This window comes from Nocardia albiluteola (assembly GCF_018860155.1).
Classification (GTDB): domain Bacteria; phylum Actinomycetota; class Actinomycetes; order Mycobacteriales; family Mycobacteriaceae; genus Nocardia; species Nocardia albiluteola.
In genome coordinates, this window is the sequence record NZ_JAHKNI010000008.1 from 166168 (window position 1) to 223338 (window position 57171).

At 68.5% G+C, this 57171-nt stretch carries 55 protein-coding genes and 2 pseudogenes (2 of these 57 cut by a window edge); 18 read left to right on the forward strand and 39 right to left on the reverse strand.

Annotation, left to right across the window (positions count from 1 at the left end):
- The 4 genes from KO481_RS24150 to KO481_RS24165 all read right to left on the reverse strand — a co-directional run.
- On the reverse strand, positions 1–2165 hold the 5' portion of the coding sequence (locus KO481_RS24150; protein WP_215919935.1) for a hypothetical protein. 238 nt of this gene lie to the left of the window's left edge; 2165 of the gene's 2403 nt are visible here — the first part of the coding sequence; its start codon is at positions 2163–2165; its stop codon lies beyond the left edge, outside the window.
- A 94-nt stretch (positions 2166–2259) separates the two neighbouring features.
- Positions 2260–3093: an alpha/beta fold hydrolase gene (locus KO481_RS24155; RefSeq protein ID WP_245401423.1), complete on the reverse strand. Its 834-nt coding sequence runs from the start codon at positions 3091–3093 to the stop codon at positions 2260–2262.
- 113 nt (positions 3094–3206) lie between these two features.
- On the reverse strand, positions 3207–3566 hold the full coding sequence (locus tag KO481_RS24160; RefSeq protein ID WP_215919937.1) for a VOC family protein: 360 nt from the start codon (positions 3564–3566) through the stop codon (positions 3207–3209).
- Between the two features lie 22 nt (positions 3567–3588).
- Complete coding sequence (locus KO481_RS24165; protein ID WP_215919939.1) at positions 3589–4422, reverse strand: SAM-dependent methyltransferase; 834 nt, start codon at positions 4420–4422, stop codon at positions 3589–3591.
- 245 nt (positions 4423–4667) lie between these two features.
- Between KO481_RS24165 and KO481_RS24170 the strand changes: the two genes are divergently transcribed.
- Positions 4668–5468, forward strand: a complete 801-nt coding sequence (locus KO481_RS24170; protein WP_215919941.1) for an alpha/beta fold hydrolase — start codon at positions 4668–4670, stop codon at positions 5466–5468.
- Between the two features lie 4 nt (positions 5469–5472).
- Here KO481_RS24170 and KO481_RS24175 read toward each other — a convergent pair whose 3' ends face one another.
- From KO481_RS24175 to KO481_RS24250, 17 genes and pseudogenes are all read right to left on the reverse strand, one after another.
- Positions 5473–6213 (reverse strand): Fic family protein, encoded by a 741-nt coding sequence (locus KO481_RS24175; RefSeq protein WP_245401424.1) that lies wholly within the window; start codon positions 6211–6213, stop codon positions 5473–5475.
- A 153-nt stretch (positions 6214–6366) separates the two neighbouring features.
- On the reverse strand, positions 6367–7986 hold the full coding sequence (nuoN, locus tag KO481_RS24180) for an NADH-quinone oxidoreductase subunit NuoN (RefSeq protein ID WP_215919943.1): 1620 nt from the start codon (positions 7984–7986) through the stop codon (positions 6367–6369).
- A complete protein-coding gene (locus tag KO481_RS24185) occupies positions 7983–9668 on the reverse strand; it encodes an NADH-quinone oxidoreductase subunit M (protein WP_215919945.1) in 1686 nt (561 codons plus the stop codon). The genes nuoN and KO481_RS24185 overlap by 4 nt, the downstream gene beginning before the upstream one ends.
- The gene (nuoL, locus tag KO481_RS24190) at positions 9665–11551 is read right to left on the reverse strand and encodes an NADH-quinone oxidoreductase subunit L (protein ID WP_215919947.1); all 1887 of its coding nucleotides are present in this window, start codon (positions 11549–11551) and stop codon (positions 9665–9667) included. Before nuoL ends, KO481_RS24185 begins: the two co-directional genes overlap by 4 nt.
- A 1-nt stretch (position 11552) precedes the next feature.
- On the reverse strand, positions 11553–11852 hold the full coding sequence (gene nuoK, locus KO481_RS24195) for an NADH-quinone oxidoreductase subunit NuoK (protein ID WP_215919949.1): 300 nt from the start codon (positions 11850–11852) through the stop codon (positions 11553–11555).
- Positions 11853–11864: 12 nt separating this feature from the next.
- Entirely contained in the window at positions 11865–12740 is an 876-nt protein-coding gene (locus KO481_RS24200; protein WP_215919951.1) for an NADH-quinone oxidoreductase subunit J, read from the reverse strand.
- Positions 12737–13282, reverse strand: a complete 546-nt coding sequence (gene nuoI, locus KO481_RS43260; protein WP_245401480.1) for an NADH-quinone oxidoreductase subunit NuoI — start codon at positions 13280–13282, stop codon at positions 12737–12739. Before nuoI ends, KO481_RS24200 begins: the two co-directional genes overlap by 4 nt.
- Positions 13283–13327: 45 nt before the next feature.
- Positions 13328–14542: pseudogene (gene nuoH, locus KO481_RS43265) on the reverse strand (NADH-quinone oxidoreductase subunit NuoH); the annotation flags it as partial.
- 5 nt (positions 14543–14547) lie between these two features.
- Complete coding sequence (locus KO481_RS24210; protein WP_215919953.1) at positions 14548–14685, reverse strand: hypothetical protein; 138 nt, start codon at positions 14683–14685, stop codon at positions 14548–14550.
- A complete protein-coding gene (locus tag KO481_RS24215) occupies positions 14678–17173 on the reverse strand; it encodes an NADH-quinone oxidoreductase subunit G (protein WP_215919955.1) in 2496 nt (831 codons plus the stop codon). Before KO481_RS24215 ends, KO481_RS24210 begins: the two co-directional genes overlap by 8 nt.
- Positions 17170–18480, reverse strand: a complete 1311-nt coding sequence (gene nuoF, locus KO481_RS24220) for an NADH-quinone oxidoreductase subunit NuoF (protein ID WP_215919957.1) — start codon at positions 18478–18480, stop codon at positions 17170–17172. Before nuoF ends, KO481_RS24215 begins: the two co-directional genes overlap by 4 nt.
- A complete protein-coding gene (nuoE, locus tag KO481_RS24225; protein ID WP_215919959.1) occupies positions 18477–19211 on the reverse strand; it encodes an NADH-quinone oxidoreductase subunit NuoE in 735 nt (244 codons plus the stop codon). The genes nuoF and nuoE overlap by 4 nt, the downstream gene beginning before the upstream one ends.
- Positions 19208–20536, reverse strand: coding sequence for an NADH dehydrogenase (quinone) subunit D (gene nuoD / locus KO481_RS24230; protein ID WP_215919961.1), 1329 nt, complete (start codon positions 20534–20536; stop codon positions 19208–19210). Before nuoD ends, nuoE begins: the two co-directional genes overlap by 4 nt.
- 178 nt (positions 20537–20714) lie before the next feature.
- Positions 20715–21485, reverse strand: coding sequence for an NADH-quinone oxidoreductase subunit C (locus KO481_RS24235; protein WP_215919963.1), 771 nt, complete (start codon positions 21483–21485; stop codon positions 20715–20717).
- Positions 21482–22036: a NuoB/complex I 20 kDa subunit family protein gene (locus KO481_RS24240; protein ID WP_215919965.1), complete on the reverse strand. Its 555-nt coding sequence runs from the start codon at positions 22034–22036 to the stop codon at positions 21482–21484. Before KO481_RS24240 ends, KO481_RS24235 begins: the two co-directional genes overlap by 4 nt.
- Before the next feature lie 109 nt (positions 22037–22145).
- Positions 22146–22526 (reverse strand): NADH-quinone oxidoreductase subunit A, encoded by a 381-nt coding sequence (locus tag KO481_RS24245; protein WP_215919967.1) that lies wholly within the window; start codon positions 22524–22526, stop codon positions 22146–22148.
- 331 nt (positions 22527–22857) lie between these two features.
- On the reverse strand, positions 22858–23268 hold the full coding sequence (locus tag KO481_RS24250) for an Rv3143 family two-component system response regulator (RefSeq protein ID WP_372452113.1): 411 nt from the start codon (positions 23266–23268) through the stop codon (positions 22858–22860).
- Positions 23269–23434: 166 nt separating this feature from the next.
- Between KO481_RS24250 and KO481_RS24255 the strand changes: the two genes are divergently transcribed.
- The gene (locus tag KO481_RS24255) at positions 23435–23863 is read left to right on the forward strand and encodes a CBS domain-containing protein (RefSeq protein ID WP_215919969.1); all 429 of its coding nucleotides are present in this window, start codon (positions 23435–23437) and stop codon (positions 23861–23863) included.
- A 304-nt stretch (positions 23864–24167) separates the two neighbouring features.
- Here the strand turns inward: KO481_RS24255 and KO481_RS24260 are convergent, their stop codons facing one another.
- The 3 genes from KO481_RS24260 to KO481_RS24270 all read right to left on the reverse strand — a co-directional run bounded on the left by KO481_RS24260 (position 24168) and on the right by KO481_RS24270 (position 27123).
- Positions 24168–25004, reverse strand: coding sequence for an SAM-dependent methyltransferase (locus tag KO481_RS24260; RefSeq protein ID WP_215919971.1), 837 nt, complete (start codon positions 25002–25004; stop codon positions 24168–24170).
- A gap of 943 nt (positions 25005–25947) precedes the next feature.
- A complete protein-coding gene (locus tag KO481_RS24265; RefSeq protein ID WP_245401425.1) occupies positions 25948–26844 on the reverse strand; it encodes a Sco1979 family transcriptional regulator in 897 nt (298 codons plus the stop codon).
- Positions 26845–26889: 45 nt separating this feature from the next.
- Positions 26890–27123: a DUF397 domain-containing protein gene (locus tag KO481_RS24270; protein WP_215919973.1), complete on the reverse strand. Its 234-nt coding sequence runs from the start codon at positions 27121–27123 to the stop codon at positions 26890–26892.
- Between the two features lie 500 nt (positions 27124–27623).
- Between KO481_RS24270 and KO481_RS24275 the strand changes: the two genes are divergently transcribed.
- From KO481_RS24275 to KO481_RS24285, 3 genes are all read left to right on the forward strand, one after another.
- Entirely contained in the window at positions 27624–27929 is a 306-nt protein-coding gene (locus KO481_RS24275) for a hypothetical protein (RefSeq protein ID WP_215919975.1), read from the forward strand.
- A 258-nt stretch (positions 27930–28187) separates the two neighbouring features.
- Positions 28188–28361 carry a hypothetical protein gene (locus tag KO481_RS24280; protein ID WP_215919977.1) on the forward strand — a complete coding sequence of 58 codons (174 nt, stop codon included), beginning with the start codon at positions 28188–28190 and terminating at the stop codon, positions 28359–28361.
- Positions 28362–28502: 141 nt separating this feature from the next.
- Positions 28503–28904, forward strand: coding sequence for a hypothetical protein (locus tag KO481_RS24285; protein ID WP_215919979.1), 402 nt, complete (start codon positions 28503–28505; stop codon positions 28902–28904).
- Positions 28905–28918: 14 nt separating this feature from the next.
- Here KO481_RS24285 and KO481_RS24290 read toward each other — a convergent pair whose 3' ends face one another.
- From KO481_RS24290 to KO481_RS43275, 4 genes and pseudogenes are all read right to left on the reverse strand, one after another.
- Positions 28919–29893, reverse strand: coding sequence for an aldo/keto reductase (locus KO481_RS24290; protein WP_215919981.1), 975 nt, complete (start codon positions 29891–29893; stop codon positions 28919–28921).
- A gap of 89 nt (positions 29894–29982) precedes the next feature.
- Entirely contained in the window at positions 29983–30420 is a 438-nt protein-coding gene (locus tag KO481_RS24295; protein WP_215919983.1) for a MarR family winged helix-turn-helix transcriptional regulator, read from the reverse strand.
- Positions 30421–30615: 195 nt separating this feature from the next.
- Positions 30616–31254, reverse strand: coding sequence for an MSCRAMM family protein (locus tag KO481_RS44860; RefSeq protein WP_372452126.1), 639 nt, complete (start codon positions 31252–31254; stop codon positions 30616–30618).
- A gap of 36 nt (positions 31255–31290) precedes the next feature.
- A pseudogene (locus tag KO481_RS43275) lies at positions 31291–33402 on the reverse strand (MFS transporter); the annotation flags it as partial.
- A gap of 227 nt (positions 33403–33629) precedes the next feature.
- Here KO481_RS43275 and KO481_RS24305 point away from each other — a divergent pair.
- Positions 33630–34547 carry an LLM class flavin-dependent oxidoreductase gene (locus tag KO481_RS24305; protein ID WP_215920383.1) on the forward strand — a complete coding sequence of 306 codons (918 nt, stop codon included), beginning with the start codon at positions 33630–33632 and terminating at the stop codon, positions 34545–34547.
- Between the two features lie 65 nt (positions 34548–34612).
- Here KO481_RS24305 and KO481_RS24310 read toward each other — a convergent pair whose 3' ends face one another.
- From KO481_RS24310 to KO481_RS24325, 4 genes are all read right to left on the reverse strand, one after another.
- Positions 34613–34846, reverse strand: coding sequence for a helix-turn-helix domain-containing protein (locus KO481_RS24310; protein WP_215919987.1), 234 nt, complete (start codon positions 34844–34846; stop codon positions 34613–34615).
- A gap of 90 nt (positions 34847–34936) precedes the next feature.
- Complete coding sequence (locus KO481_RS24315; protein WP_215919989.1) at positions 34937–35101, reverse strand: hypothetical protein; 165 nt, start codon at positions 35099–35101, stop codon at positions 34937–34939.
- Between the two features lie 6 nt (positions 35102–35107).
- The gene (gene lanL, locus KO481_RS24320) at positions 35108–37873 is read right to left on the reverse strand and encodes a class IV lanthionine synthetase LanL (protein WP_215919990.1); all 2766 of its coding nucleotides are present in this window, start codon (positions 37871–37873) and stop codon (positions 35108–35110) included.
- A gap of 78 nt (positions 37874–37951) precedes the next feature.
- Positions 37952–38842: a LysR family transcriptional regulator gene (locus tag KO481_RS24325; RefSeq protein ID WP_245401426.1), complete on the reverse strand. Its 891-nt coding sequence runs from the start codon at positions 38840–38842 to the stop codon at positions 37952–37954.
- Positions 38843–38963: 121 nt separating this feature from the next.
- On the opposite strand from KO481_RS24325, the gene KO481_RS24330 reads away from it, so the two are divergent.
- The 6 genes from KO481_RS24330 (at position 38964) to KO481_RS24355 (ending at position 44586) form a co-directional block, all read left to right on the forward strand.
- Positions 38964–40406 (forward strand): form I ribulose bisphosphate carboxylase large subunit, encoded by a 1443-nt coding sequence (locus KO481_RS24330; RefSeq protein WP_215919991.1) that lies wholly within the window; start codon positions 38964–38966, stop codon positions 40404–40406.
- Positions 40407–40417: 11 nt separating this feature from the next.
- The gene (locus KO481_RS24335) at positions 40418–40852 is read left to right on the forward strand and encodes a ribulose bisphosphate carboxylase small subunit (protein ID WP_215919992.1); all 435 of its coding nucleotides are present in this window, start codon (positions 40418–40420) and stop codon (positions 40850–40852) included.
- A gap of 168 nt (positions 40853–41020) precedes the next feature.
- A complete protein-coding gene (locus KO481_RS24340; RefSeq protein ID WP_308166763.1) occupies positions 41021–42088 on the forward strand; it encodes an AAA family ATPase in 1068 nt (355 codons plus the stop codon).
- A gap of 16 nt (positions 42089–42104) precedes the next feature.
- A complete protein-coding gene (locus KO481_RS24345; RefSeq protein WP_215919993.1) occupies positions 42105–43139 on the forward strand; it encodes a class 1 fructose-bisphosphatase in 1035 nt (344 codons plus the stop codon).
- 36 nt (positions 43140–43175) lie between these two features.
- Entirely contained in the window at positions 43176–44060 is an 885-nt protein-coding gene (locus KO481_RS24350; RefSeq protein ID WP_215919994.1) for a phosphoribulokinase, read from the forward strand.
- A gap of 97 nt (positions 44061–44157) precedes the next feature.
- A complete protein-coding gene (locus KO481_RS24355) occupies positions 44158–44586 on the forward strand; it encodes a type II toxin-antitoxin system Rv0910 family toxin (protein WP_215919995.1) in 429 nt (142 codons plus the stop codon).
- Between the two features lie 75 nt (positions 44587–44661).
- Here the strand turns inward: KO481_RS24355 and KO481_RS24360 are convergent, their stop codons facing one another.
- Both KO481_RS24360 and KO481_RS24365 read right to left on the reverse strand, forming a co-directional pair.
- On the reverse strand, positions 44662–45363 hold the full coding sequence (locus tag KO481_RS24360; protein WP_215919996.1) for a YoaK family protein: 702 nt from the start codon (positions 45361–45363) through the stop codon (positions 44662–44664).
- 150 nt (positions 45364–45513) lie between these two features.
- Positions 45514–46470, reverse strand: coding sequence for a patatin-like phospholipase family protein (locus KO481_RS24365; protein WP_215919997.1), 957 nt, complete (start codon positions 46468–46470; stop codon positions 45514–45516).
- A 422-nt stretch (positions 46471–46892) separates the two neighbouring features.
- Here KO481_RS24365 and KO481_RS24370 point away from each other — a divergent pair, with 422 nt between their 5' ends.
- Positions 46893–47336, forward strand: a complete 444-nt coding sequence (locus tag KO481_RS24370) for an NUDIX hydrolase (protein WP_215919999.1) — start codon at positions 46893–46895, stop codon at positions 47334–47336.
- Between the two features lie 233 nt (positions 47337–47569).
- On the opposite strand, the gene dinB is transcribed toward KO481_RS24370, so the two are convergent.
- Positions 47570–48784, reverse strand: coding sequence for a DNA polymerase IV (dinB, locus tag KO481_RS24375; protein WP_215920001.1), 1215 nt, complete (start codon positions 48782–48784; stop codon positions 47570–47572).
- Between the two features lie 246 nt (positions 48785–49030).
- Between dinB and KO481_RS24380 the strand changes: the two genes are divergently transcribed.
- The gene (locus KO481_RS24380; protein WP_215920002.1) at positions 49031–50152 is read left to right on the forward strand and encodes an NAD(P)H-dependent flavin oxidoreductase; all 1122 of its coding nucleotides are present in this window, start codon (positions 49031–49033) and stop codon (positions 50150–50152) included.
- A 40-nt stretch (positions 50153–50192) separates the two neighbouring features.
- On the opposite strand, the gene KO481_RS24385 is transcribed toward KO481_RS24380, so the two are convergent.
- The 3 genes from KO481_RS24385 to KO481_RS24395 form a co-directional block, all read right to left on the reverse strand.
- Positions 50193–50783, reverse strand: a complete 591-nt coding sequence (locus KO481_RS24385; protein ID WP_308166764.1) for an LppP/LprE family lipoprotein — start codon at positions 50781–50783, stop codon at positions 50193–50195.
- Between the two features lie 215 nt (positions 50784–50998).
- On the reverse strand, positions 50999–51436 hold the full coding sequence (locus tag KO481_RS24390; protein ID WP_215920004.1) for an SRPBCC domain-containing protein: 438 nt from the start codon (positions 51434–51436) through the stop codon (positions 50999–51001).
- 69 nt (positions 51437–51505) lie between these two features.
- On the reverse strand, positions 51506–52750 hold the full coding sequence (locus KO481_RS24395) for a KasA/KasB family beta-ketoacyl-ACP synthase (RefSeq protein WP_215920005.1): 1245 nt from the start codon (positions 52748–52750) through the stop codon (positions 51506–51508).
- A 40-nt stretch (positions 52751–52790) separates the two neighbouring features.
- Between KO481_RS24395 and KO481_RS24400 the strand changes: the two genes are divergently transcribed.
- From KO481_RS24400 to mtnC, 4 genes are all read left to right on the forward strand, one after another.
- Entirely contained in the window at positions 52791–53363 is a 573-nt protein-coding gene (locus KO481_RS24400; protein WP_215920006.1) for a TetR/AcrR family transcriptional regulator, read from the forward strand.
- A 277-nt stretch (positions 53364–53640) separates the two neighbouring features.
- Positions 53641–55389, forward strand: a complete 1749-nt coding sequence (mtnA, locus tag KO481_RS24405) for an S-methyl-5-thioribose-1-phosphate isomerase (RefSeq protein WP_215920007.1) — start codon at positions 53641–53643, stop codon at positions 55387–55389.
- A 12-nt stretch (positions 55390–55401) separates the two neighbouring features.
- Positions 55402–55974 carry a 1,2-dihydroxy-3-keto-5-methylthiopentene dioxygenase gene (locus KO481_RS24410; RefSeq protein WP_215920008.1) on the forward strand — a complete coding sequence of 191 codons (573 nt, stop codon included), beginning with the start codon at positions 55402–55404 and terminating at the stop codon, positions 55972–55974.
- 28 nt (positions 55975–56002) lie between these two features.
- Positions 56003–56692 (forward strand): acireductone synthase, encoded by a 690-nt coding sequence (gene mtnC / locus KO481_RS24415; protein WP_215920009.1) that lies wholly within the window; start codon positions 56003–56005, stop codon positions 56690–56692.
- A 450-nt stretch (positions 56693–57142) separates the two neighbouring features.
- Here the strand turns inward: mtnC and KO481_RS24420 are convergent, their stop codons facing one another.
- Positions 57143–57171, reverse strand: the final stretch of a protein-coding gene (locus tag KO481_RS24420; RefSeq protein WP_215920010.1) for a GTP-binding protein. The gene runs 544 nt beyond the window's last position; only the last 29 of its 573 coding nucleotides appear in the window; the start codon falls outside the window, past its right edge; the stop codon is at positions 57143–57145.

Below are 57171 nucleotides of genomic sequence, written 5' to 3' on the forward strand. Positions count from 1 at the left end.
GTGTGCTGCGTGGGGATCGGCGAAGTTTCGGACGCGTGCGGAATGGCCTCGGTGGGAGCGGCCTGCTGAGGGGGCCCGTCCCCGGACGACTGCCACTGCGAATCGTGTTGCGACCACCCCTCGCCGCGCTGGTTCGTGGGCTCGAACGCGGAGAACGCCGGTGGCGCCTGGTGGTCACCGGGCTGTCGCTGCTCGGCGACGGGTAGTCGCGCGGTGTTGTGGTCCTGCGCGACCACCACCTCGGCGGGATACTCGAACGATCCGAACGGACGGCGATGCGGAGCGGCGGGCCACTGGGCCTCGGCGCCGCCAACCGCAGTACCGCTATCGGCGCGGGAGACATCCGGCGCGGGTTGCCGTTCCGCGGGCCACTCGCCGGGAGCGGATTCGGGTCGGTAGGGCTCACCCTCGGGGAACCGTGAGTTGTAGTCGTCTCGGTGGGGAACGGGGGACGGAATCGGTTGCGGCGCCACATCACCGGCCGGGCGGTAGGCAGCGGGCTCGGAATCGTAGCCACGCCCGGCCGGCGGCCGCGGCTCGGACATTGCCTGGGGGTAGTCCTGCCTGTGCAACGGCGCAGTGTCGGGAGATACGTACGGCTGCGCGCCGATCACGCCGTCGCGTGACAGCTCGGCATCGGCCGCACCGCCCGGCCGGGGCAGGACGGTGGTCGGGTGATCCGCGAACTGTCCCATCGGGATGCCCTCGGTCTCGGCGTGCTCGTAACCCAGTGGCGGCCCACCGAACGGCCCCGGCTGCTGGGATGGCGATCCCGCACTCATCTGTGCTGCTGCCGATTCGGGCTCGCGACGGTCCGGTGCCGGCTGCTCGGCGGGAGGCCGACCGGCGTCACGCACAACCGGGCCGCGTTCGGGAATCGCGGATGCCGGGTTCGATTGCGGTCCCGGATATTGTTCGGGCGCACCCGGCCCGTACCCCGAGCCCCGGGAGGGCTCGGGCGGCAGCGGCTCGCGGCGCGGCGCGCCGAACGGTCCCGTCGGCCGGGGCAGCAGGGATGTAGCCTCGCCCTCGGATTCGGTCTCGACGTGCGGCGGCTGCGAGATGAACGGCTCGGTTCGCGATTGCGTTCCCGGGTCGAACTCCATTGGCTGCGGCCGCGATACCGGCGATGGAAGCTCCTGCCCCGCAAACGATTCGGCCTCTCTGGAGCGGGCCGTTTGCGGCTCCGGTGCGAACTGGTCCGGACGCCGGGGGGCGCCGAAGGGGCCTGGATGCTGTGGTGCCATCGGGGTGGCATGTCGTTCGGTGGTGTCCGGGGAGCCGTCCACGTACGGCACGGCGTCGGTCGCCGCTGGGCCCTCGTTCAGCGGCGCGCCGAACGGTCCGGGCCGATGCGGCGGGAGCAACAATGTCGAGGGGTCCTCGGCGGAGCGGGCGTCCGCGCGCGCATACGATCCGAGCGATTCGTCGGCGGTAGAGATGGGTTCGGGCCGGTGCTCATAGGGCTCGAACGGCTGGCCCGGAGCGTCGACTACGTCGGCCTGTTGCCACGGCACGGCGGGTTCGTCGTCGGCTTCCGGCACGCCGATGACGCCGAGCGTTTCCGGGATGGGCGCCGAGCGCTCCGGAAGGGCGGGGCGCTCCGGCGCCGGAGTGGGCTCGGCGACGGTCTGCGCCACCGGGGCGGGCGCGTCCTGATCCTCGTCCCGATCCGCGCGCGTGCGCACCGTTTCCACGCTGGTCCAGGACGCCTGGATCAGCGCGACGATGGCCAGGAACGTGGTCGCGGCGATCGGAATCGCCGCCCACCTGGCGGACTTGCCGATGACGTCGTCGACCGCGCCGCCGGTCAGATTCGCCACGTTGAACAGGAGCAGCGCACCGGCCCCGAGCGCGCCGGTGACGCGGGCGACCGGCGGCTTGACGCCGGTCACCAGCAGGATTCCCGCAACGATCGCGATGATCGAGGCCAGCAGCGAACCGAAATCGCGGGGGGCGATGGTGTCGCCAGGCTGGGACAGCCCCACCATCAGGCGCCCGAGATAGGTCAGGGTCGCCAGCAGGAGCATGACCGCGGCCAGCGTGTCCGCGATGCGGAAGCCGGATGGCGCCGCGTCGGAGGCGTCCGGCTCCGACGACCGACCACGATCGCGCTCCGGCTCTGTCGGCATCGGCCGATTTCCGGACCGTTTCGGGTTGACCATCGGTGAGACTCCTTGTTGCTGTCGAAACACCGGACAGCCTATTGGATCCGAGCGGACCGGTCGGAACCGACATCGCGCAGTTGAACGCGGCAGTTTACCCCGCGAGCAAGTCGATCAGCTGCGCCGCGAATTCCCTTGCCTCGGTGCGCATGCCGTTGTGCATGCCCGGGAACTCGGTGACGGACAGTCCGACCCGGGCGGCGATCTCGGCGGCCGGACGGGAGGGCAGCAGGTGGCGCGACGCACGGCCGACGCCGAGCACCAGGCGGTCCCGTACGGCGCTCAGGGCGACGTAATCGGGTATGTACGAGGTGAATTCGCGCAGTTCGTACTCCATCATGATCGGGGCGTTGGCGGCCAGGCGGGCCCACATCGCGGCCTTGTCCGGCGGCAGTTCTCCTGGCGCCGGCGAGGGCTTCATCGCCCCGCCGATCCCGGCGAGGAATCGCGCCGAGGCGGCCGCGATCCCCTCGGTGCGGGCCAGGGTGTGCACCTCCTCGACGAAGGTGCGCTGTTCGGCCGCGTCGGGCAGCACCGCGAAACAGGGCGGGTCGTGGGCGACGAGGGTGCGGACGCACTCGGGGTGGCGGGTGAGCAGATCCAGCCCGACGATCGCTCCGGCGCTGCCGCCGACGATGTACGCGGGCTGGTCGGTGAGGTGGGTCAGCAGTCGGTACGCGTCGTCGCTCTGCACCCGCACATGCTGGGTTTCGGGGGTGCCGCTGTCCAGCGTGCTGCGCGAGTACCCGCGGGCATCGAGAGCGACGACGGTGAACCGGGGTGCGAGCAGTTCGGCCATGTCGTCGAAGCCGTTCGCGTCGCCCCCGCCGCCGGGCAGGGCCAGCAGCACCGGGCCCGATCCGCGGGTCTCGTAGTACAGGGTCGCGCCGGGCACACGCAGGGTGCCGGATGTCGGATGGGATGTCATTGTCGGCTACCTCCTTCTAGAGAAGTTAGCCTATAACCTAATTAGATTAGGTTCAAATGGATATGCTGAACCAGGCCACGGGCGAATCGTCCCGCGGCCGGAGTCGGAGCGAATCACTCCAGGTTGTACGCGGTCTCGTGCCGCGGCTGATAGAGCCCGATCTCACCGGCGCCCGGCACGACGAGCGTGGTGAGCAGCCCCCAGCCCTGCTGGGTGATGCCGCCGGTGAACTCGACGCCCTTGGCCCGCAGCTCCTCGACGGTCGCGTGCAGGTCGTCGCACATCAGATACAGCTCGACCCGGCCGCTGTCGGGGCCGCCGGCCGGGTGCACGGCCAGCTCGGCCGGCGGCGACTTGAAGATCAGCCAGTCGTGTCCGGCATCGACATGCGCCAGGCCGAGCACGTCGCGGAAGAAGGCCCGCGCGGCGTCCGCATCGGCCGCGTACATGATCGTGTGCGCACCATTGATCATGCGGACAGGCTATCGGTCCCGGCTAGGGCTTGCGGGCCAACGCGCAGGAGATCAGCTGCTCCCACAGGGTCAGGTCGCCGAGGTCGCGCGCCTCGACGCCGATCTTGCTGACGTCGTCGCCCGGGGCCGGCGCCGGACGCCACAGCGAACAGTTCACCAGGCCGGGCTCGAGTATCTCGAGATCGCCGAACAGCGCCTCGATCTCCTCGTCGGTGCGCCAGCGCCCCCGCCCGAAACTGTCCTGCAGCTTCGCCTCCGCGGCCTGGGTCTCCTCGTTCAGGCCGGAGCGGAAATGCGAGATGTAGAACTCGCTGCCCGAGGGGACCTGATCGGCCCACCAGGCCACGAGATCGGCCGGGCGCTCACTGTCGTTGAGGTGGTGCAGGATCGCGCTGAAGATCACCCCGACGGGTTCGTCGAAGTTGATCAGTCGCTCGACCTCGGAGTTCTTGCGAATCTCCTCCGGATGGCGAAGATCGGCCTGGAAGACGGTGGTGTGCTCGTCGGTGGCCAGCAGCGCGCGCCCGTGCGCCAGCACGATCGGATCGTTGTCGACATAGACCACGCGGGCCTCGGGATTGTGGCGCTGCGCGACCTGGTGCACGTTGTCCACGGTCGGCAGGCCGCTGCCGATGTCGATGAACTGCGAAATGCCGTCCCGGGAAATGGCGCCCACCGCGCGAATCAGCGCCTGCCGGTTGGCATATGCGATCGAGACCGAACCGGGCAGGTCCTCGATGAAGAAGTCGCCGATCTTTCGATCGACCTCGTAATTGTCCTTGCCGCCCAGCAGATAGTCGTAGACGCGGGCGATACTCGGCTTCGATTGATCGATCTGCGCGGAGCCCTCTGTCATCTCAACCACCCCTATCTGCGTTGCGATCCGCATCGGCACCATCGTAGGAGCCGCTCGAGACGGCGATGGGCGCTTCGGTTATACCGGTCGCGAGTCGGACTGTCGCGTCGGCCGATGACCTTGAACGGCACCGAATTCCGGCACGGCGCGCACAGTCGCATCGAATGCCGTGCCGCGACCGATGAATTTCGGATACTGGGGGAGTCGACATGGGTGCCCAGTTCGCTATGCCCAGGAGGATCCGCATGACCACATCCGTGACCACGCACACCCTCGCCGCCCCCGGCGTGCGCCTGTACTACGAGCTGCGCGGCGACGGACCGCTACTGGCGCTCGTCGGCTCGCCGATGCATTCGGCGCCGTTCATACCGCTGGCGGAGCAACTTGCCGAGCAGTACACCGTACTGACCCCCGACCCGCGCGGCCATTTCGGCAGCGAGCTCGACGATCCCGGCACCGACGCCACCCCCGAGTTGCGCGCCGACGACCTGGCGCGCATCCTGCGGCACCTGGACGCCGGTCCCGCAACCGTTCTCGGCTCCTCCGGCGGCGCGGTCACCACCCTGGCGCTACTGCAGGCGGCCCCGGAACTGGTGTCGACCGCTATCGCGCACGAACCGCCGCTCGCGGAACTCCTGGACGACCGGGAGTCCCAGCGCCGGACCCGCGACGACATCGTCGCGACCTTCCACGGCGACGAGGTCGTCGCTATCCGGAAGTTCTTCGCCATGACGGAGATGCCGTTCCCGGAGGGCGTGCTCGAGCAGATGCTGGCCCACCGCGACGCCGCCAACGACCGCTTCTTCTACCTCCACGAACTCGAGCCCACCGCCGGCTGGCGCCCCGACCTGGACGCCCTGCGCGCCCTGGACACCCACGTCGTCCTCGGCATCGGCGACACCTCCGCGGGCCTGTTCTGCGACCGCACCACCCGCGCGCTGGCCGCCGAACTGAAGATCGAACCCACCCTCTTCCCCGGCGGTCACGCCGGCTTCATGGAGAACCCGCCCGCCTTCGCCGCCCGCCTTCACGAGGTGATCGAGTAGCCGGTCAGGCCGTGAGCCGGTCCGGGTGGCAGGACAGCAGGAAGCCGAACATGCCCGTGGCATCCTTACTCCGGTAGAAATCGACCATCAGCGTGTTGAACTCACGCCGCCGAAGGGCAGGCACGCTGATCGCGTCGATGCCGCAGGACATGAGGTGGCCGTTCATCATCACGCGGCCGGTGCGCTTGTTGCCGTCGAAATAGAACTGGTTGAGCGCGGCGAAGAGGAAGTAAGCGATGCCCTGCTGTACAGGGTCGGGCAGCTCGAGAATGTCGGTGAGCCCCTCGCTGTGGAGACGAATCAGGTTTTCTCCGCCGGGTCCAGGCTCGGGGGGGATATGGCTGCCGTACTCTCCGAGATTCACGCTGATGCCTGTGTCCAGCGTTCCCTCCCCTCGGAAATGGCCCGCTTCCAATGCCTCATCCTTAGCGATGAGGTACTGAAACCGATCGGAGGTAACCTTGTCGAGGCGGAAGTCTTCCTCCTCGACAAGGTGTGCGAGTTCGCGCATCGAGTCGGCGAGCGCAAGGACCTGACGTTCATCCGAAAGCCGATGGCCGCCTACGGTGACACCCTCCATCAGTGTCTGCACGTCAGGATAGGTGAAGGGATTGCCCTCCAGCACCGCCGCGTCCCAGACAAATCCCGGCATTGTCCTGCGCATACGCCAAACGGCACGTTCGCGGGTGTGCCTCGCGAGGTCGATGTCCAGCTCGCTGGTGTCCCAGGTGAATCCGAGGGTCATGGCGCCACTGTAACGCCGTCGAGGGTCGGCCCTGCCCGTTGCCTGTCCACCGGGTTGTCGACGGGCACGCTGATCGCAGGCTCGATTGGAACACCATGGCCGAACGCACTGCGCCCGGATGCATCGGGCGCATCCGGGCACAGCGTGAACGGTTCAGTGCACGAACGACGTTGCGCGGGTGGCGATGTCCAGGACCGGCTGGGGGAACACGCCCAGGACCAGGGTGGCCGCGGCGGTCAGGGCGACCAGCGCGCTCGTCACCGGCGGGGTGACGATCCGGGGGGCGTCGTCGGCAGGGTCGGTGAAGAACATCAGGACGATGACGCGGATGTAGAAGTAGGCGGCGATGGCGCTGCAGATCACGCCGATGATCACCAGCCACGAGTCGCCGGCCGCGGCCGCGGCCTGGAAGACCGCGAACTTGCTGACGAATCCGCTGGTGAGCGGGATGCCCGCGAAGGAGAGCAGGAACAGCGCGAAAATCGTGGCCAGCCAGGGGGATTGGCGGCCCAGTCCGGCCCAGGCCGACATCGAGGTGGCCTCGTCGCCGACCCGGTCGCGCACCAGCGTCACCACCGCGAATGCGCCCGTGGTGCTGATGCCGTATGCCACCAGGTAGAACAGCACCGAGGAGGTGCCCTGGGTGTTGGCCGCCACCAGCGCGACCAGGATGAAACCGGCGTGGGCCACCGACGAATACGCGAGCATGCGCTTCACGTCGGTCTGCGTGACCGCCACGACCGCGCCCACCGCCATCGTCGCCACGGCCACCGCGGCCAGGATCGGGCGCCAGTCCTCGCGCAGCCCGGGCACCGCCACCTGCAGCACCCGCAGGAAGGCGCCGACCGCCGCGATCTTGGTGCCCGCGGCCATGAACGCGGTCACCGAGGTCGGTGCGCCCTGGTACACGTCGGGCACCCAGGCCTGGAACGGCACCGCGCCGATCTTGAACAGCAGCCCGACCGCCAGCATCGCGATGCCCAGCACGGCAAGGGTTTTCGAACCGGAATCCTGGGAGACCGCCGCAGCTATGCCCGAGAAGCGCACGGTCCCGGCGTATCCGTACAGCAGCGCCATCCCGTACAGGAAGAAGGCCGAGGAGAACGCCCCCAGCAGAAAGTATTTCAGCGCCGCCTCCTGCGAGAGCAGCCGCCGGCGGCGGGCCAGCCCGCACAGCAGGTACAGCGGCAGCGACAGCACCTCGAGCGCGACGAACATGGTCAGCAGGTCGTTGGAGGCCGGGAACAGCAGCAGCCCGCCCACCGCGATCAGCATGAGCGGGAACACCTCGGTGGTCGTGATTCCCGCACGGGCCGCGGCGATCTCGTCGGCGCTGCCCGGCGTGGCGGCGGCCTGCGGGGTGAACGCGTCGACCGGAACCCGCACGCCCGCGGCGGCCGCGCGGCTCCAGGTGCCCGGCCCCTCGCGGCGCATCCGGCCCAGCCGCGGCTCGATCCCGCGCTCGGCCATCAGCGCCAGCCCGAGCAGCGCCGCGACCAGGATGGTGCCCTGCAGCACCAGGGTGACGTTGTCGATCGCGACCGCACCGACCACCGCGGTGGTGTGCGTGCCCGCCAGCCCGATCACCGCCGCCAGGGCCACGCCCAGCCCGGCGACGCCGAGCACCAGCTGCAGGGGATAGCGCCACGGCCGCGGCGCGAACGCCTCGACCAGCACGGCGGCAACCGCGACGCCGAATACGATGAGCATCGGTGACAGATCGCGGTATTCGATGGACGGGGCCGTGACCGTTGCGACTGCAAGTGTGTTCACTTGTGCGTACCTCCGTCGGAGATGGTCGCCGCCTGCGGCACCGCGGGCGCCGGATCGTGTGCGCCGATCGTGGTGAGGGTCCCGGCGACGGCCGGATTGATGCGATCCAGCAGCGGTTTCGGATAGGCGCCCAGGAACAGCAGCGCGACGATCAGCGGCACCACGACGACCAATTCGCGGGGCACCAGATCGTAGAGCCGCTCGTTGCCCTGCTTGACCGGCCCGGTCATCATCCGCTGGTACATCCAGAGCACGTAGATCGCGGCGAGCACCAGCGCGCTGGTGGCACAGACCGCCGCGACCGGATACCGGGTGAAGGTGCCGACCAGGACCAGGAATTCGCTGACGAACGGCGCGAGGCCGGGCAGCGACAGCGTGGCCAGGCCCGCGATCAGGAAGGTCCCGGCCAGGACCGGCGCGACCTTCTGCACGCCGCCGAAGTCGGCGATCATGCGGGTTCCCTTGCGCGAGACCAGGAATCCGGCGATCAGGAACAGCGCGGCGGTGGAGATGCCGTGGTTGACCATGTAGAGGGTCGCGCCCGCGCCGCTCTGATTGGTCATGGCGAAGATGCCCAGGATGATGAACCCGAAGTGCGAGATCGAGGTGTAGGCGATCAGGCGCATCACGTCCTTCTGCCCGATCGCCAGGATCGCGCCGTAGGCGATGCCGATCACCGCGAGCACGCTGATCAGCGGCGCGTAGGTGTGCGCGGCGTGCGGGAACAGCAGCAGGCAGTAGCGCAGCATGCCGAACGTGCCGACCTTGTCGACCACCGCCATCATCAGCACGGCGCTCGACGGTGTCGCCGAGACCGCGGCGTCGGGCAGCCAGGTGTGCAACGGCCACAGCGGCGCCTTCACCGCGAAGGCGAACATGAATCCCAGGAACAGCGCGTTGAGCACCGCCGGGCCCGCACCCAGATGCCCGGAGTTGGCCGCGGCGACGACGGCGCGGAAATCGAAGGTGCCGTCGGGTCCGCCCAGATGCTGGCGCGCGGTGAGCACATACAGCCCGATCACCGCGGCGAGCATGATGAGCCCGCCGAACAGGTTGTACAGCAGGAACTTCACCGCCGCGCGCGAGCGCTGCCGCCGCAGTTCCGTGTAGCTGCCCCGCCCGCCGGAGATCGCGTGAGGCCCGGAGTCGGCAGCTTGCGTAACCATGGAGGGCCCGTGATCTCCGGCAATTCTGCTCTGCCCGAATCCGCCGATCAGGAAGTACATCGGGATCAGCATGACCTCGAAGAACACGTAGAACAGCAGAATATCCAGGGACACAAAGGAAATCAGCACCATCGACTCGACGATCAGCGTCAGCGCCACATAGATGTGCGCCACGCGCCTCCCGGTGCCGACCTCCCGCTCGTCCCCCCACCCCGCGATGATCAGCAGCGGCACGAGTCCGGCGGTGAGCAGGATCAGCGCCAGCGCGATCCCGTCGACGCCGAGGGTGTAGCTCGCCCCGAAAGCCGGTATCCACCGGTGCGATTCGGTGAGCTGGTACTGCGGCCCGCCCGGGGTGAACCGGGTCGCGACCACGATCCCGATCACCAGTGTGGCCAGCGAGAAGACCAGCCCGGTCCAGCGGGCGAGGGAGCGCGCAGACGCGGGCAGCGCCACCACCGCGGCGGCCCCGACCAGGGGCAACAGCCACAGCGTTGTCAGCCAGGGATAGTTCACAGCAACCTCACCGCCAGCAGGGCCGCGACCACCAGGGCCGCGCCGGTGAACATGGACAGAGCGTAGGAACGCACGAATCCGGTTTGCACGCGCCGGATTCGGGAGGACACCGCGCCGATGAGGGCCGCGGTCGAGTTCACGATGCCGTCGATGCCGCGGGTGTCCAGGAAGACCAGCGAGCGGGTCAGCTCCGCGCCGGGGCGCATGAACGCGGCCTCGTTGAACGCGTCGCCGTACAGGTCGCGGCGCGCGGCGACGGTGAGCCCGGAGACCTGCTCGGGCGCGGCCTCGGGGACGGGACGGCGGGCGTACTGCCCGTACGCCACGGCCACACCGATCGCGACGACCACCAGGGCCAGCATCGTCACCACCCAGGAGGGCATGGCGCCCTCGGAATGTTCCTGTCCGACAACGGGAGCCAGCCAGTTCTGCAGCGAGGAGCCGTAGAAGAACAGTCCGCCGGAGAACACCGATCCGAGGGCCAGCAGGATCATCGGGCCGGTCATCGAGGCGGGCGATTCGTGCGGATGGGTGTCCGGCGCCCAGCGCTTGTCGCCGAAGAAGGTCAGGATCATCACGCGGGTCATGTAGAACGCGGTGATTCCGGCGCCCAGCAGCGCGGCGGCACCGAGCGTGACCCCGCTCGCGCCGCCGTGCCCGAACGCCGCCTCGATGATGCGGTCCTTGGAGAAGAAGCCCGCGAACGGCGGCACGCCGATGATCGCCAGATAGCCCAGCCCGAAGGTGACGAAGGTGATCGGCATGAGCGCGCGCAGCCCGCCGTAGCGGCGCATATCGGTCTCGTCGTTCATCGCGTGCATCACCGAACCGGCGCCGAGGAACAGTCCGGCCTTGAAGAATCCGTGGGTCAGCAGATGCATGATCGCGACCGCGTATCCGGCCGGGCCCAGGCCCGCCGCGAGCACCATGTAGCCGATCTGGCTCATCGTGGAGGCCGCGAGCGCCTTCTTGATGTCGTCCTTGGCGCAGCCGATGATCGCGCCGAACAGCAGCGTGACCGCGCCGACGACAAGCACGCCCGTGCGGGCGCCCGGTGCGAGATCGAAGATCGCGTGCGAGCGGGCGATCAGGTACACACCGGCGGTGACCATGGTGGCGGCGTGGATGAGCGCCGAGACCGGGGTCGGGCCCTCCATCGCGTCCCCGAGCCAGGACTGCAGCGGCACCTGCGCGGACTTGCCGCACGCACCCAGCAGCAGCAACAGCCCGATCGCGGTGAGCGTGCCCTGGCTCGCGTGCGGCGCGCCCCCGAACACGCGGCCGAAGTCGACCGAGCCGAAGGTGGCGAACATGACGAAAAGCGCGATGGCCAAACCCATGTCGCCGACCCGGTTCACCACGAACGCCTTCTTGGCCGCGGTCGCCGCCGAGGGCTTGTGATACCAGAACCCGATCAGCAGGTACGAGGCCAGGCCCACGCCCTCCCAGCCCAGATACAGCACCAGGTAGTTGCCGGCCAGGACCAGCACCAGCATCGCGGCCAGGAACAGGTTGAGGTAGGCGAAGAACCGCCGCCGTCCCTCGTCGTGTGCCATGTAGCCGACCGAGTACAGGTGGATGAGCGACCCGACGCCGGTGATCAGCAGCGCGAAACACATCGAGAGCTGATCCAGCTGCAGCGTGAAGTTCACCTGCAGCCCGGCCACGGGCACCCAGCTGAAGAAGTCGTGCGATACGGCCCGGTCCGCGCCGGAGCGCCCGAGCATATCGGCGAAGGCCCACACCGCGATTCCGAAGGAGGCGAACGCGGCCGCCACGCCCAGCCAGTGTCCCCGGGCATCGCTCGCGCGCCCGGCCAGCAGCAGGATGATCGCGCCCGCGAGGGGCAGGGCCGGCAGCAACCAGAGCATCTGCGTACCCATGTCAGTACTTCAGCAGGTTGGCGTCGTCGACCGAGGTCGAGCGGCGGGCGCGGAAGATGGTCATGATGATCGCCAGGCCGATGACGACCTCCGCCGCGGCCACGACCATGGTGAAGAAGGCGTAGACCTGGCCGTCGAGGTTGTCGTGTTCGCGGGCGAATGTGACGAACGCCAGGTTCACCGCGTTGAGCATCAGCTCGATGCACATGAACACGACGATCGCGTTGCGCCGCACCAGGACTCCGACCGCGCCGATGGTGAACAGCAGTGCCGAGAGATACAGATAGTTGTCCGGATTCACCGCAGAGCCTTTCTAGTCAGCCGTGCTGGCGTCGTCGTTGCCGGAGCCGATGTGTGGTCCGGAGGAGCCGTTGCCGTCGCCGTTGGTCACGTCCACGCCGATGACCGCCGCCTCGGTGTGCGCGCGATGACGGCGGTGCCGCAGGATGGTGCTGACCGACAGTTCGGCGAACGAGCCGTCGGGCAGGCGGGCAGGAATGTCCACCGCGTTGTGGCGGGCGTACACGCCCGGCGTGGGCAACGGGGTGACCCGATCACCCTCGCGCACACGCTGTTTGGACATCTCCCTCTGATCCGAGTGCAACCCGAACCGTTCCCGGTGGGCCAGCACCATCGCCCCGATGGTGGCGGTGATCAGCAGCGCTCCCGTCAGCTCGAATGCCCACACGTACCGCACGAAGATCAGCTCGGCCAGGGCGTTGATGGAATACTGTCCGAAGCCCGGCCCCCGCTGCGCCACCGAATCGTCGTGCAGCCCACGGGCGATGGCCGCGCTCAGCAGCAGAGCGAACCCGATGCCGACAACGATGACCGCGATCCGCTGCCCGCGCAGCGTCTCCCGCAGGGATTCGGAGGTGTCGACGCCGACCAGCATCAGCACGAACAGGAACAGCATCATCACCGCGCCGGTGTAGACCACGATCTGCACCACGCCCAGGAACAGTGCGTTCTCGGCGATGTAGAACACCGACAGCGTGATCATGGTGGCCGCCAGGCACATTGCCGCGTGCACGGCCTTACGCGCGGTCACCATGCCCAGCGCCCCGGCCACCGCGACGACCGCCAGCACCCAGAACAGCACCGCCTCGCCGGTGGAGGTGTGCGTCGCGCCCTCGGCGAGGGCGAGCTGCCCGGCCCGCGGGACCGCGTGTGCCGCCAGGGGATTCATCGCGATGCTCCTTCCGCTCCGGCCGCGGCCGGGGTCTGCCCGGAGACGATGTCCGCCTCGGACGTCGCCCCTGCCGCAAGGCTGCCCAGCACGTCGATCGTGCCGAGGTAGTAGTCCTGCTCGGTGGTGCCGGGCACCATGGCGTGCGGCGGAAGGGTCATCCCCGCTTGGAGCGGGGCCAGCAGCCGGTCCTTCTCGTAGATCAGGTCCGCGCGGTTGTCGTCGGCCAGCTCGTATTCGTTGGTCATGGTCAGCGCGCGGGTGGGGCAGGCCTCGATGCACAGGCCGCAGCCGATGCAGCGCAGGTAGTTGATCTGATAGACGCGCCCGTACCGCTCACCGGGGGAGAAGCGTTCGGCCTCGGTGTTGTCCGCGCCCTCGACGTAGATCGCGTCGGCCGGGCAGGCCCAGGCGCACAGCTCGCAGCCGATGCACTTCTCGAGTCCGTCGGGATGGCGGTTGAGCTGATGGCGGCCGTGATAGCGCGGCGCGGTCGGCTCCTTGACCTCCGGATAGAACTCGGTGTTCTTCTTCTTGAACATGGTCAGGAAGGTGACCGCGAAGCCCCCGAACGGCTCGAGCAGACCGGGTTTCGGGCCCTGGCGCGAGGCCGTGGCCGGCATCGGCGGTACCGGGAATCCAGAGTAGTCGGCGGGCTCGGCCGGCGCCGGGGTGCCGCTGCCGCGCAGGCCCGCGCGCACCACCATCGCCAGCAGCAGCAGCGTCAGCGCGATCCCACCGATCACCATTCCGGCGGTCTGGATGTGAACTCCGTTGTCCTGCAGCACCTTCAGGGTCGCGACGACCATCACCCACAGCAGCGAGACCGGGATCAGCAGCTTCCAGCCCAGGTTCATGAACTGGTCGTAGCGCAGTCGCGGCAGTGTGCCGCGCAGCCAGATGAACACGAACAGGAAGATCCACACCTTCGCGGTGAACCACAGCAGCGGCCACCATCCGGAATTGGCTCCCGCCCACAGGTTCAGCGGGAACGGCGCGTGCCAGCCGCCGAAGAACAGCGTGGTCGCCAGCGCGGACACCGTGCCCATGTTGATGTACTCGGCCATCATGAACATGGCGAACTTGAGCGAGGAGTATTCGGTGTGGAAGCCGCCGACGAGCTCGCCCTCGGCCTCGGGCAGATCGAACGGCGCCCGGTTGGTCTCGCCGACCATGGACACCGCGTAGATGACGAACGAGGGCAGCAGCAGGAAGACGTTCCAGGTGCCCCACTGGTGCGCGACGATGCCGGAGGTCGACATCGTGCCGGTCAGCAGGAACACCGCCGCGAAGCAGGCCGCCATCGCGATCTCATAGGAGATGACCTGGGCGGTCGAGCGCAGTCCGCCCAGCAGCGGATACGTCGATCCCGACGCCCAGCCGGCCAGCACGATGCCGTACACGCCGATCGAGGCCATCGCCAGGATGTACAGCACCCCGACGGGCATGTCGGTGAGCTGCAACGGGGTCCGGGTGCCGAAGAACGACACCTCCGGCCCGAACGGCATCACCGCGAACGCCATCACCGCCGGAATCAGCGAAACCACCGGGGCGAGAATGAATATCGGCTTGTCCACGATGGTCGGGACGATGTCCTCCTTGAGGAGCATCTTCACCCCGTCGGCGATCGACTGCAGGGTGCCGTGCGGCCCGACCCGGTTCGGGCCGACGCGCATCTGCATCCACGCCACGATCTTGCGTTCGGCGTAGACGCCGAGCATCGGGATGAGTAGCAGGAAGATGAAGATCGCGATGCATTTCACCACCACCAGCCACCAGGGGTCGTGGCCGAAGGCACTCATATCACTCACGACAGCACCTCCTCGATGCTCGGGCGGGACAGTTCCGTCATTCCGGCATGCTGCTGGCCGGAATCTGTTGCGACCGAGCCGGTTCCGGATCCCGGCCGCATACGCGCCGGGGTGATGGGGATGAGCTCACTCACGGTGGTCCTCCCGCCGGATGCGCACGACATGTCCCGGAGTGGTAGAAAGCTGTTGGTACACAACCGATCCGGGCGAATTCAGCGGCAGCCAGACGACCCGGTCGGGCATCTCGGTCACCTCGAGGGGCAGCGTGATGTGGCCGTGGTCGGTGCTCACGTGCACCGGATCGCCGGTGCTGGCGCCGATTTCGGCCGCGGTGTCGTGCGACAGGCGCACGACCGGCCGGCGAGCGGTGGCGGCGAGATTCTCCTCGCCGTCCTGCAGGCGGCCACGGTCGATGAGCATCCGCCAGCCGGCCAGGATCGCGCTGCCCGCCGGGGGCTGCGGCAGCGGTTCGGGCAGCGCGTCGGGGCCGGTCGCCGCCGGGCCGTCCCAGGCGCCGAGCGCGGCCAGTTCCGCACGGGCCGAGGCGATGTCGGGCAGCCGCAGCGGCACGCGCATCTCCTCGGCGATGGCGTGCAGGACGCGGTGATCGGCCAGCGGCGCGGCCTGCCTGCGGACGGTCGAATCGCCGAGTGCCGCATCGAATTCCCGCGCGCGGCCCTCCCAGGTCAGGAAGGTGCCGGACTTCTCCGAGGCGGTGGCTACCGGGAACACCACGTCGGCGTGGTCGGTGACCTCGCTGCGCCGCAGCTCCAGGCTGACCACGAAGCGGGCGGCGTCGATGGCGGCCCGGGCCGCGGTGGGATCGGGCAGGTCGCCGATCTCGACACCGCCGACGACCAGCGCCCCGAGCGTGGACGCGGCGGCCAGGATCGCCGCGGTGTCACGCCCGGTATCCACGGGCAGCTCGTCCACATCCCACGCTGTCTTGATCTGCTGCCGCGCATGGGAATCCACGATCGGGCGGCCACCGGGCAGCAGGCCCGGCAACGCACCGGCCTCGACGGCCCCGCGCTCGCCGGCCCGGCGCGGCACCCACGCCAGGGCCGCGCCGGTGTCGTCGGCCAGGCGGACCGCGGCCGACAGCGCGCCGGGCGCGGTCGCCAGGCGCTCGCCGGCCAGGATCACCGCGCCGGGTTCGCGCAGCAGGTGGGCCAGCCGGGCGGCGGCGGCCCGGCCGCCCTCGTCGTCCAGGTCGATACCGGCCTGCTCCAGGCCGGTATCCACGCCCGTGCGAAGGGTTTCCAGCAGATGCGCCTCGGCGCCCGGCACCGTGGTCAGCAGCGTGCCGGACATGCGTTCCAGCCCGCGGCTGGCGTGCGCGGCCAGCGAATACACCGCCAGCCCCCGTTTCCGGGCGGCCTTGCGCAGTCTCAGGTAGACGATCGGGGACTCCTCCTCGGGCTCGAATCCGGCGAGCAACACCACCGGGGCGGCCTCGAGGGCGGCGTAGTCGACCGGCATGCCCTGCCCGGCGATCCGGGCGGCGAGGAATTCGGCCTCCTCCTCCGAATGGGGGCGGGCGCGGAAGTCGATGTCGTTGGTGCCCAGGGCGATGCGGGCGAACTTGGCGTAGGCGTAGGCGTCCTCGAGGGTGGCGCGCCCGCCGACCAGCACCCCCGCGTTGCCGCGCGCGGCAGCCAGCCCCTCGGCGGCGCGCGCGAGGGCCTCGGACCAGGAGGCGGGGGTCAGTTCGCCGTCCCAGCCGCGGACCATCGGGGTGGTGATCCGGTCGGGCTCGCCGGCGTAGGCGAAGGCCCAGCGGCCCTTGTCGCAGTTCCATTCCTCGTTGACCTGCGGGTCGTCACCGGCCAAGCGCCGCAACACCTTTCCACGCCGGTGATCGGTGCGCTGGGCGCAGCCCGAGGCGCAGTGCTCGCACACCGCCGGGCTCGATACCAGGTCGAAGGGCCGGGCCCGGAACCGGTAGGCGGTGCCGGTGAGCGCGCCGACCGGGCAGATCTGCACGGTATTGCCCGAGAAGTAGGAATCCAGGGGTTCGCCGTCGGCGATGCCGACCTGTTGCAGCGCACCGCGATCCATCAGTTCGATGAACGGATCGCCGGCGACCTGCTGGGAGAAGCGGGTGCAGCGGGCGCACAGCACGCAGCGCTCGCGGTCCAGCAGCACGGCTGAGGACAGCGGAATCGGTTTGGGGTACGTGCGTTTGACGCCGTCGAAGCGGGACTCGGCGCGCCCGTTGGACATCGCCTGGTTCTGCAGCGGGCACTCCCCGCCCTTGTCGCACACCGGGCAGTCGAGCGGGTGGTTGATGAGCAGCAGCTCCATCACCCCCTCCTGCCCCTTCTGCGCCGTGGGGGAGGTGAGCTGGGTCCGCACGACCATGCCGTCGGTGACTGTCATCGTGCAGGAGGCCACCGGCTTTCGCTGCCCCTCCACCTCGACGAGGCATTGGCGGCAGGCGCCGACCGGGTCGAGCAGGGGATGGTCACAGAATCGAGGGACCTGGATGCCGACGAGTTCGGCGGCGCGAATGATCAGCGTGCCCGTCGGCACACTGAGGGTGGTGTCGTCGATAGTGACGGTGACCATGTCCGCGGGGGTCACCCCGTCGCTGGTACCCGAGGAAACCGTGGCGGTCATCGCGCGCCTCCTTGTGCGGTGACCGCCCAGGCGGTCGAGCGGGCCGGATCGAACGGACAGCGCCCCTCGCGCAGGTGCCGCTCGTATTCGTCGCGGAAGTACTGCAACGAGGAGAAGATCGGGCTCGCCGCGCCGTCGCCGAGCGCGCAGAACGACTTGCCGTTGATGTTGTCGGCGATGTCGAGGAGCTTGTCGAGGTCGGCCTCGGTGCCCTGCCCGTGTTCGAGTCGCTCGAGCAGTTGCACGAGCCAGTAGGTGCCCTCGCGGCACGGCGTGCATTTGCCGCAGGATTCGTGGGCATAGAACTCGGTCCAGCGCAGCACCGCGCGCACAACGCAGGTGGTGTCGTCGAAGATCTGTAATGCCTTGGTGCCCAGCATGGATCCCGCGGCGGCCACGTTTTCGTAGTCCAGCGGGACGTCGAGGTGTTCGGCCGTGAGCAGCGGAGTGGACGATCCTCCCGGGGTCCAGAACTTCAGGGTGTGCCCGGCGCGCACGCCGCCCGCGTAGCCGAGCAGCTCGCGCAGCGTAATACCCAGTGGCGCCTCGTATTGCCCGGGCCGGGCGATGTGCCCGGACAGCGAGTAGAGGGTGAATCCGGGCGAGCGCTCCGAGCCCATCGACCGGAACCAGTCGATGCCGTTGAGGATGATCGGGGGCACGCTGGCAATGGATTCCACGTTGTTGACCACCGTCGGGCTGGCGTACAGGCCTGCGACGGCTGGGAACGGCGGTCGCAGCCGGGGCTGGCCGCGGCGGCCCTCGAGCGAATCCAGCAGCGCGGTCTCCTCGCCGCAGATGTACGCCCCGGCCCCGGCGTGCACGATCAGTTCCAGGTCGTAGTGGGAGCCGAGAATGTTGTGGCCGAGATAGCCGGCGGCATAGGCCTCGGCGACCGCGGCCTGCAGCCGCCGCAGCACCGGCAGCACCTCGCCGCGTACGTAGATGAACGCGTGCGAGGCGCGGATCGCGTAGGCCGCGATGATCACGCCCTCGATCAGCACGTGCGGGGTGGCCAGCATGAGCGGAATGTCCTTGCAGGTACCGGGTTCCGACTCGTCGGCGTTGACCACGAGGTAGTGCGGTTTGCCGGAATCCTGCGGGATGAAGCCCCATTTCATACCCGTCGGGAAGCCGGCGCCGCCGCGGCCGCGCAGCCCGGAATCCTTGACGGTGGAGATGACCTCGTCCGGATGCATGCGCAGTGCCTTGGGCAGTGCGAGATATCCGTCGTGGCGGCGGTAGGTGTCCAGGGTCCACGACTGCGGCTCGTCCCAGTAGCGGGTGAGCACGGGAGCGAGAGTCACCGGTCGCTCCCGTCGTCGAAGCGCGAATCATGCCGGTGCAGTGGCTGTTCGGGCACCGCGGTGGTGCGGGCGACGTGCAGTCCGGCCAGGGTGGCCGCGCCCGTCTCGCCGTCGGTGACCCCGGGACGCTCGTCCGGGAAGCCGGCCAGCACGCGGGCGGTCTCGCGGAAGGTGCACAGCGGTATCCCGCTGCGGCTGCCGATCACCGGTTCGCCGTTGCGCAGCGAATCCGCCAGTGCGCGTGCGGATTCGGGGGTCTGGTTGTCGAAGAACTCCCAGTTCACCATGACGACCGGCGCGTAGTCGCAGGCGGCGTTGCACTCGATGTGCTCGAGGGTGATGCTGCCGTCGGCGGTGGTCTCCCCGTGCCCGATACCCAGGTGGGCCTTCAGCGCGGCCAGGATCTCGTCGCCGCCCAGGATCGCGCACAGCGTGTTGGTGCACACCCCGACGTGGTAGTCGCCGGTCGGGGTGCTGCGGTACATGGAGTAGAAGGTGGCCACGGCGGTGACCTCGGCATCGGTCAGGCCCAGCTGCTCGGCGCAGAATCCGATGCCGGTGCCCGAAACGTACCCCTCGACGCTCTGCACCAGGTGCAGCAGCGGCAGCAGCGCCGAGCGCGACTGCGGATAGCAGTCGATGATCTGCTTCGCGTCGGCCTCGAGCCGGTCGTGCACCTCGGCCGGATACGGAATCGGCCGCGTGGAGAGCTTCAACAGGATTTCCGTCATCGATCAACACCACCCATCACCGGGTCGATACTCGCCACGGCGGCGATCACGTCGGCGACCATGCCGCCCTCGCACATCGCCGCCACGGCCTGCAGATTCGTGAACGAGGGGTCGCGATAGTGCACCCGGTAGGGCCGGGTACCCCCGTCGCTGACCATGTGCACGCCGAGCTCCCCGCGCGGGGATTCCACCGAGGTGTACACCTGCCCGGGCGGCACCCGCAGCCCCTCGGTGACCAGCTTGAAGTGGTGGATCAGGCCCTCCATCGAGGTGCCCATGATGTGGCCGATGTACTCGGGGGAGTTGCCCAGGCCGTCCGGTCCCAGCTTCAGGTCCGCGGGCCAGGCGATCTTCCTGTCCTCCACCATGACCGGGCCGGGTCGCAGCTTGTCCAGGCACTGCTCGACGATCTTGAGCGACTCCTTCATCTCGTTCACGCGGATGAGGTAGCGGCCGTAGCAGTCGCAGCCGGTGTCGGTCATGACGTCGAATTCGTATGTCTCGTAACCGCAGTAGGGCTGGGACTTGCGCAGATCGTGTGGCAGGCCGGTGGAGCGCAGCACCGGGCCGGTGATGCCCAGGGCCATGCACCCGGCCAGGTCCAGGTAGCCGACGCCGCGGGTGCGGGCCTTCCAGATCGGGTTCTGGTTAAGCAGCAGCTCCATATCGCGCAGGCGTTTGGGCATGAGCGCCAACAGGTCTCGCACCTTGGCCACGCCGTCGTCGGGCAGATCCTGGGCCAGGCCGCCGGGGCGGATGTAGGCGTGGTTCATGCGCAGACCGGTAATGGTCTCGAAGACGTCCAGAATCAGTTCGCGCTCACGGAATCCGAACAGCATGGGAGTCAGTGCGCCCAGCTCCATGCCGCCGGTGGCCAGCGCCACCAGATGCGAGGAGATCCGGTTGAGTTCCATCAGCATCACGCGGATCACGGTGACCCGCTCGGGAATCGCCTCGGTGATGCCCAGCAGCTTCTCCACCGCCAGGCAGTAGGCGGTCTCGTTGAAGAACGGGGAGAGGTAGTCCATGCGGGTGACGAAGGTGGTGCCCTGCACCCAGGTGCGGTATTCGAGGTTCTTCTCGATGCCCGTGTGCAGATAGCCGATGCCGCAGCGGGCCTCGGTGACCGTCTCGCCTTCGATCTCCAGGATCAGCCGCAGCACACCATGCGTCGAGGGGTGCTGCGGGCCCATGTTGACCACGATGCGTTCTTCGGCGGCGCCGTCGAGGGCCTGGCGCACGTCGTCCCAGTCCTGCCCCACGACGGTGACAGTGGATTCGGTTGGGGAGGAACCTGTTTCGCGTTTGGTGTCTGTCTCGTTCATCAGTGGTACGTCCTCCGCTGGTCAGGCTTCGACGATGCAGCCGCGCGCCCGGCTGTGTCGTGCCGAGTGTCTGTCCCGTTCATCAGTGGTACGTCCTGCGCTGGTCGGGCTTCGACGATGCAGCCGCGCGCCCGGCTGTGTCGTGCCGAGTGGTCGTGCCAAGGGTCTGTCCCGTTCATCAGTGGTACGTCCTGCGCTGGTCGGGCGGCGGGATGCGCGCGCCCTTGTACTCGACCGGGATCCCGCCGAGCGGGTAGTCCTTGCGCTGGGGGTGTCCGCGCCAGTCGTCGGGCATCATGATGCGGGTCAGCGACGGATGACCGTCGAACAGGATGCCGAAGAAGTCGTAGGTCTCGCGCTCGTGCCAGTCGGTCGTGGGATACACCGAATACAGCGACGGGATGTGGGGATCGGCGTCGGGCGCCGAGACCTCCACGCGCACACGGCGGTTGTGGGTGATCGAGAGCAGGTGGTAGAGCGCGTGCAGTTCGCGTCCGGTGTCGGCGGGGTAGTGCGCGCCGCTGACGCCCAGGCACAGCTCGAACCGCAGGTCCTGATCGTCGCGCAGGGTCCGGGCGACGACTGGCAGGTGCTCGCGGCGCACGTGCAGGGTCAGCTCGTCGCGGTCCACCACGATCTTCTCGATCGCGGCGGCGAACACGGTGTCGGACAGGGCCCTTGCCAGGGCGGTGACCACCTCGTCGAAGTAGCCGCCGTAGGGCGGGGGCGTGCTGCCGGGCAGGCTCAGCGTGCGGATCAGGCGGCCGTACCCGGAGGTGTCGCCGGTGCCGCTGACGCCGAACATGCCGTGGCGCACGCCGATCACCTCCTGCACGGGCGCGGTCGGCTCGGCCTGCTCCGGCTTGCCGCCGGATTGCGCTGTGCTGGCTGGATCTTCGGTCACCGCAACCTCCGGTGGGCCCTGGGTGGCGGGGGAGTCGAATGTCATCGCAACAGCCCCTTCAGCTGGATGGTGGGGGTGTACTCCAGCGCGGCCTGCTCCGCGGCCCGGATGGCCTCCTCGCGGTCGACACCGAGGGGCATCTCCTGGATCTTCTCGTGCAGCTTCAGAATCGCGTGCAGCAGCATCTCCGGCCGGGGCGGGCAGCCCGGGAGGTAGATGTCCACGGGCACAACGTGATCCACGCCCTGCACGATCGCGTAGTTGTTGAACATGCCGCCCGAGGAGGCGCAGACCCCCATGGCCAGCACCCATTTCGGCTCGGTCATCTGGTCGTACACCTGGCGCAGCACCGGCGCCATCTTCTGGCTGACGCGCCCGGCCACGATCATCAGATCGGCCTGCCGGGGTGAGGCGCGGAAGACCTCCATCCCGAATCGGGCGCTGTCGAACCGGCCCGCGCCCGTGGCCATCATTTCTATTGCGCAGCAGGCCAGGCCGAATGTCGCCGGCCACAGCGAACCCTTGCGCATGTATCCGGCGAACTGCTCGACCGTGCTGAGCAGGAAGCCGCTGGGCAATTTTTCCTCGAGACCCATCTGAAGACCGACTCACTTCCCGTGCTCGTTGAGATTCCCGCCGGACCCGGAGGTCCGGCGCTGTGCTCTGGGGCGTTGTATACGCGGCGGTAATGCTCCCGGTACCGGATCAGTCCCAGCTCAGTCCGCCGCGCCGCCACTCGTAGGCATAGGCGACCGAGACGTTGAAGATGAACAGCGCCATCGCGACCAGGCCGAACACACCGAGCGCATCGAAGTGGACCGCCCACGGATACAGGAAGACGATCTCGATGTCGAAGATGATGAACAGCATCGCGGTGAGGTAGTACTTGACCGGAAAGCGTTGTCCGGCAGCGTTTCCGGGACCACCGGCGACCGCGTGCGGCGTCGGCTCGATACCGCATTCGTAGGCCTCGAGTTTGGCCTTGTTGAGACGTTTGGGACCGACCAGGGCGGCGAGCAGGATCGAGCCGAGCCCGAAGGCCGCGGCGACCGCGCCGAGAACGAGTGTGGGAACCTCATTATTCACAACTGCACAACCCCTTTTTCGGTGTCCTCGGACGGCAGCAGCCGAGGCGGGGCTGACATCGTCGTCTGCCGGGCCAGTCTCGCCCCCGTGGGCGCGCTCGGGCGTGGGCGCGGGCGTAAGGGGACCTGACGTGGACGGGTACTGATACCAACGCCCGCACTCATGTGAGCTAGGGCACAGCTTACAACCGTTCCTTCTCAATACCAGCGGTTTGGCGGCTGCGTTTGATCGAATTCAGAACTGTCACTTATTACCGAACCGGCGTAATCGGGACGATGAAACGGCGAAGCCCCCTTCCGTGAACGGAAGGGGGCTTCGCAGCAGTTCGGAGTCAGGCGGCCTGTGTGTTCCGCAGCAGCGCGACCACGGCCTGGGTAAGTTCGAACGGATCGATCGGATGCGGCACCGCGGCCTCGGCCCGCGACCAGTTCGCCAGCCAGGCGTCGTCCGGGCGGCCGGTCAGCACCACGATCGGCGGGCAGTCGGAGACCTCGTCCTTGAGCTGCTTGGCCACGCCCATGCCGCCGGTCGGGGCGGACTCGCCGTCGAGGATGGCCAGATCGATGCCGCCCGCGTCGAGCTGCTCGACGACCACCGGCGCGGTGGCCACCTCCAGGTACTCCAGGGGCGGCAGCTCCGGGTGCGGACGAGTGCCCAGCGCCAGCATCACCTGGCGGCGGGTGTCGGAATCGCTGCTGTACACGAGAACCCGCAGCACGGCGGGACGGTTCGCATCGGCCACGTGGGCGATGGTACGTCCGCACCGGGCCCGCGCGTGGCAGGTTCACGTGGAATCGGTGTTTCCACAAGCGGGACGTTGATCGTCACCAAGCGAATCGATGCTGGTCACCCGAGGGAAAACGCGGGATGCTGGATATCCGGGGACGGCGACGATGGACGGTGGCGCTATGCGAATTTCGGAGATTCTACGCGCGAAGGGCAGCGACGTGGTCACGATCAGGCCGGGGGCCACGGTGCGTGAACTACTGGGGGTGCTGGCCGAGCACAATGTCGGCGCGGTAGTGGTATCCGCGGACGGTCTCACGCTCGACGGCATCGTCTCCGAGCGCGACGTCGTGCGGCGCCTGCACCGCGTCGGTGCCGACCTGCTGGACCGGCCGGTGTCCGAGATCATGACGATGGTGGTGCACACCTGCTCGCCCGACGACCGTGCCGAGACCCTGCGCTCGACGATGACCGAGCATCGGATCCGCCACCTGCCGGTGGTGGTCAACGGGCGGATGGTCGGCATCGTGAGCATCGGGGACGTGGTCAAGAGCGCCATATCGGAGTTGCAGACCGAGCGCGAACATCTGGTCCAGTACCTGCACGGCTGACGAAGGCCGGGGGATCCGGGGAGATACGTTGCGGGACATCGCATCCCGTGAACGAGGTGAGCCTCGCCCCGCCCGCTCCGCCGCGGCCCGGCCCGCGGGCGGGATCCCGATGCGCCAGGGCGGGGAGCAGGTCGGCACGCTGGGGTTGTTCGCGCAACGCCCGCGCACGATCTCAGGGCTGAGCCAGCCGTCGATCGATCGAGCAGTTGACTGTTCGCGAAACGACGTAATGAAGAAAGCCCGCATGCCCGCCCGAGCATGCCCGACCGGGCTGGGCGCGGTTGTCTTTGTTGTGTTCAGTGGATCAGGGTTTTCGCGCCACCGCGGCGTGCTGCATGACGTCGCGGTCGCGGTCGGCGAGAGCTTGGTCGGACAGGCCGATGTCGGCCGGGTCCGGTCGCCAGCGGTGCGGTGTGGTGAAGCCGGGCTCGAGGAAGTCGAGCCCGTCGAACAATCGCAATACCTGTTCGCGGTCGCGCAGCTCCATGGGGACGCCGCTGGCGTGGTACGCCTGCGCCAAGCGGGCGGATTGTTCCGGATTCAGGTCTGCCGCGGCATGGGACAGAATCAGATACGAGCCCGGCGGCAGCGCGTCGACCAGGGTGCGCACTGCGGGGTAGGCGTGCTCGTCGGTGACAAAGTGCAGCAGCGCGATCATGCTCAACGCGATCGGTTCGGAAAAGTCGAGTGTGTCGCGCAGTTCCGCGGCGTCGAGGATCGACTGCGGGTCGGTGACGTCGGCGGAAATGTAGCTCACCCGCCCTTCGTTTGTGCCGGTCATCAGCGCCCGCGAATGTGTCAGCACCAGCGGGTCGTTGTCGGTGTAGACCACCCGCGCGTCCGGTGTGACGGCCTGGGCGACCCGGTGCAGGTTCGGCTCGGTGGGCAGCCCGGTGCCGATGTCGAGGAACTGCCGGACTCCTGCCTGGGCGATGTGGCGGACCGCGCGGTGCATGAAGTGCCGGTTCGCCAGCGCTGCGGCCCGCACAGTCGGGTAGACCTTTTCTATCTCGGCGCCGGCAGCCTGGTCGGCCTCGTAATTGTCTTTACCGCCGATGAACCAGTCGTAAATCCTGGCGCTGTGGGCCTGGTCGGTGCGCAGGTCGACCCCCGAGGGGTGGAAATCGCGGTCGGCGGACATCCGCAGCTGCCTTTCTTCTCCGAAAACTCTTGACGCAAGGGGTGATTCATGTGCGACAAACGGTGCAACACAGCCACCCTACCGTCGGCGGTGCGTAAACACACCGCTTATGTGGTCAGGCCGTGTATTGGGGGTGCTCGACGCGATCCGGCCCCGGCGATCCGCTCCTGGATCGACCGTGTCACAAGCGATCTCCCGCCCGGCTTCCCCGGCCCGCCACTGGCTGACCGTTCTGCTCGACGCAAGACAGCCGCGTCCATCCCCGCCCACCAGCGAGCATCTACGTCCACTTCGGTTGCGCCAGGCCGTTTCTCGGACAGTGGGCCACCCGCTACAACCACTTGCGCGAGGTCACCCGCTCCCACGTCAGTCGTGCAGGCCAGAATTCCGGGACGTGATTCACCGCGCCGGCATCAGTCAAGTAACGCAATCGCAGTGGCTGCGTTAGCGCATCGCTCACCTGGCCGACGAAGTCCAGCATCGACAATAGCCGGGCCTCGGCTAACGACTCGTACCCGTGGTAGCGGCCCGTGCTGACCAGGTAATGCAACCCTGACCGATGCCGAGGACCACGCCGCCACGAGAACCGGCGCACCGGTTCCCGCCCGACCACCGGCAGCGACCCCCTGTCCCGGACCAGCGCGCACACCTTCCTGCCGCTGTGCCGGCATATCACCGACCACCGCGCCGCCCGACCTGGATCGAGCTGCAATCGCGACCGTGCGGCGACGGAAAACCGAACCGGCAGGCCACACACCCGCAACCGATGCCGGCGATTTCGCTGCCAACGTCCGCAGCGCAGGAGTACAACGACGTAACGGGACCTCTCGAGGGCGCGGTGATCCGGAAAACCCTTTGCTACCGGGAGGTCCCGCTTGCTCGGCCCCGACACGCAGGCCCATCCAGCAATCCCAGCGCAAGCCCCCTACGCATCAGCGATAAGTTAAGAGGGCTGGGCGTCGAGCAGCGTTTGGAGGAAGGTAGCGGTCTGTTCGGGCGGTTGGGCGTAGGCCGCACACAGGGTGTCCATCAGGTTCCGGTAGCGCAGCAGGTCCTGTCTCTTGTCGAGATAGAGTGCGCTGGTGAGTTGTTCGAGGTAGACGATGTCGGGCAGCTCCGGTTCGGGGAAGCGCAGCATAGTGAACGAGCCGCCTTCGGCGGGAGTGGGGCCGGCGGTCTCGGGGAGTACCTGCACGGTGACGTTGGGCAGTTCGATCAGCTTCAGCAGATGTCGCAGTTGATCGCGGGCCACTCGCGGGTCGGGTGGTTGTCTGCAAAGCACATGCTCGTCGATCACGGCCCACACCCTCGGCGGGTTCGGTTCGCGGGTGAGTATGCGCTGTCGGCGCATCCGCATGTCGACCAGACGTTGCGCTTCTTCTCGCGAGTCCAGGCCGAAGATATATCGGGCGTAGTCCGCGGTCTGGAAAAGGCCTGGGATGTATTGGGTTTCGTAGATACGGATACCGAAGGCGGCCTGTTCCAGACCGACGTAGGTCTCGAACCAGGAGGGCAGTAGGTCGGTGTAGCGGTGCCACCACCCGGGTCGGCTGGCCTGGCGAGCCAGGCCGAGGAAACGATCGCGCTCGTCGGCATCGTCCACCCCGTACAGCGTGAGTAGGTCGTGCACGTCGCGTTCTTTGAATCCGGTCTGGCCCAGCTCGAGTCGAGTGATCTTGGTTTCCGATGCGCGTAGCGCATCCCCGGCGGCCTGGCGACTGATCTCGCGTTCTTCGCGGAGCTTGCGCAATTGGCCACCGAGCGCGATCCGCAAAACGGTTGGACCGCGTTCGGCGGAGGGGTGACTTACCGCACCGCCTGTCATCGAATCGACTCCCATGCTGTACAGAATCTGCAGCCCTGTTGGTGCACCACCGCGGACACCCTACAGCATCAGGCCATCGAAGCCGCCTTCCTTGATGCCTCGTACCAGCGCAGCGAATTCCGCACGGGTGCAGGTCAACACCGGCCCATCGGGGTCCCGGGAGTTTCGCATTACCACTTGGTCGGGGGAAAAGCGTGCCAACTCAACACAATTGCCGTGCGGACCGCTATATGAGCTCTTCCGCCAGTCGATCTCGTCCTGGGTCGGCGTGCGCGGGGCAGTTCTTTCGGACATCACACTCCACACACTTCCTGCCGATTCCTGGGACTCCACTACCACTGTACCTGCAAACGCACGTGCAGATAGATCTGCGCCTGCAGGTCCATCTGCAGGTGCCGTTGCATCTGCGTCGCGTGTCTGAAACACTGTCCGGCAACTGAAATCGCCCCATCAAGGCCTGTACCGCAGGCAGTCGATTGCGTTCCGCGACAGGAGGAAACGAGCATGAGAAGCCTCGTTGAACGAGCGATCGACGCACCACCTGCCCTGAGTGGCCCCGTGCCGGTCGCCGCTTACAGAGCGAATGCCCCCGTGCTTCAAGCGATGACGGATAGCGCGCTGGCCGAACCCGCTGCCGGAGAACGGAATCCGGACCATATTTCGTCCGGCGCGCCGGACTCGACGATGACCGCCCGAGCAACCGCTCCGGTCTACTCCTGGGCGCTCGAACCTTCCCGATGCCGGGGTGTCATGTCCCCCGGCATCGGGAACTGCCAACGACAAAGAGGGCGGTAATGAAGCGAAACGGCCTGCGCACGACCACAACTGCCGATGGCAGGAAAATGGCGGACTGGCGGCTGATTCGCCACCGTCCGTGGATACAGCGCGTAATGCTGCTCGGCGACTCCAGTCCCGCGGTCGAATGGCCCGGCAAACTACTACCCCTCGCGCAACCGGGGACCATCGTCTTCGCCGGGGACATTCGCTCGCTGGATCTCGCCGACGCCCGTGAGGTGCTGCCACAGCATCAGGACCTGTGGAACGCTGTACAACACGAGTTCTGGACGACTCTGTTCGACACCAGTACAGCGTCGCAGTAGTTACCTGCAGCCTCGGTGGCCGAGTGCGCTGACGATCAATCCAATACGCAGTAGCGGAGTGCACTGCTGCACACCAGCTTTCGAACACTCTACCGCTCACGCGCCGTCACGGATGCACAATGCCGAGTCCGGGACGGCCCGAGACTGAGCCACCCCGGCGAGTCGGGAGACTTTGATGTACCCCAGGTTCCGTGGAGTCGGGTTGCTGGACTCTAGGCCACGGGTTGGATGGACTGCTGCATCTTCTCGTACGCCCGTGTGCTGTCACCAGCGACGACGTCGGCGCTACAGCAGTGCGTAGGTCGGCTCGACGGTGCCGGGGTGGTGGTGCTGTGGGGGTTCCCAGCATCGGGCAAGACCACTGCCGCGCGGGTGCTGGCGGCGACGGCCAATGCGATCATGCACGCGGCGTTGAGCGAGGCGGACCTGTAACCGCGGCAAATTCGCTGGCCCGCAGCGCATTCGGCCCCCTCGCGCGGTCCGCCCGGTGCGGCGGTGACGGCCCGTATTAAGGTCGGTGGCGCACCGCGACGACGGCCGGCAGCTCCGGCCCCCGACCGTGAAGGAAAACCTATGCGCCGCACCGTGATGGCCGTGACTACCCTGGCCGCCGCCCTCGCCTGTGGCGCGTGCGGGTCGTCGGGGGGATCGCACGGCTCCACCGCGGCCCCGAGTTCGGCGGCGACCAGTTCGGCGGCCGCGCCGAGCTCCGCGCAGTCCGCGGGGGAGCAGTGCGGGTCCCAGGCGTGGCCGCAGAAGCTGCCGGACTTCCGCGGAAAGCCCCTCGGCGACACGGTGGTCGGCGCGGCCCTGTGCTACGACATCACCTCGATCACCGCCGCCGACGGCACCGACGTCATGCACGATGCGAAGGCGATGACGAAACCGTGGACGGTGACGGCGGAGACGCCCGCGCCGGGCACCTCGGTTACCGCACAGACACCGATTGTGCTGAAAGTGTCAGCGGCACACTAGGACACACCGCCGCGCTACTTTCCGACGTTCCGCGCGAACTGCTCGGGGTAGCGGGCGCCCGCGACGTCCTTGGCCGCCTCCTCGATCCGGGCGAGATCCGCCGCGGTGAGGGTGATCTCGGCCGCGGCAATGTTCTGCTCGAGGTAGGTGCGGCGCTTGGTGCCCGGAATCGGGACGACGTCCTCGCCGCGGCTCTGCACCCAGGCCAGCGCCAGCTGCCCCGCCGTCAGGCCCTTCTCGTCGGCGAGTGTGCGCAGCTCGGTGACGATGGCCAGATTGCGCTCGAAGTTGTCGTCGGCGAAGCGGGGCATGGCACGGCGCATGTCGTCGCCGGGCAGATCCGCGGGCGAGGTGATGGTTCCGGTGAGCATCCCCCGCCCCAGCGGGGAGAATGGCACGATGCCGATGCCCAGCTCGCGGCATGTCGGCAGCACCTCGTCCTCGATGCCGCGGGTCCACAGCGACCATTCGCTCTGCAGCGCTGTCACCGGGTACACCGCGTGGGCGCGCCGGATCGTCTCCGCCGACGCTTCGGAGATGCCGGCGTAGCGGATCTTGCCCGCGGCTGCCAGCTCTGCCAGCGCGCCCCAGGTCTCCTCGATCGGGACGTTCGGGTCGACGCGGTGCTGGTAGTACAGGTCGATGTGATCGACGCCGAGCCGGGCCAGCGACCGGTCGCAGCACTGCTTGACGTATGCGGCGTCGCCGCGGGCCCGCTGGCCGGTCTCGTCGAACACGATGCCGAACTTGGTAGCAAGCACCACCTGATCACGGCGCCCCGCGATGGCCCGGCCCACGAGCTTCTCGTTCGTCTCCGGGCCGTAGACGTCGGCGGTGTCGAGCAGGGTGACCCCGAGATCGAGCGCCCGGTGAATCGTCGCGATCGACTCGTCGTCGTTGTCACGCACCCCGTAGGCATGACTCATGCCCATGCAACCCAGCCCCTGCGCGCCGACGGTCAGCTCGCCGAGCTTCCTGGTCGCGATCATGGAACCCTCCCTAACGCCGCAATTCGAGGGCGGGCCGCGCCCGCCGGATCCGACGCTACGACCTGGAGTGCACTCCAGGTCAAGCCGGGCTACTCGTCGAGCAGGTCCACGACCTTGGTGAGAGTGGTTGCCAGGGAGCGGCGTTCGTCGTCGTCGAGGGTGTCCAGTGCCTGGGCGAAGCGCTGGATGCGCGCGGAGGTGAGGCCGTTGACCAGATCGGTGGCGGGTGCGGTCGCGGACAGGACCTGGGCCCGGCCGTCGATCGGATCGGGGCTGCGCTCGACGTATCCGGCCTTCTCGAGCACCGTGACGATGCGCGACATCGTCGGCGCGCTGACACGTTCGATGCCGGCCAGATCGCCCAGCCGCATCGGCCCCGAGCGCACCAGGGTGGCCAGCGCCGCCGCCGAGCCCGTGCTGAGCGAGCCGAGATCCCCGGCGCGGCGCAGCAGTCTGGTGATCCGGCCGACGGCCACGTAGATGTCCGCGGCCTCGGCGAGGCGATCGGCGCTGCGCTGCTGCATCATCGGGTGCTGTCTCCTCGCTGAATCATCCGGCCAATCGGTCCCCGTGCGGCATCGTCCTTGGCAGCAAGTATGCCCGCCGTGGCATCGGTCCGGCGCCGTGGCCCGGTGGTGTCTCGTTCCGGCTACCGGGGGATCTCACGAACCTGGGCGGCGGCCGTTCGTGCCGCCGCCCAGGTTCGTGGTTCGGGTGTTCTGTTATTCGGTGTCGGCGGCGTGCCGGGCGGTGAGGCCGTTTCCGTTGTGGCCGTTGCCGTTCACCTGATTGCCGTGCGAGCCGTGACCGTGCAGGCCGTTGCCCACGGCGGCGCTGTGCACGCCGTTGCCGTTGTACCCGTTGCCGTTCGGTTCGTGCGCGCCCTCGTACCCGAGCCGCAGATCGTGCCCGATCTGGCCGCCCGCGACGACGACCCGGCTCGTCACCGGCGGGTAGCCGCTGGCCACGACCGTGTAATTGCCCTCGGACAGACCACTCACCCGGTACCGGCCGTCCTCGTCGGTGCGGGCGGAACCCAGCACCGCGCCGCTGGCGTCGTGCACGACGACCTGCGCATCGGCCACGGCCCGCCCGCCGGCCCCGCGGATCGTGCCGGTGAGCACCGCCATCGGGGCCAGCTCGATGTCGTGCCGGAGCTGTCCGCTGTCGGGCACCGTCAGGGTGATGGCGCTCGGCCGCATGTGTTCGGCCACGGCGACCAGCGTGTACACGCCCGACACCACGCCCTGGCAGCTGTAGCCGCCGTCGGCGCCGGAGACCGCGGCTCCCACGACCTCGCCGCGCATATCGGTGAGGGTGATGGTGGCGTCGGCCACCGGGCGGGTGTCCACGGTGTGCACGATGCCCGACAGCTCGCCCGAGCCCTGCAACGGGATGTCCAGGCGCTGGGGGTGGCCGGCGACCACGAGGTTGACCGCCGCGGGCTGATGACCGCCCGCCGAGACGATCAGCACGTAGCTGCCCGGCGCGGGCGGCTCCAGGACGAAGTCGCCGGTGATGCTGCCGCCCGCCCGCGAAACCTGGTGTCCGCGTTGGTCGATCAGCGTCAGTGCCGCCCCGGGGACGGCGCTGCCGTCCGCGTGGGTGATCCGGCCGCTGACCGTGCGTCCCTCCGCGGCCAGTGGCCGGACGGTCGGCGCGGGCAGGCGGGTGGTCGCCGCGGCGGCGTTGGCCGTGCCGGTGTTCGCGGTGGCGGCGACCAGCGTGCGGTCGATGTCGTCGCCCATACCCTCGCGGGTGGCCTCGGCGAGCTCGGCCGCCTCGTCCGCGACGTAGTCGCTCTTGGCGAACCAGGATGCGATCGAGCCCAGCAACATCATCACCGCGGCGGCGATGAAGACCGCGACCAGCCCGGTGTGGAACGGACCGGAGATCAGGTGCGGGAAGAACGACTGCCCGGTGATGGTGTCGCCGTTGACGCCGGGGGCATTGAGGATCTTCGGTCCCAGCAGCTCCTTGAACGGGTTGTACCCGAGGAAGGTGGCGAACAGGCTGCCGACGGGCGGCATGTTCGCCAGCTGGCTCGCGGCCTCGCCGGGCACGCCCTGCGCGAGCAGGCCCGAATTCATCGCTCCGGGAAGGGTGTTGGACAGCCCGGCGATCATCAGGGAGAAAAACACGCCGATCGACAGCGCCATGCCGCCGTTCATCAGCGTCCCGCGCATGCCCGAGGCGACGCCGCGCTGCGAGGCCGGGACCGCGGACATGATCTCGGCGGTGTTGGGCGAGGTGAAGATGCCCGTGCCGAGGCCGTTGAGCAGGATGACGACCGCGAAGACCCAGTAGTTGAAGTCGACCGGCAGAATCACCAGCAGCACGAAGGTGATCGCGGCCAGCAGTAGGCCACCCGCGGCGAAGACGCGCCCGCCGTACCGGTCCGACAGCCAGCCAGAGACCGGGCCCGCGACAAGGAAGCCGATGGTCAGCGGCAGCATGTAGATGCCCGCCCACAGCGGGGTGTCCTCGAAGTTGAAGCCGTGCAACGGAAGCCAGATGCCCTGCAGCCAGATGATGAGCATGAACTGCATGCCGCCGCGGCTGACGGAGGCCATCAGGCTCGCGAAGTTGCCCAGCGCGAAGGTCTTGTTGCGGAACAGCTTCATGTTGAACATGGGCTGCTTGGAGTAGATCTCGATGAAGCAGAACGCGATCAGCACCACGATTCCGCCGATCACCGCGCTCAGCACCCACGGGTTCGTCCAGCCGGTCTTGGAGTTGCCGTAGGGCTGGATGCCGTAGTTGATTCCGGTCAGCAGGGCCGTGAGGCCCACCGCGAACGCGACGGTGCCGGGGATGTCGATCGAGCCGGGCGTGCGCTGGCCGTTGTCGTGCAGGGAGCGGTAGGACCAGATGGTGCCGATGATGCCGAACGGCACGCTGACCCAGAACACCGCCTTCCAGTCCCATTCGGCCAGCAGGCCGCCGACGAGCAGGCCGATGAACGAACCGGCAACGGCGGCAACGGAGTTGATGCCCAGCGCGACGCCGCGCTGTTTGGCCGGGAAGGCGTCGGTGAGGATGGCCGCGGAGTTGGCCATGAGCATCGCGCCACCGACGCCCTGGATGACGCGCCAGGCGATGAGCCATATCGCGCCGCCCCCGACGTCGAACGGGTCGAATGAGAGCGCTATCGCGGAGACCGTGAAGACGACGAAGCCGGCGTTGTAGATCTTCACGCGGCCGTACATGTCGCCGAGGCGGCCGAACATGACCACGAGTACCGCGGAGGTGAGCAGGAAGCCCATCAGCAGCCACAGCAGGTAGCTGACGTTGGCGGGCTCGAGCGGGTTGAGGTGGATGCCCCGGAAGATCGCGGGCAGCGAGATGATCACGATCGAGGAGTTGATGGTGACCATCAGCATCCCGAGCGTGGTGTTCGACAGCGCCACCCACTTGTAATGCGGGTGATCGCGGTCGACGCGCAGGCGCCGGCGGATCGTCTGGACGTCACCGACGTCCAGGTCGGCGGGTGTTTGTGCGGAAGCCAAGGTCCCTCTCCCCGAAGTACGCGATCTGAACAATGCTTGATCCAATATAGTTGCAATATGCTAACTAACTAAATCCTGGGGATGGGGAATTTGTCACATCGCGGGCGGGAATACGCGCGGGCGTGTTAGCCGGTCCACGAGAGCGCTCTGGACGCCGCGATCCTGCCCACCCCGAATAGGGGGTCGGCGCCGGGAATAGCGTCGAGGTGCACCGCGTTGGCGCGGGCATGGGCTATGCGATCTCGATTCCGCAGTTCTACGCCGACGGTGAATTCGATCCCGACGCGTTCCGTGCCAGGATGCAACGCATCGAGGAGCTGGGTTTCGACAGCGCCTGGGCGCAGGAGCAGGTGCTGACGATGGCGCAGATGCCGCAGCTGGGCGCCATCGAGACCATGACCTTCGCCGCGGCAGCCACCTCCCGGATTCGGGTGGGGTGTTCGGTGTTCGTGAGCTCGCTGCACAATCCGGTGCATCTGGCGCGGTCGCTGAGCACGCTGGATCAGCTCTCGCGCGGGCGCCTGGACGTGGGTGTGGGGTACGGCGGCAAGGGCCGGATGCTGTCCGCGTTCGGCATCGAGGCCGAGGGGCTGCTGACGCGGTTCACCGAGGGTGTCGAGGTGATGCGGGCGCTGTGGAGCGAGCCGAGCGTGAGCTTCGAGGGGCGGTTCTGGCAGTTGCAGGGGGCGCGTATGGAACCCAAGCCCTTCCAGAAGCCCGGTCCGCCGGTCTGGTTCGGCGGCGGGCACGCCAAGGCGCTGCGCCGGGCGGCACGGCTGGGCGACGGCTTCTTCGGCGCGGGATCGACCACCACCGAGGCCTTCGCCGAGCAGGTGCGGACCCTGCGCACGGAAGTGGCCGCCGCCGGTCGCGATCCGGAGACGTATCCGATCGCCAAACGGGTGTACGTCGTCATCGACGACGACGCGGCCCGGGCGCGCGCCCTGGTCGAGCAGAACCTCGAGAAGCTGTACGGCTCACCGGCATTCGCGCCGGTCGCGGTGGCGGGCACGCCGTCGGATGTGGTCGCGGGCGTGCGGAGCGTGATCGATGCCGGGGCCGAGCTGGTGCTGTTCACCCCGATGGTCGAGGACCCCGAGCAGGCCGAACGCATTGCCGCCGAGGTGATTCCGCAACTGGGCTGATGTTTCGGCGGGTGGCGACCGTGCCGTTTGCCGCGGACGCCACCCGCGTTGGATGTGATGTCGAATCACCCGGCCAGCGCGGCGGTCGCGCGTTCCTTCGCCGCCAGCGCCACCCGCAGGGCGGTGGCGAGCTCTTCCGGATCGATGCCCTCGAAGGCCGCATCGGTGCACTTGCGCGCATGGGCGTACAGCGCCGCGAAGTGCTCCATACCCCGCTCGGTCAGTTCCGCTGTGGCGGGGGCGTTTTCGCTGAGGTAGGCGACGTGCCCGGCCGCCGCTGCGCGCTCGAGCAGCCGCAACGTGTCCGGTTGCGGCCGCCGGCAGGAATCGATCGGATCTGCCCGCCGCCCAGGGGCAGTGGCGGGCAGACCGTGGGCGGAGTGTCGGGATCAGATCTCCGGGCGCGTGTGCGTCCACTGACCGACACCGCAGACGCAGTAGGACACTGCCGCGCTGTAGTCCACCTCGATGTCGATCGGGCCGGTCGTGGGCATCCGCTGCAGATCCAAGATGTCGGTGGTGGCCGCATCGATCTCAATGATGTTGGTGGGCATGGTGATTCACCTCCTCTCGGAACCGCTCTCGAAGGCCGGGAATCCGGCCCTCCTGGGTCCGTGGGGCACGTCGTCGGCCGTCCAGGGTCGGCGACCGCCGTGCAGCAGGCGCAGCAGGAACGAGGCGACTCCACCCGTTCCCAGGGCGTAGGAGACGCTGATTCCGGCGCGGTCCGCGTCGGGCACCAGCCAGCGTCCCTCCCGCCGGACGCGCATGCCCCACAGCTGATTACCGATGGATCGGGCCGCCTCGCGATAATGAGCCTCTCCCGTCGCGGCGGCGAGATCGAGGAGCAACTCGCCGTCCCCGGACAGGCCGTGGCATGCGCACGCGGGCGCCCCCGTTCGCCCGGCCAGAACCGCGCGAGCCGCGGCCCGCGCGGTCGCGAGGGATTGCTCGTCGCCCGTGAACCACCACAGCCGGACCAGGAAGGTCGCGATGCCCGATGACCCGTGACACCAGTGCCCGCGGTACAGCGGTGCGTTCGGCGAGCCCTCGGCCCACCACGCCTGATCGTCGCGATGGAGCGCGGCCTTGCCGATGCGACGGCCGCACTCGAGCGCCTGGCCGATCAGGGCTTCATCGTCCAGCATCGCTCCGCCGACCAGCAGCCCGTAGCCGATCCCGGCCGTCCCGTGTGCGAAGCCGTGGTCGGTGACGGCGTCGGGCGCGCCGGCTGGGCTGCCCTCCTCGATCGATGCCTGCCGGGCCGCGAGGTCGGCGCACAGCACCACGAGCCGGTCGCGGATCGCGCCGGCCTCGGCGGGTGTCAGGCCGAATGCTGCCGCGCCCTGCAGGAGGCCGGCGTGCGCGACGATGGAACCCGCAGTGCCATACAAGAATTCGTCGTTGGAAGGCGGTGCAGAGGGCAGCCGGGTCATGATCGCGGGGCTGGGTGGCCGGTGGCCGGGCCGGGCCGCGGCGTACGCCAGGCCCAGCGCCCACGCGATCCCCGCGTCGCCCACCATGAGGCCGGGCTGTCGCACGCCGTCGGGCTGGTGATGGTCCGCGAGCCAGGCGGCCGCCTCGGCGAGGACCGGCGGCACACCCGGGTGGTTTCCGGTGGCGGCGGCGCGGGCGAGCACCCCGACCACGCCGGCCACACCGGAGTAGACGTCCAGGGGCGTCTCGTGTTTGCGGTAGTCGCCGAAGTTCCACGGTCGCGGCGAGCCGGGCGTCCACGTGGCCACGAGATGTTCCACTAGGTCGGCGGCGAGCGTCCGGGGCCCCTCCTCGGTGTGCACTTCCGTTCCCGCGGGTCCGGCCGTCACCCACGACCCCAGCTGGGAAGTGACCTCGTGCAACGACGGTCGCGCGGTGGGATCGTCGTCCAGTAGCGCGACGATGAGACCGGTCACGGCCGCGAGCTGCCGGCTCGGGGCGCCGCGCGCGAGCAATTCCGACAGGCGTGCCGCGCTCGGTCGTGCCGGCGCGTCCTCGGCTGCGAGCTGCGGCGCGCGACCGGTGCACATGTAGTAGAGCACCGCGCCGAGCGAGTACAGGTCGTTGGCGGGCCGCGCGGGCTTGCCCGCCCGCTGCTCGGGCGCGTTGAAGCCCGGCGTCCCGACGATGCGGGGCGCGGTCCCGCTGAACGCGGCGTACTCGACGTCGCAGATCCGAATCGTGGGTCCCTCCGAGGAATCCTCCACCAGGAGATTCGTCGGGCTCAGATCCCGGATTACCAGCCCGCGCGAGTGGAACGCGCCGATCGCCGCACACAGCCGTGAGACGGCTGCCGACAGGGCCGAATCGCTGCCGTCGCCGCCATAGGGGCCGGGCTGGAACCGTCGCGCCCATCGGTCCAGGCGGGTGCCGCGCACATATTCCTCGGCAAGGAACAGGTCGCCGTCGTGCTGGAACAGCGCCACGGGCGCCGGTGTGACGCCGGTGGCCGCGAGCAGGTGCAGCACGGACCATTCGTTGCCCAGGAAGGATCGCGCGTCGAGACCGTCGGCGCCCGCGCCGATATGGGGTCGCGCCTGTTTGACGACGACGAGGGCATCGGCGTTGTCCGACTTCAGGTCTCGGGCCAGGTATACCCCGCCCTTCGCGGTCAGCCGCAGCGCCTGGCCGACCAGAAACCGGTCCGCCAGCAGCACCCCACCGGACCGCCCGCGGGCCGGTCCGCCGCCCGCGGCTCGGTGGGGCTGCCGGAACGCCTCGGGAGGCGTTGTCCAGGGCGGGAATTCGAACCACGGCCTGCGCCGGTCCTCGACTCGCTCCCCGTCCGGGCTGGTGATGGCCGGTCGGAGATCCCCTGCGGCCGAGACGGTGTACATGGCCCGGAAGGCGCCGTATCGGCAGGAGACCAGGCTGCCGGGCCGGTACGGCAGGTCCGACAGCACAACGGGTCCGTACAGGCCCGTCAGCCGCGCGTCGAGCTCGGCGGCGAGGGCGCCGCAGGTATCGTCGTCGGGCGGGTAGACGGTGATGAATTTGCCGGCGCTCTCGCGGGCGGAGTGCATATCGGACAGCGATTCGAGGTATGCGAGACCGCGGGCGATCTTGAATGCCGACCGACCGGAGACCAGGACGGGCAGCACACGGTCCAGAATTTCCCTGGCGGACAGCACGGTTCCCGAAATATGCAGCTTCCAGCCCTGCGGGCGAGGCAAACCTGCCTGCGGCACAACGTAATTCCACTCGTCGTCCGCGCGGAAAGACCATCGCCCGCCGATGTCGGCCACGAGGGCGCGACGAATACGACCCTCGATGTTCCAGCTGGCGGAATCCTCACCCTCCGGCTCGAGCGCAGGATCGAATTCCACCATACGACAACAAAGTACACGAACTGGACATTCGGTATGGCCGTTCCGGGCCAGTGGTTTTCGGCCACATACAGGGGCGCTTCAGCCGCGTTCGGGCGGCGCGGCAACCGGTTCGAAGGCGGCCGCGCCCGATGCGCGGAGCAGGTGGTCGATGAACAGGCGGGCCGGTGGGGTCGGGTTGCGGGTGGTGACCGCGTGCCAGGGGCGGTCCAGCGGGGTGCCCTCGACCGGCAGGATCTCGAGATGCCCTGCGGCGACCGGGGATTCGATGGCATCGCCGTGAATCAGGGTGACGCCCAGGCCCTCCCGGGCGGCGGCCAGGACCGCGCCGTGGGTGCCCAGGGTGAGGGTGGGCGGGCGGATCTGCAGGCGCTCGAGCAGGGCCAGGGTGGTGTCGCGGGTGCCCGAGCCGTCGCCACGCAGCAGCCAGGTGGCGGTGAGCGGATCGGGCCAGCGGCCGGCCGAGCCGACGACGACCAGGCGGCTCGGGCGGCGCGCGCGGATGACCAGGCCCGCGTCGCCGGGAGGGCGGCCCGCGATCACGAGATCGGTTTCGTGGTGCAGTAATTCCAGGAACAGCACATCGCGGGGATGGATCGACAGGCCCACCTCGATATCGGGATAGCGGTCCCGGAACGAGGCCAGCGGGCGCAGCAGCACATATTCCCCGGCGGTGGCGACGACGCCGATTCGCAACCGTCCGGTTTCCGCGCGGCGCACCGCGGCCTGCGCCTCCTGCATCAATCCCAGGATGCTGCGGCAGTATTCGGCGTAGACGCGGCCGGCCTCGGTGAGCGTAATACCCCTACCGGACTTCGCTATCAATTTGGCGCCGAGCTGCCGCTCGATATGGGCCACCGAGGCCGAGGCGGCGGCCTCGGTGACGTGCAGCTGGGCCGCGGCCCGGCGAATGCTGCCGTGCCGCGCCACGGCCAGGAACGTTTCCATGCGCGCCGCACTGACCGTTCCCATTACCCGACGGTAGCAAACTCAACCTTTCGATTGAGCGAGACGAGAAACAATCGAATTGTCCGCCGGCGCGCACGCCCGCATCCTGAATCCAGTCCCGAGTTGTCCTGGCGGAGGAGGAAATATGACCGGCGAATCCCCTCGCGAACGCTGGGATCCGGGCGTGCAGTCCTATGCGTCGATGGGCTACTACGACGCGGATTACCACCCGAAGGACACCGATGTGCTCGCGGTGTTCCGGGTGACACCGCAGGCGGGCGTGGATCCGATCGAGGCCGCCGCGGCGGTCGCGGGCGAATCCTCCACGGCCACCTGGACCGTCGTGTGGACCGACCGTCTCACCGCGCACGACCGCTACCGCGGCCGGTGCTATCGCCTGGACGCGGTGCCCGGCCGGGCGGGGGAGTATTTCGCCTACATCGCCTACGATCTGGATCTGTTCGAGGAGGGGTCGATCACGAACCTGACCTCCTCGGTAATCGGCAATGTGTTCGGGTTCAAACCCCTTGCCGCACTGCGCCTCGAGGACATGCGGATCCCGGTGGCGTATGTCAAGACCTTTCCCGGTCCGCCGCACGGAATTGTGACCGAACGGGAATATCTGAACAAGTACGGGCGCCCACTGCTGGGGGCGACCGTGAAACCCAAGCTGGGGCTGTCCGCGCGCAACTACGGGCGGGTGGTGTACGAGGCGTGCCGGGGCGGACTGGATTTCACCAAGGACGACGAGAACATCAACTCGCAGCCGTTCATGCGCTGGCGCGACCGCTATCTGTTCGCCATGGAGGGCGTCAACCGGGCCATCGCCGAAACCGGTGAGCTCAAGGGGCATTACCTGAATGTCACCGCGGCCACCATGGAGGACATGTACGAGCGCGCGGAATTCGCGAAATCGCTGGGCAGCGTGATCGTCATGATCGATCTGACGGTGGGCTACACCGCGATGCAGTCGATGTCGAACTGGGCCCGCCGCAACGGCATGCTGCTGCACCTGCACCGGGCCGGGCACTCCACCTACACTCGGCAGAAGACCCACGGGGTGAGCTTCCGGGTGCTGGCCAAGTGGTGCCGCCTGATCGGTGTGGATCATCTGCACGCGGGCACCGTGATAGGCAAGCTCGAGGGCGACCCGCACACCGTCAGCGGGTTCTACGATACGTTGCGCGACAACCGCATTCCGTGCAACCCCGGCAACGGGATCTTCTTCGACCAGGACTGGGCGAGCCTGCCGGGGGTGATGCCGGTGGCCTCGGGGGGTATTCACGCCGGCCAGATGCATCAGCTGCTGGAGTTGTTCGGCGACGACGTGGTGCTGCAGTTCGGCGGCGGCACCATCGGTCATCCGATGGGGATCGCCGCGGGCGCCGAGGCCAACCGGGTGGCGCTGGAGACGGTGGTCAAGGCCCGCAACGAGGGCCGGGATCTGCTGCGGGAGGGCCCGGATGTGCTGCGCGCGGCGGCGCGGGGCAACCGCCCGCTGGAGGCGGCGCTCGCGGTGTGGGGCGAGGTCACCTTCGAATACACCTCCACCGACGCCCCCGACGCCGTGCCGACGGTCACGAGATAGAAAGGCCCGCAATGTATTTGCGTCAGGGTACCTTCAGTCATCTGCCCGAGCTGACCGATGCCGAGATCGGCGCGCAGGTCCGCTACGCGCTGCTGAACAACTGGCCGGTGTCCATCGAGTACACCGACGATCCGCATCCCCGCAACGTGTACTGGGAGATGTGGGGGCTGCCGCTGTTCGACCTGGACGAACCGGACGGGGTCCTGGCCGAGATCGAGGCCTGCCGCGCGGCGTTCCCGCGGTACTACATCCGCGTCACGGCGTACGACGCGAGTTACGGCCGCCAGACCACGGCACTGAGTTTCCTGGTGAATCAGCCTGCCGATGAGCCAGGATTCCGGTTGGCGCGCAGCGATTCTCAGGATCGGCGACAGGTGTACAGCCTGCACCCGTATGCCACCGACGCGCCCTCCGGTGAACGCTACGAGCCCGAGGCACGCCGATGAGCGGACCGGATACAGCATCCCGTCCGGCATCGTCCCGGCGTATCGGTGGCCGCGCCGGGAGGACGGCGAAGAAGGAGGCGCGGTGACAGGACCGCAGAGGCAAGCCCGTCACGGGTTGTTCCGGTGTCGCATGATTGGCGCCGGGGCGGCTGTGGCCGAGGAGGACCGGTGAGGACCGGCATCGGAACAGGCGGCTCCGCAACGGGATTCCGAATGTCCCGGCCCGGGGGCGAGGGCATGTCGGCGATCGGCGACCCCGGCCCTGCCGGGCGCGAGTCCGCCTCGGGCGCAGCGGGTTCGGATGAGACCCTGAACGTCCCCGGCACGCCGCCAATTCTCGACGACGACGCCGAGCTCGACCTCGCCACGGACGCAGCCGCACTGGAGGTGGACGGCACCCTGGCCCGCCTGGACGCCGAACTCGTCGGCCTGGCCGCGGTCAAACGCCGGGTCCGGGAGATCGCGGCGCTGCTGCTGGTCGACCGGGCCCGCGCGCGGTTCGGCCTGGAATCCACCCGCCCGACCATGCACATGAGCTTCACCGGCGGGCCCGGCACCGGCAAGACGACCGTCGCGCTGCGCATGGCGGATCTGCTGCATGCGCTCGGTTATATCCGTAAACCGCTCGTGCACACCGTGACCCGCGACGATCTGGTCGGTCAGTTCATCGGTCACACCGCGCCCAAGACCAAGCAGGCCCTCGCGCGCGCGGCGGGGGGTGTGCTGTTCATCGACGAGGCCTACTACCTGTTCCGCCCGGAGAACGAGCGCGACTACGGGCAGGAGGTCATCGAGATCCTGCTGCAGGAGATGGAAACCCACCGCACCGATCTGGTGGTGATCTTCGCCGGATATCGCGATCGGATGGAGAGCTTCTTCTCGGCCAATCCGGGCCTGTCCTCGCGGGTCGCGCACCACATCGAGTTCCCGGACTACACGCACGCCGAACTGCTGGCGATCGCCGGGCTGATGGTGGAGCGCGAGCGCTTCCGGCTCGATGCCGACGGCACCGCCGCCCTTGTGGAATACCTCGAATTGCGCATGGCTCGGCCGCGTTTCGCCAATGCCCGCAGCGTGCGCAACGCGCTGGACCGCTGCCGGCTGCGGCAGGCCAAGCGCCTGGTGGAGCTGGACCGTCCGCTGCGCCGCGCGGACCTGATCACGCTCGCCGCCGCGGATGTCTACGGCAGCAGCGTGTTCGGCGAGTCGGGTGACCCGACCGGGGACGATCCGTGAGGAGTTGAGCAACGCCATGCCCGAGAGACTCGAGACGCTGACCCGGTACACGATCGAGCAGGAGCACCGCCATCCCGGCTCATCCGGTGAGTTCTCCGCGCTACTGAATGTGCTTGCCACGGCGACGAAGATCATCGCGAACCAGGTCACCCGCGGGCGCATCGCGGGCTGCGGGGACATGGACGCGCTGGCCAACGAGATCATGGTGTCCGAATCCCAGTGGACCGGACCGCTCTCGGCGCTGCTGTCGGAGCAGATGAGCGGATTCCATCCCGTGCCCGGTGAATTCCGGCGCGGGAAATACCTGCTGGCGTTCGATCCCCTGGACGGATCGTCCAATATCGACGTGAATCTGCCGGTGGGCACGATCTTCAGCGTGCTGCGCTCGCCCGAGGACGGTCGCGAGCCCGGCGGAGCGGACTTCCTGCAGCCGGGTGTGGCGCAGGTGTGTGCCGGTTTCACCCTGTACGGCCCGGCGACGATGCTGGTACTCACCACCGGCGACGGGGTCGACGGGTTCACCCTGGACCGGGAGATCGGCGCCTTCGTGCTCACGCATCCGCGCATGCGGATCCCGCAGGACACCTCGGGTTTCGCGATCAACGCCGCCAACGAGCGGTTCTGGGAGCGTCCGGTGCGCCGCTACGTGTCCGAATGCCTCGAGGGCGTGGAGGGCCCGCGCGGGCGCGATTTCAACATGCGGTGGGTGGCCTCGCTGGTCGCGGACACCTTCCACATCCTGACCCGGGGCGGGGTGTATCTGTATCCGCACGACGCCCGCGATCCGGCGTGCCCGGGGCGGGTGTCGTTGCTGTACGGCGCCAATCCGATCGCGCTGGTGGTCGAGCAGGCGGGCGGGGCCGCCATCACCGGGCACGCGCGGGTGCTCGAGGTGCCGCCGCACGATCTGCACCAGCGGGTGCCGCTGATCTTCGGTTCGCGCAACGAGGTCGAGCGCATCGCGCGCTATCACCGCATGCCCGAGGAGGGGCCGCGGTTCGACGCGTCGCTGTTCGGTACCCGGTCGCTGTTCCGGCATCTGCACCCCTGAGCCGCGCACGGTGCACCGGGAAGAGAAGGAGATGCGATGTCGCTCAAACATCCCGTGGTGGCCATCACCGGGTCGTCCGGCGCCGGGACCACCAGTGTGACAAGGACTTTCCAGGAGATCTTCCGCCGGGAGGAGATCAGCGCGGCCATCGTGGAGGGCGATTCGTTCCATCGCTATGATCGCGCGGCGATGGCCCTGGAGATGGCCGAGGCCGAGCGGAGTGCGAATCGGCACTTCTCGCATTTCGGTCCGGAGGCGAATCTGCTGGGCGAACTCGAGGCATTGTTCCGCGACTACGGCGAGACGGGGGTGGGGCTGGTGCGGCGGTATCTGCACGACGAGGCCGAGGCCAAACCCTACGGATTGGCGCCGGGCACGTTCACTCCGTGGGAGGAACTGGCCCCGGGCAGCGATCTGTTGTTCTACGAGGGCCTGCACGGTGCGGCGGTGTGCGGGGAGGTCGATGTGGCGCGGTACGCCGATCTGCTGGTGGGCGTGGTGCCGATCATCAATCTCGAATGGATTCAGAAGGTGATCCGGGACAAGACCGAGCGGGGCTATTCGAGTGAGGCGGTGCTGGACACGATCCTGCGGCGGATGCCGGACTATGTGAACTACATCTGCCCGCAGTTCTCCCGGACGTACGTGAATTTTCAGCGGGTACCGACGGTCGACACCTCGAATCCGTTCATCGCGCGCACGATTCCCACCGCGGACGAGAGTTTCGTGGTGATCCGGTTCGCCGATCCGAAGGTCATCGACTTTCCGTATCTGCTGTCGATGCTGCACGATTCGTTCATGTCCCGGCCCAATTGCATCGTGGTTCCGGGCGGGAAGATGGAGCTGTCGATGCAGCTGATCTTCACGCCCCTGATCCTGCGGCTGATGGACAAGCGGCCGAAGCATCCGTCCGTACTGTGAGTGCGCCGGTGGGCGCCCCGGCACCGAAGTTGTAGAACATGTTTCACTGTGATGTAGTCGTGGGCACCTAGTCGCCGTTGCAGAAGGGGCCCATCACATGCCGACCGTATCCGTCAGCGCCGTCGTCGAGGCGCCGATCGAGAAGGTGTGGGAGATCGTCGGGGATCTGTCGGCCCAGCCGAAGTGGAACAACGTGCACGTCGCATTTCCCAAGGGGGTGCCCTCGCCGGTGACGGTGGGCGCGAGCTTCACCCAGACGATCACGAATATGGGACTGCCCAACGACATCGCCTGGACCGTCGAGGCATACGAGCCCGGACGGCGGCTCGAACTGCGCGGCAAGGCCCCGATGAACGTTGCGACCCGGCTGCGTTACGAGGTCGAGAGCGTCGCCGAGGGCACCCGGGTGACGATCGAGAACGAATTCAACAGCCCGCTCATCCGATTGATGGCCGGGCGGCTGAAGAAGGGCGCCGAGGCCGATATGAAGACCTCGCTGCGCGAGCTGGCCGCGCTTTTCGCCTGACCCGCGGCGTGTGCATTCCGGCAGTGGGTGCCGCAATGCACACGCTGCTCATTGTTCGACGGTCTGCTGCTGTTTCTAGCGGCGTACCCAGCGCAGATCGGCGAACCAGGTGTACACGGCCACCACGCCCGAGCCGACCGCGGCGGCGATGAGCATTTTGTCGCCGTCCAACGCGAGGCTGACCAGCCCGCCGATCGCGGCGCCGGTGATGAACGAGAGCCACTGCACCGCATAGCTCAGCCATTCGCGGTGGGTGCCGCCGGCCAGGTGACGCTCGACGCCCTGGGCGAATTTCACGAGCGTGCCAGTGACGTACGTGACCGGTATCGCGGTCTCGCCGTTCTTGACGAACGAGGTGTTCAGCGAGCCCATCGCGAAGGCGACGAACAGTATCGGTACCAGGCCCACGCGCAGGTTGTTGTTCCAGCCGTCCAGGACGTTGTCCATAACCGCGGACAGGACCAGGGCGGCGGTGGCCAGCATGGTCGCGCCGTGGGGATGGTTGCGCCACCAGTGGCGGCGGCAGAGCGAGGCGACGAACACCCCGGCCAGGAAGCACAGGATCAGGCAGAACGCACCCCAGGCCAGCCGGTAGTCGCCGAGGAAATTGCCGATGACGGCGCGTTCGCTGTTGCCGGTCATGAAGGTGACGAAGTAACCCATGGAATGGGTGTAGGCCGCGGCGCCGACGAATCCGGCCAGTATCAGCAGTGCGGTGGCCAGGCGGGCTTCGAGATCCCAGAACGGTGGGGGTCGATCGTTCGGTTTCGCAGTCACAGCGACAGGTTAGCAATATATGCACAGGTATGCATGAAAGCCGTTGTGTGACGATGATCAAGAATTCTGCGGGAGTCCGCGGCGAAAACATGCAGCCGATGCAATGCTACACGGTTGCGGAATTCGGGCAATTCGGACAGATGGGGCTGGTCAGGCCGGTGCGGCTGGCGCGGCGGCGAAGCGGGTGAGAGCCTCGAGCGCCGCCATGCGCCCGACGTCCAGGGCGCGGAGCATGAGCGCCGCATCGCGGGCGGCGCGACTGACCGTCGGTGATCCCAGCGGCGGGCGGATCTGCAGGACCGTGGGCGTCGCGGCGAGCGTCTCCTCGTCCCGGGCCAGTTGCTCGCCGCGGGTGAGCCAGTTGTCCACCACGCCAGGTGCATGCCGGGCCAGGAAGCGCGTCACGACGCGCAGTTCCAGCCGCGAGGGCAGGGTAGGCGGCTCGTCCACGCGCCGGGTCCGCAACACGAGGGTGTGGGTGGCGCCCTGGGCCAGGGCGGTGTGGATCGGCACCGATTCGGACAGGCCCGCGTCCACGTAGCGCCGGCCCGCGAGCGCGACCGACCGGCCGGCCAGGATCGGCAGGCAGGTCGTCGCCAGCAGGGCGCTCTGCAGCGAGGGGGTGTCGGTGATGTGCGGGTGCAGGTCGACCGAGGAGCCGTCGGCGGTGTCGGTGCCGATCGGGTGGAAGGTCACCGGATTGGCCAGAATGGCCGGAAAATCCATCGGCACGATGCGTTCGTACACCGCGTGCACCAGATACTTCGTGTCGACCACGTGCCCGAGGCGCAGCGCCCGGGCCGGGTTGATCACCCGGCGCACCACATCGGCCTGCCAGGCGCGGCGCGAGCGGTGGGCGCGCCCGCACAGCAGCCAGGCCCCGTTGAGGGCGCCGGCGGAGGATCCGTACACCGCGTCGAAGCAGGACAGCAGCCCGAGTTCCTCGAGCGCCATCACCATGCCGTGTGAGTAGGCGCCGCGGGCCGAGCCGCCCTCGATGACCAGCGCCAGCCGCGCGCCGTCGGTGCGTGCGCCGGGCCGGCTGCCGCTCGCTCGCCGTGCGGCGAGCAGGTCCCCGACGGGGGATCCGGTATCGATCTGCGTCACGGCCGAACCTTTCCGTGAATATAAGACATATAAGCCGCTGTGTATCTTATACCTCGGAGCTGCGATGGCACGCGGCCCCGAGGTAAATGTCCTCACAGAATGGGGCTCGAATTTCGCCGGACGGTGAACGGCAGGCGTATGAGGCGCAACGGGTTACGGATCGCAACGCGGCCGACGGCCGGGCGGGGCGCAGGTCCCGGGCGGGGTCCCTGCGCTGCACGCCGACAGCTGGGTAGCCGAGATATTGCTATCCAGGTGTCTCCGGCTCGCGCAGGTCCCGATGCCGTGGGCTGGCGCGGATCGCTGCCCCCGGGTGCGACCCGCCCGCTAAAAATGCCCGATGACCGGGGCTGCGCCATAGAGTCTTTGGCCCTCGGCGATGCGGACCCGGGACCGTCCCGGGTGGCCGGTAGTCTGCGTGCATGCGGACCGAGCCGACCGAACTGCTCATCGACACGGTCGCCTGGGTGCTCATCGTGGACGGCCGGATCCTGTGCGCCCGCCCGCGCGGCAAGGACATCTTCTATATCCCCGGCGGTAAACGCGAGGGCACGGAGACCGATCTGCAGACCCTGCTGCGCGAGATCGACGAGGAGCTCACCGTCGCACTGGACCCCGGGACGGTCACCCACATCGGCACCTACGAGGCCGAACTGCACGGTCCGACACCGGGTTCGGTGCGCATGGCCTGCTACAGCGCCGATTACGCCGGCACGCTGGCTCCCAGCAGCGAGATCGCCGAAATCGGGTGGTTCGGCTACGCCGATCGGGATCGGGTGCCGCCGGTCGATCAGCTGCTGTTCGACGACCTCGTCGAGTCCGGCCTGCTGCCCGCGCAACCGGGCGGGGCGCCACAGCGACGATGATATAGACGTCACCCCCCGCCCCGCGATCACCGATGCGTCTCCGCTCCGGGGTCTCCGGGAGCAGGTGGCGGCACAGTCCGTTTCGAGAGCGCGCCTGGCGGGTCACAGGCAACGGGGCGCCTTGACATCCGTGCTCTTGCTCGCGGCAGGAGTCCCGGGGAGCCTCGGTGCGGCTCGAACCGGGATCGCGCCACTGCGGAAGTGCTGTGCAGCAACGGAAACCCGTCCTCCCCTCAATCCGGTAACAGCGGCACCGACAGACCCTCGCCGCGGCCGAGCAGGGCCGCGCGGGTGACGGTGCCCGCGCCGAACCGGTCGCGCAGGCGGTCCAGGGCGGCATCGAGGGTGGCGTCGGGGCGCGGATCGAAGGGGAGGGCGAGCTGGAGGGAATCCGCGTCGCCGAGGTTGGTCAGGGACAGGCCGATGAGGGTGAGACCGCGCTCGTGGATGAGGGGGGTCGCGGCGTCCAGGAGGGTGCGCGCGGTGCGTAGCAGGACCGCGCCGGTGTCGGTGGCCTCGGGTAGGGTGTGTGAGCGAGTGGCGCGGCTGAAATCGCCGAAACGCAGGCGCAGCACCACCGTTCGGCAGCGGCGCCGGGCCGCGCGCAGGCGGTGCCCGAGCCGGTCGGCCAGACCGTGCAGGTAGGCGTCGAGCTCGGCGTCGGTGTGCGGGCCCGAGCCCAGGGCGCGCTGGGCGCCGATGGAGCGGCGGCGCACGCCGGTGTCGACCCGGCGCGGGTCGCGGGCCCAGGACAGCGCGTACAGATGTCGCCCGGCGGCCGGGCCCAGGATCGAGGACAGGGCCCGCTCGCCGTGCTCGGCCAGCTGCCCGACCCGGGTGATGCCGCGCTCGTGCAGCGCGCGGGCGGTGACTTCGCCGACGCCCCACAGTCTTTCGACCGGCAGCGGATGCAGGAAATCCAGCTCGCCCTCGGGCGGGACGAGCAGCAGCCCGTCCGGTTTGCTGACCGCGCTGGCCACCTTGGCCAGAAACTTGGTGCGCGCCACCCCGACCGAGATGGGCAACCCGGCCTGCTCGCGCACGCGGGCCCGCAGCGCGGCGGCGATCTCGACCGGCTGCCCCGCGATCCGGCGCAGGCCAGCGACATCCAGGAACGCCTCGTCGATGGACAGGCCCTCGACCTCGGGGGTGGTGTCGCGGAAGATCTCGAACACGACCTTGCTGGCCTGAGCGTAGGCGGACATGCGGGGCGGCACCACGATCGCGTGCGGACACAGCCGCAGCGCCTGGCGGGCGTTCATCGGGGTGCGGATGCCGTGCGCCTTGGCCTCGTAACTCGCGGCCAGTACGACCCCGCCGCCCACGATCACCGGCCGACCGCGCAGGCGGGGATTGTCGCGCTGCTCGACCGAGGCATAGAACGAGTCGAGATCCGCGTGCAGGATCGTGGCCTCCGCGCGTGCGAGCCTTCGAGTGGACACGAACATATGTTCGCATAGCTCCCCGACAGGTTCTCCGCGGCCGAAAATTAGAACGGGTTGCCCGCTCGTTTCAGTGTACGGTCGTTCGCCGAAATCGCGTGAAGATCAGTCTATCGGGGCATTTCGTGGCCGTATTCGCAGACTGGCACTCGCGTCGTGTCCACCGAATCGCTAGCCTGGATATGAAACGTGTTCTAGTGTTAGGTGGCGCCGCACGGTCAGCGCCGCAAGACAAAAGGAGTGCACCACCCCATGCGTACCGAGATCTGTGAACGGCTGGGCATCGACGTCCCGATCTTCGCCTTCACCCACTGCCGCGACGTCGCCGCCGGGGTGAGCAACGCCGGCGGGCTCGGCGTGCTCGGCGCGGTCGGATTCACCGCCGAGGAGCTCGAGGTCGAGCTGAGCTGGCTGGACGAGCACGTGCACGGCGTCTACGGCGTCGATCTGGTCATCCCGTCCAAGTACGAGGGCAAGGGCGTGGAGGGCCTGACCCCCGAGGAGCTGGAAGCCAAACTGGCACAGATGGTCCCGCAGGGCCACCGCGATTTCGCCGAGAAGATCCTGTCCGAGCACAACGTCCCGCATCTGCCCGAGGGCGAGCATCACAACCAGCTGCTGGGCTGGACCGCGACCACCGCGGCCCCGCAGGTCGAGGTCATCCTGCGCCACCCCAAGGCCAAGCTGGTGGCCAACGCGCTGGGCACCCCGCCCGACGACGTCATCAAGACCGTGCAGGATTCGGGCCGGCTCATCGGCGCGCTGTGCGGCTCGGTCAAGCACGCGCTCAACCACAAGAACGCGGGCCTGGACTTCGTGGTCATGCAGGGTACCGAGGGCGGCGGGCACTGCGGGGAGATCTCCTCGCTGGTGCTGTGGCCGCAGGTGATCGACGCGATCGGCGACATGCCGGCGCTGGCCGCGGGCGGGGTCGGCAACGGCCGTCAGATTGCCGCGGCGCTGGCAATGGGTGCGGCGGGCGCGTGGACCGGGTCGCTGTGGCTCACGGTCGAGGAGGCCAACGTGCCGCCCGCGCAGATGCAGACCTATATCGACGCCACCAGCCACGACACCGTGCGCTCGCGGTCGTGGACCGGTAAGCCGTGCCGGATGCTGCGCAACGACTGGACCGATGCGTGGGAGAGCGCCGAGACGCCGGATCCCTTGCCGATGCCGCTGCAGATGATGGTGGCGCTGGACGGGGTCAAGCGCGGGCACCGCTATCCCGAGGCCGCCAAGGACGTCAACTTCAACCCCGTCGGCCAGGTCGTGGGCATGATGAACAAGGTCGAGCGCACCGCCGATGTGATGCAGCGCCTCATCGAGGAGTACCTCACCGCGTGCGAGCGGCTGAACAAGCTCAACGACGCCTGAGGCAGATCCGGCCGGGGCACCGCGCCCCGGCCGGGCCCGGTCAGTAGCTCGGCAGTTTGCCGGTCATCACCACATGCGTTCCGTCCCAATGGAACTGGACGTGCGAGACGGTGCCGTCGGCGCACGCGTTGCAGCTGCCGGGCGTTTTGTAGTCCAGCACCACGGTGTCGTCGGTGGTGGTGGCGGTGTCCAGGCTGGTGAAGCCGTACGCCCTGGAGGTCGCGGTGCCCAGATAGGTGCCCTTGTGGAACATCAGGGCCTGGTTGGGCGAGCTGCCGGTCGCGCCCTGGATGGTGATGATCGCCGTGGACAGGGTCGCGCACGGGTTGAAATTGCCCTCGAAGGTCTTCGGGTCGGTGTCCCAGGCGCTGTGGGTCGCCGGTTCGGTGGGCTGGCGGCGCACCGCGGCGGCCACCGCGGGGGAGGACAGGTCGACCCCGCAGGCGGCCGGGCTGGGCTCACCGCTGGCGATCGGCGCCGCGGTCGCCTGCGAATGCGCCTGCGAGACAGGGGTTGCCGTGGATGGCGCGGCGGCCGAGCCGCCACTCGAGCCGCACCCGGTCAGCAGCCCGGCGGCGATGACAGCTGATGTGACGGCGGCGGCCAACGCGCCCCCGGTCGTTCGAGACACCGTTCGTGACCTTCTCTCGGTTCGTGCGAGCATGGTCGAGCTGCCCTCGCGGCCGGACGATCCGGCGGCGCATCGCGGGCCCGATGGACCCCGAGCCCCCAGGGCCGACGTCCACGGTAGGCGAACCTACTGCGTCGCGCACGATTCGACCGAATTCCGCCGGGCGCCACCGCAAGACGGCATCGGGTGCGGTGTTGCGCTCGATGCCGGTTGCCCTAGAGTTGCGTGGCCCGGGTGGCGACTGCGGCGGTCATCTCACCGAATCCGCGGTGCAGGGCCGCGCCCATCAGCCCGGTGACGAACGGGAGCAGCCAGCCGGCGAGCTCGAAATGCGAGTCGTAGCGGCAGCGCTCGTCGCCCAGCGGGGTCAGGGTGTGCGAGCGCAGGCTGTGCAGGGCGCCCAGGGGCATCGGCTTCATGGTGTAGCTGAATCCGGCGCCGGGCTCGACCGAGCGGATGTATTCGCGCTGCGCGCGCTCCTTGGGGCCGATCAGCTTCACCCGCATGTCGATCGGCGCGCCCGGTTCCAGCGTCGTCTGCGCCGAGACGCAGAACGGATTCCATTCGCCGTACCGGGGGAAGTCGGTGAGCACCTGCCACACCGCCACGGCGGGGGCGTCGATCTCCACACTCTCGTCGATCACGAAGGCCATGCCGGAACAATACTGAAACAAGTTCTATGTGCGCATCCCGGGGCGGCGGGCCCCGGGATGCGCACGCGCTCAGGCGCGGCCGACGGCCAGGGTGACGTTGTGTCCGCCGAAACCGAACGAATTGCTCAGCGCATAGGAGATGTCCTGCTTGCGGGCTTCGCCGTGCACGATATCCAGCTCGACGCCGTCGTCGGGATTCTCGAAATTCAGTGTGGGCGGGACGATTCCGTCGCGGACACTGCAGACGGTCAGGATCGCCTCGAGCGCGCCCACCGCGCCGATGGAGTGCCCGAGCGCCCCCTTGGGTGCGTAGACGCTCGCGTGCGGGGCGACCTTGGCGATGGCGATGGCCTCCGAGGCGTCACCGACAGGAGTGGAGGTGGCGTGGGCGTTGATGTGGCCGATGTCCTGCGGAGTGAGCCCGGCGAAGTCGATCGCCTTGCGCATCGCGTTCGCCGAGCCGCCGCCCTCGGGGTCGGTGCCGGTCATGTGGAAGCCGTCGGAGGTGATGCCGGCGCCCACGATGCGGCCGTGCACCTGCGCACCCCGCGCGGCGGCGAACTCCTCGGATTCGAGCACCACCAGCGCCCCGGCCTCACCGAAGACGAAGCCGTCGCGGTCGCGGTCGAAGGGGCGCGACGCGGCGGTGGGGGCATCGTTGCGGGTGCTCATCGCGCGCATCATCGCGAAGCTGGCGATCGGGATCGCCTCGATGTGGCCCTCGACGCCTCCGGCGATCACCACATCGGCCTCGCCGGTGGCGATCAGGCGCCAGGCGTGCGCGATGGCTTCGGCGCCCGAGGCGCAGGCCGAGGTGGGCGCGTACACGCCCGCCTTGGCGCCGAATTCGAGCCCGACGCGGGCCGCGGAGCCGTTGGGCATCACCATGGGCACCGTCAGGGGGTGGATCTTGCGGTAGCCGCCCTGCTCGATCGCGTGGATCGCGTCGTAGATGGTGTCGCCGCCGCCGAGGCCGGTGCCGATGGCCACCCCGAGCCGTTCGCCCTCGACGTCGGGCTTGCCGGCCTCCTCCCACACCTGCCGGCTCAGCACCAGCGCCATCTGCTGCACGTAGGAGTGGCGGCGCAGCTCGATGCGGGTCAGATGCTCGCCGGGGCGCTGCTTGAGCTTGCCGCCGATCCGCACGGGCAGATCGTATTTGGTGACGAAATCGTCTGTGAGCGGGCCGATTCCGCTCTCACCGGCCAGCAGCGCCGGCCAGGTGCCCGCGAGGTCGGGGGCCAGGCTGGTCGTGGTGACCATGCCCGTGACAACGACGCCGCGCGGCGAATGTGAAGCAGTTGTTACACCCATGGCGTTAATGGATACCTGTAGCGGGCGCTACAGTCAACCCGTGCCACGCCCTCTCGACCAGGCTCGCCGAGCAGAGTTGCTCGCCGGAGTCATCGCCTACATCGCCGAACGCGGCCTCACCGAGCTGTCGCTGCGACCGCTCGCGGACTACCTCGGTACCAGCTCGCGCATGCTGATCCACTACTTCGGCAGCAAGGAGCAGATGCTGGTCGCAGCCCTCGAGACCCAGCGCCCGGATATCGCGGGCCTGTTCTCCGACGTCGAGGACATCGACATGCTGCGACGCCGCCTGATCGAATCGTTCTGCGTGAACACCACCAGCGACTGGGTCCGCAGCACCAGCGTGTTGCTGCAGGTGCTGGGCGTGGCCTCGGTGCCCGCCAGCCCCTTCGCGGCTTATGCGAACGACGCGGTGCATGTGCTGATCGATGCCCTGACCAAGGTGCTGGGCGAGCTGGATCCCACCATGCCCGACCCGAGATCCACTGCGACCCTGCTGATTTCGGGCATCCGTGGCCTGCTGCAGGATCGCCTGGTGACCGGGGATGCCACGCGAGTGTCCAAGGCCGCGCGGCTGCTGATCAACCACTCCCTGCCGCCGGCGCGGGCATAGGCATAGGCATGCCGCAGCGTGTCAGGGAATCTGTCCGGTCCGGACGCCGCGCTCACCGAACGCGTCATGGCGTCCGTGGACCCGCGTGACGCGCCGCTGATCCTGGAATTCATCCGTCACGCGGCCTGACACGCGACGGGTTAGGTTGGTGGCCAGGCGGTGTTCGGGCTGCCGGGCGCCGGGATCGGCGTGCGCGTAAACCTGGTGGGCGATTCGGCGGCCTGGTTCGATACCGTTGATTACTGCAGTGTCAGGTTCAGGGCTGAGGGTTGTGCGGATGGGTGAGAGTTCGATCGCGTGGGTTGATGGCGCGCTGGTCATCATCGATCAGCGGGCGCTGCCGCGCGAGGTCCGTTCGCTGCGGATCACCACGGTCGACGGGGTGATCGAGGCGATCGCGACGCTGGCGGTCCGGGGCGCGCCCGCGATCGGCGTGGCGGGGGCCTTCGGGGTGGTGCTGGCCGCGCTCGCGCACGCCGGTGACGAGGCGCGGGTGTTGGCGGAGGCCGAGCGGATCGCCTCCGCACGCCCGACCGCGGTGAATCTGGCGTGGGGGGTGCGCCGGGCGCTGCGCAGGCTCCCGGACGGGGCGACGGCGATGCTCGAGGAGGCGATGGCGATGCTCGATGAGGATGGCCAGGTCAATCGGGCCGCGGCGGCGCATGCGGCGGATCTGGTGCAGCGGGTGTGCCCGGATCGGCCGCTGCGGATGCTGACCCATTGCAATACCGGCCGGCTCGCGACGGCCGCGTTCGGCACCGCGCTGGGCGCGATCCGCGTGCTGGCGCAGCGCGGGGCGATCGAATCGGTGCTGGTGGACGAGACCCGGCCGCTGCTGCAGGGTGCGCGACTGACCGCATGGGAGCTGGTTGAGGCGGGGATCCCGCATCGGCTGACCATCGATTCGGCCGCGGCGTGGGCGATGCGGACCGGGCAGGTGGACTGCGTGGTGGTGGGGGCGGACCGCATCACCGCCGACGGGTCGGTCGCGAACAAGATCGGCACGTACGCGCTGGCGTTGGCCGCGCACCACCACGGCATCCCGTTCGTGGTGGTCGCGCCGGAATCGACGCGGGATCTCGCGACCGCGACCGGTGATGAGATCGTCGTGGAGGAACGTGCCGAGAAGGAGATCACCGAAGTGGCGGGAGTGGCGACCGCTCCTGCGGGCACCGCGGTGTTCAATCCCGCATTCGATGTGACGCCACCCGAATTGGTGACCGCCGTTGTGACGGAGAACGGGGTCGTCAGCGGCACGGTCATCGGGCGCGACCCTGCCGCAGAGCGTGATCACGTGGCCTCGCAATCGCGGGCGGGATCGGTGGTGCGAGGGGGCGTCGAGGATGCCGGCGCAGAGACGGAATTGGTTGCGGCACAGTCGATTGCCAACCTCGCGCGTGGACTGTACGGGCGCGGCTGGATGCCGGGCACGGCAGGAAACATCTCCGTGCGCGCCGGCAAGGCCGCCGTTGTCACCGGCAGCGGGCTGTCCAAGGGTGAGCTCGGGGCTTCCGACATGGTCACGGTGAATATCGCCGACTCACAGCAGATTTCGGGCCTTCGCAGGCCCTCGGCGGAGACTGCGATCCACACCGCGATCTACCGCGCCACGGGCGCCGAGGCGGTGGTACACGTGCATCCTCCCTATGCGACCGTGCAGTCGATCACGGCACCCGCGGAGGCCGGTACCACGGATTCCGGTGGCGCGGTGGCGCGACCGGCCGATGCCCCGGCGACGTTGCGGTTCACCGGATACGAGCTCATCAAGGGCCTGGGGGCTGCGGAAATCATCGATATTCCGGTGTTCGCGAACCATCCGGACGTTTCGCGCATCGGCGCGGATATCGAGCGGTATCTGATCGAGCATCCGGCGGCGCCGCCGGTGCTGTTCATCGCCGGGCACGGCATCACCGCGTGGGGTGCGGGCCTGGCGCAGGCACGCGATCGGGCGGAATGCCTCGAGGCGATGTGCGAGCTGGTATCACTGAGCGGGCGCCGCAACATCGGCGCCGACCCGGGTGTGTGAGGAGAGACCACAATGACTCTGCTGCAGGTGATGTCCGATTCCGATGCGGGCGCGGTGGTGCTGCGCACCGAGGATCCGGCGGTGATCGAGGCCGAATTGTCGCGTCGCGGCATCGTTTTCGATCGCTGGCCGGTGGCTACCGGCGTCGCAGCGGCGCCGACGGAGCAGATTCTGGCCGAATACGGCGGGCGGATCAGCGATTTGAACGGTGACGGCCGTTACAAGCACATCGATGTCGCGCGCATCCATCCGGACGACGGCGATCCGCAGTGGCCCGAGAAGGCCGTGGCGGCGCGGGAGAAGTTCCTGTCCGAGCACCGGCACGCCGAGGACGAGGTGCGTTTCTTCGCCTCCGGGCGCGGCTGCTTCTACCTGCACCTGGACGGTGAGGTCGTTGCGGTGGTCTGCGAGGGCGGGGATCTGGTGTCGGTGCCCGCGGGCACGCGGCACTGGTTCGACATGGGCTCGCGGCCGGACTTCCTGGCGATCCGGTTCTTCGAGGAGGAGGACGGCTGGGTGGGAGATTTCACCGGCGACAGGATCGGGGCGAACTTCCCGACCCTCGACGAACTTGTGAATGCATGACACGGCGCGGCTGCGGCGAGGTGGGGTCGTGATCAGCGCGATCGTCGTCGATATCGAGGGCACCACGAGCCCGACCGCCTCGGTGCGCGAGGATCTGTACGGCTATACCCGTACCCACCTGCCGCAGTGGCTGGCGGACAACCGGGGCGGCCCGGCCGATGCGGTGCTGTCCGGGACGCGTGAGCTGGCGGGCGAGCCCGCGGCCGACGAGTCCCGGGTCGCGGAGATCCTGTGCGGGTGGCTGGATTCCGATGTGAAGGCCGCACCGCTCAAGGCGGCGCAGGGCGCGATCTGCGCGGAGGGTTTTCGTTCCGGGGCGCTGCACGGGGAGTTCTTCCCGGATGCCCCGCCCGCGCTGGCCGCCTGGCATGCGGCGGGCCTGGCGCTGCACGTGTACTCCTCGGGTTCGGTACGCAATCAACAGGATTGGTTCACCTTCGCCCGCGGCGGGGATCTGTCGCCGCTGATCGGCGGCTGGTTCGATCTGAATTCCGCGGGGCCCAAGCGCGAATCCGCCTCGTACGACAAGATCGCCGGGGCCATCGGGACGCCCGCCGACCGGATCCTGTTCCTGTCCGATCATCCGGACGAGCTGGATGCCGCAAGCGCGGCGGGCTGGCGGGCGGTGGGGGTAACTCGCCCCGGGGAACCGAATTCCCCACGGCCGCCGCATCACTGGATCGGCTCGTTCGCTGAGGTCGATCTCGCGAGCTACTGACACCAACAGTTCGATCGGGGTCCTCGATCCTCGCGCACTCTACCGAACCGTCGGTAATGGCCCCTATCGGGCCCCGCCCCAGACTTTACCGTCTCGTGACGTCGGACGGGCGACCATTTGCCTGGGCACGGATCTACTTCCGACAGAAGGGAAAGTCCTTGTCTATCACGCGATTTGCAGCCTGCTCTATGCTGGCGGCGGCAGCGGCGGTGACCCTCGGCGCCGGCACCGCCGCGGCGAGCATCCCCCTGCAGCCCACGCCTCCGGCGGTCGGCCCGGCGCATAACGACGGCTCACAGGCTAACCCGGGTGCGAGCCTGCCCGTTGCGGGCAGCACTCCCGTTTGCCTTCCGGGCGGCGGTTCCTCCAACCCGTGTCTGCTCACCGAGTTGTTGACCGCGGCGTCGTCGTAACCCTCGGTCCGGCGACGCGCCGCTGGCGCCCGTTACTTCAGCTCACGCCGACGGAGGCCTGCTGGA

Coding starts and splice junctions, on each gene's coding strand:
- KO481_RS24155 (WP_245401423.1), bottom strand. CDS start 3,093: ATGACATCCCATCCGACATCCGGCACCCTGCGTGTGCCCGGCGCGACC.
- KO481_RS24160 (WP_215919937.1), bottom strand. CDS start 3,566: ATGATCAATGGTGCGCACACGATCATGTACGCGGCCGATGCGGACGCC.
- KO481_RS24165 (WP_215919939.1), bottom strand. CDS start 4,422: ATGACAGAGGGCTCCGCGCAGATCGATCAATCGAAGCCGAGTATCGCC.
- KO481_RS24170 (WP_215919941.1), top strand. CDS start 4,668: ATGACCACATCCGTGACCACGCACACCCTCGCCGCCCCCGGCGTGCGC.
- KO481_RS24175 (WP_245401424.1), bottom strand. CDS start 6,213: ATGACCCTCGGATTCACCTGGGACACCAGCGAGCTGGACATCGACCTC.
- nuoL (WP_215919947.1), bottom strand. CDS start 11,551: ATGGGTACGCAGATGCTCTGGTTGCTGCCGGCCCTGCCCCTCGCGGGC.
- KO481_RS24200 (WP_215919951.1), bottom strand. CDS start 12,740: ATGAATCCCCTGGCGGCACACGCGGTCCCGCGGGCCGGGCAGCTCGCC.
- nuoI (WP_245401480.1), bottom strand. CDS start 13,282: ATGTTCAAGAAGAAGAACACCGAGTTCTATCCGGAGGTCAAGGAGCCG.
- KO481_RS24215 (WP_215919955.1), bottom strand. CDS start 17,173: ATGACCGCCACGGTTTCCTCGGGTACCAGCGACGGGGTGACCCCCGCG.
- nuoE (WP_215919959.1), bottom strand. CDS start 19,211: ATGACGGAAATCCTGTTGAAGCTCTCCACGCGGCCGATTCCGTATCCG.
- nuoD (WP_215919961.1), bottom strand. CDS start 20,536: ATGAACGAGACAGACACCAAACGCGAAACAGGTTCCTCCCCAACCGAA.
- KO481_RS24235 (WP_215919963.1), bottom strand. CDS start 21,485: ATGACATTCGACTCCCCCGCCACCCAGGGCCCACCGGAGGTTGCGGTG.
- KO481_RS24240 (WP_215919965.1), bottom strand. CDS start 22,036: ATGGGTCTCGAGGAAAAATTGCCCAGCGGCTTCCTGCTCAGCACGGTC.
- KO481_RS24255 (WP_215919969.1), top strand. CDS start 23,435: ATGCGAATTTCGGAGATTCTACGCGCGAAGGGCAGCGACGTGGTCACG.
- KO481_RS24260 (WP_215919971.1), bottom strand. CDS start 25,004: ATGTCCGCCGACCGCGATTTCCACCCCTCGGGGGTCGACCTGCGCACC.
- KO481_RS24265 (WP_245401425.1), bottom strand. CDS start 26,844: ATGGGAGTCGATTCGATGACAGGCGGTGCGGTAAGTCACCCCTCCGCC.
- KO481_RS24270 (WP_215919973.1), bottom strand. CDS start 27,123: ATGTCCGAAAGAACTGCCCCGCGCACGCCGACCCAGGACGAGATCGAC.
- KO481_RS24275 (WP_215919975.1), top strand. CDS start 27,624: ATGAAGCGAAACGGCCTGCGCACGACCACAACTGCCGATGGCAGGAAA.
- KO481_RS24285 (WP_215919979.1), top strand. CDS start 28,503: ATGCGCCGCACCGTGATGGCCGTGACTACCCTGGCCGCCGCCCTCGCC.
- KO481_RS24290 (WP_215919981.1), bottom strand. CDS start 29,893: ATGATCGCGACCAGGAAGCTCGGCGAGCTGACCGTCGGCGCGCAGGGG.
- KO481_RS24295 (WP_215919983.1), bottom strand. CDS start 30,420: ATGATGCAGCAGCGCAGCGCCGATCGCCTCGCCGAGGCCGCGGACATC.
- KO481_RS24305 (WP_215920383.1), top strand. CDS start 33,630: ATGGGCTATGCGATCTCGATTCCGCAGTTCTACGCCGACGGTGAATTC.
- KO481_RS24315 (WP_215919989.1), bottom strand. CDS start 35,101: ATGCCCACCAACATCATTGAGATCGATGCGGCCACCACCGACATCTTG.
- lanL (WP_215919990.1), bottom strand. CDS start 37,873: ATGGTGGAATTCGATCCTGCGCTCGAGCCGGAGGGTGAGGATTCCGCC.
- KO481_RS24325 (WP_245401426.1), bottom strand. CDS start 38,842: ATGGGAACGGTCAGTGCGGCGCGCATGGAAACGTTCCTGGCCGTGGCG.
- KO481_RS24330 (WP_215919991.1), top strand. CDS start 38,964: ATGACCGGCGAATCCCCTCGCGAACGCTGGGATCCGGGCGTGCAGTCC.
- KO481_RS24335 (WP_215919992.1), top strand. CDS start 40,418: ATGTATTTGCGTCAGGGTACCTTCAGTCATCTGCCCGAGCTGACCGAT.
- KO481_RS24345 (WP_215919993.1), top strand. CDS start 42,105: ATGCCCGAGAGACTCGAGACGCTGACCCGGTACACGATCGAGCAGGAG.
- KO481_RS24350 (WP_215919994.1), top strand. CDS start 43,176: ATGTCGCTCAAACATCCCGTGGTGGCCATCACCGGGTCGTCCGGCGCC.
- KO481_RS24355 (WP_215919995.1), top strand. CDS start 44,158: ATGCCGACCGTATCCGTCAGCGCCGTCGTCGAGGCGCCGATCGAGAAG.
- KO481_RS24370 (WP_215919999.1), top strand. CDS start 46,893: ATGCGGACCGAGCCGACCGAACTGCTCATCGACACGGTCGCCTGGGTG.
- dinB (WP_215920001.1), bottom strand. CDS start 48,784: ATGTTCGTGTCCACTCGAAGGCTCGCACGCGCGGAGGCCACGATCCTG.
- KO481_RS24380 (WP_215920002.1), top strand. CDS start 49,031: ATGCGTACCGAGATCTGTGAACGGCTGGGCATCGACGTCCCGATCTTC.
- KO481_RS24390 (WP_215920004.1), bottom strand. CDS start 51,436: ATGGCCTTCGTGATCGACGAGAGTGTGGAGATCGACGCCCCCGCCGTG.
- KO481_RS24395 (WP_215920005.1), bottom strand. CDS start 52,750: ATGGGTGTAACAACTGCTTCACATTCGCCGCGCGGCGTCGTTGTCACG.
- mtnA (WP_215920007.1), top strand. CDS start 53,641: ATGGGTGAGAGTTCGATCGCGTGGGTTGATGGCGCGCTGGTCATCATC.
- KO481_RS24410 (WP_215920008.1), top strand. CDS start 55,402: ATGACTCTGCTGCAGGTGATGTCCGATTCCGATGCGGGCGCGGTGGTG.